General features: G+C 38.4%; 56 protein-coding genes (1 of these 56 running past the window's edge). 2 read left to right on the top strand and 54 right to left on the bottom strand.

The features are described 5' to 3' along the window. The 42 genes from IJ535_RS10580 to pdxR form a co-directional block, all read right to left on the bottom strand. Positions 1-1,611 carry the 5' portion of an adenylyl-sulfate reductase subunit alpha gene (locus IJ535_RS10580; RefSeq protein WP_294302453.1) on the bottom strand. 126 nt of this gene lie to the left of the window's left edge, so only the first 1,611 of its 1,737 coding nucleotides appear in the window; its start codon is at positions 1,609-1,611; the stop codon falls past the left edge of the window. A gap of 10 nt (positions 1,612-1,621) precedes the next feature. Then, positions 1,622-2,683 carry a sulfate/molybdate ABC transporter ATP-binding protein gene (locus IJ535_RS10575; protein ID WP_294302401.1) on the bottom strand — a complete coding sequence of 354 codons (1,062 nt, stop codon included), beginning with the start codon at positions 2,681-2,683 and terminating at the stop codon, positions 1,622-1,624. Positions 2,684-2,697: 14 nt separating this feature from the next. Next, positions 2,698-3,528: a sulfate ABC transporter permease subunit CysW gene (cysW, locus tag IJ535_RS10570; RefSeq protein ID WP_294302397.1), complete on the bottom strand. Its 831-nt coding sequence runs from the start codon at positions 3,526-3,528 to the stop codon at positions 2,698-2,700. A 9-nt stretch (positions 3,529-3,537) separates the two neighbouring features. After that, a complete protein-coding gene (gene cysT, locus IJ535_RS10565; protein ID WP_294302394.1) occupies positions 3,538-4,371 on the bottom strand; it encodes a sulfate ABC transporter permease subunit CysT in 834 nt (277 codons plus the stop codon). Between the two features lie 55 nt (positions 4,372-4,426). Next, on the bottom strand, positions 4,427-5,518 hold the full coding sequence (locus tag IJ535_RS10560) for a sulfate ABC transporter substrate-binding protein (protein WP_294302391.1): 1,092 nt from the start codon (positions 5,516-5,518) through the stop codon (positions 4,427-4,429). Positions 5,519-5,653: 135 nt separating this feature from the next. Then, the gene (locus IJ535_RS10555) at positions 5,654-6,595 is read right to left on the bottom strand and encodes a DUF1848 domain-containing protein (protein WP_294302389.1); all 942 of its coding nucleotides are present in this window, start codon (positions 6,593-6,595) and stop codon (positions 5,654-5,656) included. Positions 6,596-6,600: 5 nt separating this feature from the next. Next, positions 6,601-7,233: a helix-turn-helix domain-containing protein gene (locus IJ535_RS10550; RefSeq protein ID WP_294302386.1), complete on the bottom strand. Its 633-nt coding sequence runs from the start codon at positions 7,231-7,233 to the stop codon at positions 6,601-6,603. Position 7,234: 1 nt separating this feature from the next. Next, positions 7,235-7,888: a DUF3990 domain-containing protein gene (locus IJ535_RS10545; RefSeq protein ID WP_330619594.1), complete on the bottom strand. Its 654-nt coding sequence runs from the start codon at positions 7,886-7,888 to the stop codon at positions 7,235-7,237. Positions 7,889-7,984: 96 nt separating this feature from the next. Further along, positions 7,985-8,752, bottom strand: coding sequence for an ABC transporter permease (locus IJ535_RS10540; RefSeq protein ID WP_294302380.1), 768 nt, complete (start codon positions 8,750-8,752; stop codon positions 7,985-7,987). Between the two features lie 9 nt (positions 8,753-8,761). After that, complete coding sequence (locus IJ535_RS10535) at positions 8,762-9,832, bottom strand: sulfate/molybdate ABC transporter ATP-binding protein (RefSeq protein ID WP_294302378.1); 1,071 nt, start codon at positions 9,830-9,832, stop codon at positions 8,762-8,764. A gap of 17 nt (positions 9,833-9,849) precedes the next feature. Further along, the gene (locus tag IJ535_RS10530; RefSeq protein WP_294302376.1) at positions 9,850-10,881 is read right to left on the bottom strand and encodes an ABC transporter substrate-binding protein; all 1,032 of its coding nucleotides are present in this window, start codon (positions 10,879-10,881) and stop codon (positions 9,850-9,852) included. Positions 10,882-10,894: 13 nt separating this feature from the next. Continuing rightward, positions 10,895-12,388, bottom strand: a complete 1,494-nt coding sequence (locus IJ535_RS10525; protein WP_294302373.1) for an aryl-sulfate sulfotransferase — start codon at positions 12,386-12,388, stop codon at positions 10,895-10,897. 180 nt (positions 12,389-12,568) lie between these two features. Beyond that, complete coding sequence (locus tag IJ535_RS10520) at positions 12,569-13,900, bottom strand: urease accessory protein UreH domain-containing protein (protein ID WP_294302372.1); 1,332 nt, start codon at positions 13,898-13,900, stop codon at positions 12,569-12,571. Positions 13,901-14,059: 159 nt separating this feature from the next. Then, entirely contained in the window at positions 14,060-14,920 is an 861-nt protein-coding gene (locus IJ535_RS10515; protein WP_294302369.1) for an acyl-CoA dehydratase activase, read from the bottom strand. Beyond that, positions 14,917-16,164, bottom strand: coding sequence for a 2-hydroxyacyl-CoA dehydratase family protein (locus IJ535_RS10510; RefSeq protein ID WP_294302366.1), 1,248 nt, complete (start codon positions 16,162-16,164; stop codon positions 14,917-14,919). Before IJ535_RS10510 ends, IJ535_RS10515 begins: the two co-directional genes overlap by 4 nt. Beyond that, a complete protein-coding gene (locus IJ535_RS10505; protein ID WP_294302363.1) occupies positions 16,118-18,205 on the bottom strand; it encodes a 2-hydroxyacyl-CoA dehydratase in 2,088 nt (695 codons plus the stop codon). Before IJ535_RS10505 ends, IJ535_RS10510 begins: the two co-directional genes overlap by 47 nt. 12 nt (positions 18,206-18,217) lie before the next feature. Further along, positions 18,218-19,573, bottom strand: a complete 1,356-nt coding sequence (locus tag IJ535_RS10500) for an MATE family efflux transporter (protein ID WP_294302360.1) — start codon at positions 19,571-19,573, stop codon at positions 18,218-18,220. 14 nt (positions 19,574-19,587) lie between these two features. Then, complete coding sequence (locus IJ535_RS10495) at positions 19,588-20,847, bottom strand: radical SAM protein (protein WP_294302357.1); 1,260 nt, start codon at positions 20,845-20,847, stop codon at positions 19,588-19,590. 32 nt (positions 20,848-20,879) lie between these two features. Further along, positions 20,880-21,632 carry an ABC transporter ATP-binding protein gene (locus IJ535_RS10490; protein WP_294302355.1) on the bottom strand — a complete coding sequence of 251 codons (753 nt, stop codon included), beginning with the start codon at positions 21,630-21,632 and terminating at the stop codon, positions 20,880-20,882. Positions 21,633-21,644: 12 nt separating this feature from the next. Next, on the bottom strand, positions 21,645-22,427 hold the full coding sequence (locus IJ535_RS10485) for an ABC transporter permease (RefSeq protein WP_294293846.1): 783 nt from the start codon (positions 22,425-22,427) through the stop codon (positions 21,645-21,647). 11 nt (positions 22,428-22,438) lie between these two features. After that, complete coding sequence (locus tag IJ535_RS10480; protein ID WP_294302351.1) at positions 22,439-23,434, bottom strand: ABC transporter substrate-binding protein; 996 nt, start codon at positions 23,432-23,434, stop codon at positions 22,439-22,441. A gap of 168 nt (positions 23,435-23,602) precedes the next feature. Beyond that, a complete protein-coding gene (locus tag IJ535_RS10475; RefSeq protein WP_294302348.1) occupies positions 23,603-24,304 on the bottom strand; it encodes a 5'-methylthioadenosine/S-adenosylhomocysteine nucleosidase in 702 nt (233 codons plus the stop codon). Positions 24,305-24,312: 8 nt separating this feature from the next. Beyond that, positions 24,313-24,744: a pyridoxamine 5'-phosphate oxidase family protein gene (locus IJ535_RS10470; protein WP_294302345.1), complete on the bottom strand. Its 432-nt coding sequence runs from the start codon at positions 24,742-24,744 to the stop codon at positions 24,313-24,315. A 12-nt stretch (positions 24,745-24,756) separates the two neighbouring features. Next, on the bottom strand, positions 24,757-25,797 hold the full coding sequence (locus IJ535_RS10465; RefSeq protein ID WP_294302341.1) for an ABC transporter substrate-binding protein: 1,041 nt from the start codon (positions 25,795-25,797) through the stop codon (positions 24,757-24,759). 71 nt (positions 25,798-25,868) lie between these two features. Next, positions 25,869-27,143 carry a radical SAM protein gene (locus IJ535_RS10460; protein WP_294302339.1) on the bottom strand — a complete coding sequence of 425 codons (1,275 nt, stop codon included), beginning with the start codon at positions 27,141-27,143 and terminating at the stop codon, positions 25,869-25,871. After that, positions 27,050-28,495: a nitrogenase component 1 gene (locus IJ535_RS10455; protein ID WP_294302336.1), complete on the bottom strand. Its 1,446-nt coding sequence runs from the start codon at positions 28,493-28,495 to the stop codon at positions 27,050-27,052. The genes IJ535_RS10460 and IJ535_RS10455 overlap by 94 nt, the downstream gene beginning before the upstream one ends. Positions 28,496-28,497: 2 nt before the next feature. Continuing rightward, positions 28,498-29,895 carry a nitrogenase component 1 gene (locus IJ535_RS10450; protein ID WP_294302332.1) on the bottom strand — a complete coding sequence of 466 codons (1,398 nt, stop codon included), beginning with the start codon at positions 29,893-29,895 and terminating at the stop codon, positions 28,498-28,500. Between the two features lie 21 nt (positions 29,896-29,916). Beyond that, complete coding sequence (locus IJ535_RS10445; protein ID WP_294302330.1) at positions 29,917-30,795, bottom strand: nitrogenase iron protein NifH; 879 nt, start codon at positions 30,793-30,795, stop codon at positions 29,917-29,919. Between the two features lie 19 nt (positions 30,796-30,814). Beyond that, complete coding sequence (gene metK, locus IJ535_RS10440) at positions 30,815-32,053, bottom strand: methionine adenosyltransferase (protein ID WP_294302328.1); 1,239 nt, start codon at positions 32,051-32,053, stop codon at positions 30,815-30,817. 115 nt (positions 32,054-32,168) lie between these two features. Next, positions 32,169-32,312 (bottom strand): YezD family protein, encoded by a 144-nt coding sequence (locus tag IJ535_RS10435; protein ID WP_294302325.1) that lies wholly within the window; start codon positions 32,310-32,312, stop codon positions 32,169-32,171. A gap of 99 nt (positions 32,313-32,411) precedes the next feature. Further along, positions 32,412-32,606: a hypothetical protein gene (locus IJ535_RS10430; RefSeq protein ID WP_294302322.1), complete on the bottom strand. Its 195-nt coding sequence runs from the start codon at positions 32,604-32,606 to the stop codon at positions 32,412-32,414. Positions 32,607-32,709: 103 nt separating this feature from the next. After that, positions 32,710-33,165 (bottom strand): Fe-S cluster assembly sulfur transfer protein SufU, encoded by a 456-nt coding sequence (sufU, locus tag IJ535_RS10425; RefSeq protein WP_294302320.1) that lies wholly within the window; start codon positions 33,163-33,165, stop codon positions 32,710-32,712. A 10-nt stretch (positions 33,166-33,175) separates the two neighbouring features. Further along, the gene (locus tag IJ535_RS10420; RefSeq protein ID WP_294302317.1) at positions 33,176-34,396 is read right to left on the bottom strand and encodes an aminotransferase class V-fold PLP-dependent enzyme; all 1,221 of its coding nucleotides are present in this window, start codon (positions 34,394-34,396) and stop codon (positions 33,176-33,178) included. A gap of 11 nt (positions 34,397-34,407) precedes the next feature. Further along, entirely contained in the window at positions 34,408-35,445 is a 1,038-nt protein-coding gene (locus IJ535_RS10415) for a SufB/SufD family protein (RefSeq protein ID WP_294302314.1), read from the bottom strand. A gap of 12 nt (positions 35,446-35,457) precedes the next feature. Continuing rightward, a complete protein-coding gene (sufB, locus tag IJ535_RS10410; RefSeq protein WP_294302310.1) occupies positions 35,458-36,873 on the bottom strand; it encodes a Fe-S cluster assembly protein SufB in 1,416 nt (471 codons plus the stop codon). Position 36,874: 1 nt separating this feature from the next. Further along, on the bottom strand, positions 36,875-37,618 hold the full coding sequence (gene sufC / locus IJ535_RS10405) for a Fe-S cluster assembly ATPase SufC (protein WP_294302307.1): 744 nt from the start codon (positions 37,616-37,618) through the stop codon (positions 36,875-36,877). A gap of 26 nt (positions 37,619-37,644) precedes the next feature. Further along, entirely contained in the window at positions 37,645-38,838 is a 1,194-nt protein-coding gene (gene nifS / locus IJ535_RS10400) for a cysteine desulfurase NifS (protein ID WP_294302304.1), read from the bottom strand. 139 nt (positions 38,839-38,977) lie between these two features. Then, positions 38,978-40,489, bottom strand: a complete 1,512-nt coding sequence (locus tag IJ535_RS10395) for a sodium/proline symporter (protein ID WP_294302301.1) — start codon at positions 40,487-40,489, stop codon at positions 38,978-38,980. Positions 40,490-40,510: 21 nt separating this feature from the next. Further along, positions 40,511-41,266, bottom strand: a complete 756-nt coding sequence (locus tag IJ535_RS10390; RefSeq protein ID WP_294302298.1) for an amino acid ABC transporter ATP-binding protein — start codon at positions 41,264-41,266, stop codon at positions 40,511-40,513. Positions 41,267-41,292: 26 nt separating this feature from the next. Further along, complete coding sequence (locus IJ535_RS10385; protein ID WP_294293762.1) at positions 41,293-41,949, bottom strand: amino acid ABC transporter permease; 657 nt, start codon at positions 41,947-41,949, stop codon at positions 41,293-41,295. Positions 41,950-41,967: 18 nt separating this feature from the next. Further along, positions 41,968-42,801 carry a transporter substrate-binding domain-containing protein gene (locus tag IJ535_RS10380; RefSeq protein WP_294302295.1) on the bottom strand — a complete coding sequence of 278 codons (834 nt, stop codon included), beginning with the start codon at positions 42,799-42,801 and terminating at the stop codon, positions 41,968-41,970. Positions 42,802-42,913: 112 nt separating this feature from the next. Continuing rightward, positions 42,914-44,197 carry a MocR-like pyridoxine biosynthesis transcription factor PdxR gene (pdxR, locus tag IJ535_RS10375; RefSeq protein WP_294302293.1) on the bottom strand — a complete coding sequence of 428 codons (1,284 nt, stop codon included), beginning with the start codon at positions 44,195-44,197 and terminating at the stop codon, positions 42,914-42,916. Between the two features lie 129 nt (positions 44,198-44,326). Between pdxR and IJ535_RS10370 the strand changes: the two genes are divergently transcribed. Continuing rightward, complete coding sequence (locus IJ535_RS10370; RefSeq protein WP_294302290.1) at positions 44,327-44,899, top strand: ECF transporter S component; 573 nt, start codon at positions 44,327-44,329, stop codon at positions 44,897-44,899. A 39-nt stretch (positions 44,900-44,938) separates the two neighbouring features. On the opposite strand, the gene IJ535_RS10365 is transcribed toward IJ535_RS10370, so the two are convergent. From IJ535_RS10365 to pta, 12 genes are all read right to left on the bottom strand, one after another. Beyond that, complete coding sequence (locus IJ535_RS10365) at positions 44,939-46,570, bottom strand: GH25 family lysozyme (RefSeq protein ID WP_294302288.1); 1,632 nt, start codon at positions 46,568-46,570, stop codon at positions 44,939-44,941. Between the two features lie 75 nt (positions 46,571-46,645). Continuing rightward, positions 46,646-46,852: a DUF6472 family protein gene (locus IJ535_RS10360; protein WP_294302285.1), complete on the bottom strand. Its 207-nt coding sequence runs from the start codon at positions 46,850-46,852 to the stop codon at positions 46,646-46,648. Further along, complete coding sequence (locus IJ535_RS10355; RefSeq protein WP_294293782.1) at positions 46,831-47,016, bottom strand: hypothetical protein; 186 nt, start codon at positions 47,014-47,016, stop codon at positions 46,831-46,833. Before IJ535_RS10355 ends, IJ535_RS10360 begins: the two co-directional genes overlap by 22 nt. A gap of 19 nt (positions 47,017-47,035) precedes the next feature. Beyond that, positions 47,036-47,506, bottom strand: a complete 471-nt coding sequence (locus tag IJ535_RS10350) for a COG2426 family protein (RefSeq protein ID WP_294302282.1) — start codon at positions 47,504-47,506, stop codon at positions 47,036-47,038. Between the two features lie 5 nt (positions 47,507-47,511). Beyond that, positions 47,512-48,573 carry a histidinol-phosphate transaminase gene (gene hisC, locus IJ535_RS10345; RefSeq protein ID WP_294302280.1) on the bottom strand — a complete coding sequence of 354 codons (1,062 nt, stop codon included), beginning with the start codon at positions 48,571-48,573 and terminating at the stop codon, positions 47,512-47,514. Positions 48,574-48,596: 23 nt separating this feature from the next. Beyond that, positions 48,597-50,297 (bottom strand): L,D-transpeptidase family protein, encoded by a 1,701-nt coding sequence (locus IJ535_RS10340; RefSeq protein ID WP_294302277.1) that lies wholly within the window; start codon positions 50,295-50,297, stop codon positions 48,597-48,599. Positions 50,298-50,408: 111 nt separating this feature from the next. After that, positions 50,409-51,278, bottom strand: a complete 870-nt coding sequence (gene hslO / locus IJ535_RS10335; RefSeq protein ID WP_294302274.1) for an Hsp33 family molecular chaperone HslO — start codon at positions 51,276-51,278, stop codon at positions 50,409-50,411. Beyond that, positions 51,278-52,021, bottom strand: coding sequence for a class I SAM-dependent DNA methyltransferase (locus IJ535_RS10330; RefSeq protein ID WP_294302271.1), 744 nt, complete (start codon positions 52,019-52,021; stop codon positions 51,278-51,280). The genes hslO and IJ535_RS10330 overlap by 1 nt, the downstream gene beginning before the upstream one ends. Beyond that, on the bottom strand, positions 52,022-53,065 hold the full coding sequence (locus tag IJ535_RS10325; RefSeq protein ID WP_294302269.1) for a DUF6709 family protein: 1,044 nt from the start codon (positions 53,063-53,065) through the stop codon (positions 52,022-52,024). A 10-nt stretch (positions 53,066-53,075) separates the two neighbouring features. After that, on the bottom strand, positions 53,076-54,020 hold the full coding sequence (locus IJ535_RS10320; protein ID WP_294302267.1) for an alpha/beta fold hydrolase: 945 nt from the start codon (positions 54,018-54,020) through the stop codon (positions 53,076-53,078). Between the two features lie 83 nt (positions 54,021-54,103). Next, the gene (gene recJ / locus IJ535_RS10315) at positions 54,104-55,870 is read right to left on the bottom strand and encodes a single-stranded-DNA-specific exonuclease RecJ (protein WP_294302264.1); all 1,767 of its coding nucleotides are present in this window, start codon (positions 55,868-55,870) and stop codon (positions 54,104-54,106) included. Positions 55,871-56,162: 292 nt separating this feature from the next. Further along, entirely contained in the window at positions 56,163-57,146 is a 984-nt protein-coding gene (gene pta, locus IJ535_RS10310) for a phosphate acetyltransferase (RefSeq protein WP_294302261.1), read from the bottom strand. Positions 57,147-57,470: 324 nt separating this feature from the next. Between pta and IJ535_RS10305 the strand changes: the two genes are divergently transcribed. Continuing rightward, positions 57,471-57,671: hypothetical protein (locus IJ535_RS10305; protein WP_294302258.1), on the top strand; the 201-nt coding region annotated here is incomplete at its 3' end.

Here is a 57,671-nt window from a genome sequence, read left to right as displayed (position 1 = left end):
TACTGAATTGATATATACATTGTAATTATCATCCACATTTGGATAGCTCATATTTTCTCCGAAGCTATGCCATCTGGTTTCTTTTCTTGCCTTAAGATGTTCTATAAGTGAAAGGCTAACAGTAAGTCGTTCTTTAATCTCGTATATCTGTAAAAGCTCATCTGTATCATTTGCTTTTAATGTATTTAGCACCTGCTGAAGGCCTTCTAGCTTTTCCTTTGCCAGCTTTAATCCTGTTTCGTTGAATTGATAGCTCTTAGTGATTCCACCTGCATATTCATCCATCACCTTTTGCATGGCTTCCTCTACCTGGGATATGGTGATATTACCTATTGGATTGTTTAAATATTCATCATAGTTTGCTAAGATTTTCTCCCAGACATTACTAGATACTAATTCAAAATCTTCCTTCAAATATTCTTCAATACCAGCGGCTGCCAACTTTCCTTCTGCCAAAGCACCTGTAACATACTTTTGTGGGGCTCCACCTGCCACATCTCCAGCAGCATATAGCCCACGAACTGTAGTAGCGCGATTATTGTCTACCCAGTAACCACTTGCTGTATGTCCGCCTACAATGTATGGCTCTGTTCCTTCTATTTCTACATTCTGCTCAGATGGGCCTTGGCCGCCCTCCAGCCATTTTAGGGTCTGGGATGGAGCCATATTCAGATAGGCCTTGTACAAATCCTCTTCTTGGGCTTTTGATATGACATCAGTCTTTAGATAGCAAGGGCCTCTTCCCTCTTTATTCTCCAGGGTTGTACCATATACCCTTTCGCAGGTTGCCACTCCATACTTGGTCTCATATATTTCCCCAAGGCCATTCATCTGTTTCGCTCTGACACCTTGGGCAATAGTTCCTGTTGGGGCAATTGTATCCTTGCATCTAAGTGCTATAAACCTCATTTCAAATGTGGTCATCTCTGCCCCTGCATTGATTCCCATGGCATAACCTGCGCCCGTATTAAAAGGTGGATACCACATCTTATGCCTTGAAAAACCTGGATTGTTAGGTCTGTATAAGCCTGCTGCCCCACCTGTTGCCATCAGTACAGCTTTTGCAAAAATAACATAGGCCTTCGCCTCATTAACATCAAAACCAACCGCTCCGTATATACGATTTTTTTCAACTAGAAGGTCAGTGATATTTACATGATTTATTACAGTAACATTGTCACTTTCACTTGCCATCTTAGCCAGAATTGGCTTGATGTTTTCCCCGTTTATCTTTATATTTCTATCTCCCCTTGTAACGTATTTACCATTTTCATCCTTTAGAATTACCAGTCCCTCTTTCTCCAATGTGTGGGTCACATCATTAAGATTCTCAGAGATTGACAATAGCAAATCTTCTCTAACAATTCCTTTTGCATCCTTTTTGCAATAGTTAACATAATCCTGAGGAACCTTTCCTTCTGTAATATATGCATTGATGGCGTTTACACCTGCTGCAAGACACCCACTTCTTTTTATATTTGCCTTTTCTGCAATGAGCACCTTATGACTTCCACTTAAACCTAAAGTATATGCACAATAGCATCCAGCAGTGCCGCCACCTATTATCAAAACATCCGTTTTTAATTGTTCAACTGATAGATTTTTCAACATACCATATTCCTTAAATAACAATATCCTCATCCTGAAGTGATGTGTTAGTAGCAAGAACTACCTCATCACCTGCTACGACGTACAATCTGTATATGAACACATCCACAGTTTCACCCACTTTTATCTCCGAATCATTGATGCTTCTAATTGAAGATATCAGATTGCCATGTAGCCTTACCCTTACTTCCAGATTGCTTCCCCTGAAAATAATGTCTTCTACCACGGCTTCCTCTGCAGAATTTGCAAACTGAACACTTTCGCCCTTTTTAAATATGCTTACAAATTCCGGTCTTAAATATGCAGTGGAATCTCCTGAGCACTTCTCGAAATATCTGAATTTCTCATAGTTCTTTACTTCCACGGAGTTTCCAATAAATCTTGCAACGAAAGGTGTAGCAGGATTCTTATAAAGCTCCTGAGGATTTCCTGACTGCTCCACTCTACCCTCGTTGGTAACGATTATTTCATCAGCCACTTCAATAGCCTCATCCTGGTCGTGTGTAACAAAGATGCTGGTTATACCAAGCTTTGTTATCATTTCTCTAAGCCAAGTTCTAAGTTCTAGCCTAACCTTGGCATCGATTGCTGCAAAGGGCTCATCTAACAGCAGTATCTGTGGGTTAGGTGCCAATGCTCTTGCAAAAGCCACTCTCTGTCTTTGTCCACCAGATAACTGACTTGGATATCTTTTTTCTAAACCTTCGCAATCTATAAGAGAAATAAGCTCAGTAACACGCTCCTTAATCTTAGCCTCCGGAACCTTTTTAACCCGAAGACCAAATGCTATATTGTCATATACATTCATATATCTAAACAAGGCATAATTCTGGAATACAAACCCAATTCCTCTTTCGCTGCCTGGCACATTATTAACCACCTTGCCATCAATAAGGATTTCTCCTGAATCAGGATTTTCAAGACCAGCAATCATTCTAAGAATGGTGGTCTTGCCACTTCCCGACGGACCAAGAAGAGCAACCAGCCTACCCTTTTCAATAGAAATATTTATATCCTTTGATGCATGAAAATTTTTAAAATGCTTGTTTATATTTTTTAGCTCAACATATCCCATAACTTATGCCCTTTCTACTTGTTCAAATCCAATTCCTTGTTGCCTTTGTTTTCAATCACTAATCTAAGGATTAGTACAATAACTGCAAGTACAACCAGAATGGATGATGCTGCAAATGCTCCTGTAAAATCATAGCCTTGATATAAAAGCTCTATGTACAGTGGCAATGTATTAGTCTTGCCTCTTAGATGCCCCGATAGAACAGATACTGCACCAAACTCTCCCATAGCTCGGGCTGTACATAAAACTACTCCATATAAAAGCGCCCACTTTATATGAGGAAATGTTACCTTTCTAAAGATAGTGAAAGTCCCTGCCCCCATAAGCGACGCTGCTTCCTCCTCATCTGTTCCCTGAGCTGTAAGTACTGGTACTAATTCTCTGGAAATAAAAGGAAAGGTCACAAAGATAGTGGCTAATACTATACCTGGTACCGCAAATATAATTTGAATTCCATAAGAATCCAATATAGGATACAGGCCACTTTGCCTTCCGAAAGTAAGCACATATATAAGACCTGCAATAATTGGAGATACAGTTACAGGTAAATCTATGAATGTGGATAGCAGCTTCTTACCCTTAAAGCTGTACTTTGTAATAAGCCATGCTGCTGCAATTCCAAATATCGTATTTACGATAACAGCCCAGGCTGTAGCCTGTATGGTAAGTAGTGCCGCCTTAATAGCATATTCATCTGAAACTGCATTGATATAACCTGATATGCCATCTCTAAGGGCTGTAATCACTATATATACAAGTGGCAAAATCAAAAACACGCCAAGGAATATAAAGCTAATCGTTATTAAGAAATATTTCAGTACCTTATTTTCTTTTCTAAGTTCCATAGCATTCTCCTATATTTTTCCGTTTACTCTTCTTGATACATTAGCCTGTACAATAGCATTTACCGACAATATAACCATGGAAATACCAAGCATTACCAGGGCTATAGATGTAGCTGCCGAATAATCATATTCCTGCAACTTAGACATAATTAGAAGTGGTGCAATCTCTGTTTCATAAGGGGTGTTTCCTGCAATAAATACAACACTTCCATATTCTCCAATACATCTGGCAAAGGCTAAGGTAAAGCCTGATATGATAGCTGGTAGAATCTCTGGAAAAATCACTTTTTTAAATGTGGTCTTGGCATCTGCTCCTAAAATAAAGGCAGCCTCTTCGTACTGTTTGTCTATCTTTTCTAAGACAGGTTGAACAGACCTAACAACAAAAGGGATACCTATAAATATCAGAGCAACTGTAATACCTACTCTGGTATAAGCTATCTGAATTCCAAATAAGTTATAGAATATCTGCCCTACCCAACCATTAGTAGTGGTTAGATGAGTTAAAGATATACCAGCAACAGCTGTTGGCAGAGCAAATGGTAATTCTATTATTCCGTCAATAAATTTTTTCCCCTTGAAATCATATCTAACCAATATCCAGGCAAGGATAAGTCCCATCAACACATTTATTAAAGATGCTATAAAAGCTGTAGAAATAGATACATAATATCCAGCCAGTACTCTTGGCTTGGTAACTGTATCAATAAATTCAGATAAACTAAGCTTTGCAGAGAAGACTACTAATGAACACAGAGGAATCAGCACTACTATACTCAAAATTGTTATTGTTATTCCCATTGATATACCAAACCCTGGTATTACACTTTTTCTTCTAGTCATCTTTCAAATCCTCTCTACAAAACTTCGGAATGGGTTTCCCCATTCCAAAAGATTTTTACTGTTCATAAATGCTGTCGAAATTAGCACCATCTGCAAAATGGTCTGCTCTTGCTTTTGCCCAACCGCCGAAGTGGTTAATATCTGTTAATGCGATGTTGTTATTAATCCACTTGCCATCTGCAGGTACCTCTGTGATTGTGTTTGAATCATTAGAAGATACATACTTATCATAAATAGCCTTTGTGCTTGGACGATAATAATTCTCAGCTTCAATCTGCTGCGCTTCATCAGAATATAGATAGCTTAAGTATTCCTTTGCAACATCCTCTGTGCCATGCTTCTTTGCAACCTCATCAACTACTGCAACTGTTGGCTGGCAGAGAATTGATACAGAAGGTACTACAATCTCGTACTCACCTGGATACTCAGCAAGTGAAAGGAACGCTTCATTCTCCCAGGCAATAAGCACATCACCCTGCTTATTTTCTACAAAGGATGTTGTTGCACCTCTGGCACCAGAATCAAGAACTACTACGTTTGCATATAGCTGCTTGATTGAATCAAGGATTTCTGCTTCACTTTGTCCCTGCTGTTCGAAATAATACCAGGCAGCTAGATAGTTCCACATAGCACCACCAGATGTCTTAGGGTTAGGTGTAATTACTCCTACATCTTCTCTAATCAAATCATTCCAGTCATAAATCTTCTTTGGATTACCTGAACGAACTAAAAATACGATTGTCGATGTATATGGTGAGCTGTCTAACTCAAATTCTGATGTAAATCCATCATCAATAAGTCCTGCATCTGCAACCACCTGTACGTCACCTTCAAGAGCAAGTGTTACCACATCTGCCTCTAATCCGTTTGCTACTTCAAGAGCCTGCTTACCAGATCCTCCGTGAGACTGAGTAACCTCTACAGTCTGTCCAAATTCTTCCTCGTAATGTGCCTTAAATAATTCGTTGTAGGCTGCATATAATTCTCTTGTTGGATCATAAGATACGTTTGTAAGCTCTATCTTCTCTCCAGCACTCTTTGGCACCTCTGAATTATCACCAGCTGCTACATTTTCATTATTTCCACATCCAATTACAGCTGCTCCCAATGCTGTAATTAGTATCAATGATAATAATCTCTTTTTCATATCATCTTCCTCCTTCTTTTTATTCCACTAATCTACTAGGTTGATAGGATTATATGTCACAAAACCCGTAAATACAAGATATCTAGCTCCCAAAGAAAATGAGAGCCGGTTATAGATTCAATCTATAACCGACCCTCAAATCAGATCAAATATACTTATTTGATTATCAATCCATGAGGTCTGCTTAACATCATGAATAATATCGTCTTTACGATAATTGCCTATTAGAAATGGTGAATTAACATCATGTAATTCTTTATTTTTCGCCACCTGCTCAAGGTCATTATTAGCATAACAGTATTTGCAAAAATGTCTGCAGGTGTCGTATGCTCCTATATCTGCCCCTAAGTAACAGGCGCAGTCTGCCCTGGCTGGCTTAACATTAGATTTAGGAGCTCTTAGCCTTGAGCCTATAGCCTTTTCGTACATGGCTACTGTCATGCAGCCACTACAATCAGCTCCATACTTTGCTAAGAAATCACCTTCTGCACATGGCTTTACCACCATGTCATTTGCCCTTGCTATTTCAATAATCTTCTGCCCCAGGGCTACCTTATCTTCAGCAGATACTGGCGCTGCCTCAGGGAAATTGCGCTTTACCTTATCATAAATATCTATGAAGCTAATTACCACATGGTTGGTATAGCCCCTAAGGTTTGCTGCCATTTTGGCGAAAGCCTCTAAGTGAAAATCTACAGTATATTTTTCATCAATGAAAATGGGATCATATCGCCAACCGATTCTATCTGCACCAACCATCTTAGAAAGCTGCTTAAAGGATTCCATAACCTGAGCCTTATCAGGCACACCAGGCTCTATGTCCTTACCGTAGGGAGTAATAGTGATGTACCAATATTGACCAAAATCCTTTATTAAATCCATATACGGAAAAAAAGGTGCTGGATTCTTACTGCAAAAACCAATTGCATCCACCACCTTAGGGTCTAATCTGTACCTGCTCACCTGAACAGGATTATATGGATTTCTTACACAGACATAGCCTTCCTTGAATCTGTTTGCTAACCACTCAGGAAAAAATGCCGGTATGTCTGTGCGTTGCCCTGTGTTAATTATCATACTAACTATAATAAATCCTTTACGTCACATTTCAAGACCTTACATAAAGATTCAAGTGTAGCCACCGAGGCTTTGCCGATATCCTTTGCCCCAATTTCATACTGCTGCAATGTGCGCAAATTAACATCTGACTCCTTGGCAAGCTCACTTTGGGACATTTCAAAGTATTTACGATACATCTGAAGCCTGCTTACCGCTCTTGCTTTGTCGACTTTGGAATTAATATATTCTACTATCTGCATTTCATCCATTTCATGATATGGATTGTACTTCTCCATTAATTCCTCTGGAGTAATAATGCTTTGTATTTCCTTGAAGCTCTTGGCAGAGTACCACTGATAATATGCTAACACCCAACCTGTCCAATAATCCTCTTTAGGTGCTTTAAAGGATGTATCAATCTGCCTTAGTTCTGCAACATTTGTTCTAAGGACTATCTCCTGAGTAAGCTCCGCCCCGGATTTTCCAACTATGTATTTGGGATTTCCAACTTCAAACTGAGCTGCTATTCCTGAAACTATGAACAGACTCATAAAAAAATCTAGACTGAGCTTGTAATCATGAGCTGCAGTCTGAAATGCTTCTGCTAAATTTGCCATAGCATCACTAAGATATATTTCTTTATAAGGATGAACCATTCTACTGCTCCTTTCTTACAAGATCAATAAGATATGTTCCTTTTTTATCCATTGCATCAGCAATAGTATTATAACTTTCCCTTGCTTTGCTGTCCCTAGCAGACTTCTTAGGATAATACTCTGCACAATCAACTTGTTTTGCCTCTATAAACTTAAGCTTTGAAAAAGCCTTTTCACTCTTTATAAAGAACTGTTGTCCCAATTCACCAAGGTACATAGCTTCTTCCAACTGTTCAATGCTAATAGTATTTGCCAAAAAGGCTCGGGCAAATGAAAAATATGAATCATCTGCCCTATAACCTATTATTGCATCATATTCATCTATATCTATATGATAGTTTCGCTGCAAAAACCCAATACCATCCCTTGCCAGTGGGCTGTTGATACTAAAGGTTCTATGCTCAATCAGCAGTGTAATCCAATGCAAAATTGAATACTTTTCATCATTAAGATTTAGAATCTTAAGCCCCTTATCATCTATTTCATATACATTAACAAAACCGTCTCTCTCAGCTTCTACTGCCCATTCCTTGGCCAGGTCTATATGCTTAGTGCAATAAAAGCCCTGCCCATAATCATTGAAGGGCTTTCCATACCCATACTGAGGCTTGCTTACTATTTTATCTGAACCATGATATAAAACTATTTTACTCAATTTAATCACCTTGTTTTCAAAATAAATAAAGCTATACTTCCGTAGAAGTATAGCTTTATTATAACTCTGTAGAAGTCTAGCCGCAAGTGAATATTTCTATCTGACGCCAAATCTATATAGGAACTTGGCGCCTAAAAATCTTAGCAATTTATCTGCAAGAAATCCAATCAAACCAAGTGTAAAAATACCTGCAAAAATCCAATCTGTTCTGTAGTATAGTCTTGAGGTATAGATTAAATATCCTAAACCCTCAGAGGCTGCCAACATCTCTGCCGCTACAATACAGATGATTGCACCGCTAAGTCCTAATCTTGCTCCAGTGAAAATATTTGGAACAGCTGATGGAACAATAACTGTAAAGAATGTTCTTCTTTTGCTTGCGCCCATGGATTCTGCTGCTTCCACCAATGAATAATCTACGCTTCTGACTCCCGCTATTGTATTTACCATAACAGGGAAAATTACAGCATAGAAAATTAGCGCAACCTTTGATGTTTCCCCTACTCCAAACCATAATAGGAAAAGTGTGATAAAACCAATTGCTGGAACGAATCTAAAGAAATTCAAAAATGGTTCAAATACGTAGCTTATAACTTTGAAATTTCCTACACATAACCCCACTGGAATGGCAAATAATAATCCCAGGCTCCAGCCCTTTAAAACTCTTCCTAAACTCACTATAATATCAGCAAAAAGAGTGCCACTGGTTACCAAATCTTTAGCTCCCTCTATTGTCACAATTGGATTTGGCAAAAAATCAGGAGTATAAAACAAAGCTCCAAAGCTCCAAATTAATAGAAGTAGAATCCATGTAATCACTCCACTTTTTAATATTTTTGTTATTATGCTATTTTGATTTTCCATGGCCGCCTCCTAAATGTAATACATCTCTGGATTATCTTTTAAGGTTTCATTAATTAACGTATAAGCGTTATTATCATCAAAGGCATATAATCTGGTTACCTTGAAATATACCTCATCGCCTTTTTTAACTGCAAAATCCTCAATCTGATGAGATGCTTTTATCTCCAGATTTTCATAAGCTATAGTCAATTCAACACTGGTTCCCCTGAATTCAGTGTGAATAACTTTACCTTTCATATCAGCACTGGATTTTTCCTGTCTATTGCCTGCTGGAAATACCTGCACAAACTCTGGCCTTATTGCAGCCTTAGGTGTATTTTCCTTTTTTGAAAAGCCCTTGATTTTTTCATATTCATAATCTTCTAATATAACAGATTCACCTATAAACTGAGCCACAAATGCTGTCTTAGGATTTCTGTAAATATCAACAGGTGTTCCCATCTGCTCTACGCGACCCTGATTTGTAATGATCAGCTCATCCGCTACCTCTACTGCTTCCTCCTGATCATGTGTTACAAATATACTTGTAATTCCCAGCTTTTCAATCATATCCTTAAGCCATCGTCTTAGCTCTTTTCTAACCTTAGCATCAATAGCTGCAAATGGCTCATCTAATAAAAGTACCTGGGGCTCTGTGGCAAGTGCCCTTGCAAATGCCACACGCTGTCTCTGGCCTCCTGAAAGCTGATCTGGATATCTTTTGCTCAATCCCTCTAAGCCTACCAGTTCAAGAAGCTCCTCAACCTTTGAGGCAATTTCTTCTTTACTCTTCTTTCTAACACGCATACCATAGGCAATATTGTCAAATACTGTAAGATAAGGAAATAGAGCATAGCTTTGAAATACAAATCCTATTCCTCTATCTTGTACAGATATATCATTTACAAGCTTGCCATCAATATAAATATTACCATCGTCTTGATGTTCAAGACCTGCTATCATCCTTAATATTGTTGTTTTTCCACTACCACTAGGCCCTAGTAATGCAATTAGTTTTCCTTTTTCAATTTCAAAGCTTACATTGTCAGAAGCTTTAAAATTACCAAAGTTTTTATTGATGTTTTCAAGTTTTATGTACATAAGCCTCACCCTTTTAGCTAGTCAACGGTAACAGATTCTGGATATACTTCTTTTAATGCAGTTAAATCTGTGTAATCTAAGAAGTTATAATCATCGAATCTTCCACCAGCTACTGCCCAATCTTTTATGCCATTCAAATGCTCTATGGTTTCTTTTGTAAAATCAGCAACTAATTTTGTTGACTTTAAATCTGATAAAAACTGTTCCTTTGTCTGTCCTGTAGCAGCTTCAAAATCCTCAGCTGCCTTTTCAGGGTTGCTTTCTATCCATTCTGCTGTTTCCTTCTGAGCCTCAATCCATCTTTTAACAACTTCTGGATTTGCACTTACATAATCAGATGTTGATACATAATAAGCATCAGTATATAAGCCAAGGTCATCTAAAGTTAAAATGGTGCTAAAGCCTGCTTCCTCAAGCTTTGTTCCATTTGTTCCTGATGCCCACTGAGCCTTTACATCACCTGTTGTTTGAAGTGCCACCGCTGATGCACCACTATCAACTTCAACGATTTTTTGGTCATTCTCAGATATATTTGCATATTCATATGTCTTGGCAACCCAAAAATCCCAAACTGTGCCAGGTTGTGTTGCAAAAGGCTGACCTGCTAAATCCTCTACAGACTTGATATCATCACTTACATATAGTCCACCATTAGCAGAGCCCTCAGATGTACTGATTCTATCAACTATTACAAGATTAGTATTTTCCTTGGTATTTCCAATTCTGTTTACAGCAGCGTAATCTGCCAAATTACCAAAATCAGCCTGACCTGTTACAACTGCATCCACCGTATTAACACCTGCTGCAAATTCTGAAATTTCTACCTTTATGCCATGCTTCTCAAAAATACCTTCTTTATCGCCTATAACAGCATACCAATGAGAAGCACCATTAGTCATAATTGCTACCCTTACAGTATCAAGTTCCTCAGAAGATGTAGCAGTTTCTTTAGCTACCTGTGATGCAGCATTTGCCCCAGATGCACCACATGCTACAAGTGATAATCCAACTACACTACTTACTAATAATGTTAAAAGTCTTTTTCTCATATTCAAAATCCTCCTAATCTATCTTTTCTAATTCACTTTTCTTTACTGATGCTACGCAGAAGTTAATGTCTTCCTCCTCATCATCCTTAGCCTCAAAAGTTCTTGGATTAGTATTAGGGTCAATACCCTCAACAATAGTTGTCTTTCCCTTATCCTTTCCAATTGGTGAGCCTGGCACTCTAAAGCTTTCTACATCTATTGGTTCGATAGATTCTTCATTTGGTATTTCAAGCTGAGGAACCCACTCATAAGGAACTCTATAAGCTCTGTAAATCATATTGTTATAGAAATTTCCAGCTACATTAGAGAAATATGGATTAATATATTCCCACACTATCTCATGCTCTGGTGTAACCTCTAGCAAATGACCATCCGAGCCTTCAGTTATTAACGTATTTCCGTTAGGTAAACGCTGTGCTGAGCTGATATATGAGCTATAGAATTTGGAAGCATCTGTAAATAATAAAAAGCCTGCTTCAAGTGGTGTATATTGCCATACAATCTCAAGTGTAACAGGATTAAACTCAAGAACACGGCTGTAATCTCTTAAGGCATTGTTATTTCCTGTTGGTGAACCAGGATTTACTGCACCATATCCACCATATCCACCATTGTCAAATACCAACAGGTTCCCCTCTCCTGGAAGACCTTTTGGAATCATATGAAGATGATGCTGTCCAATAATCCATCCAAGCTTTCTTGTTGCTTCTGTCTCATTAAAATCAGGCCCTAATCTCCAAACAAGATTTCCTGTTTTTTTGTCAATAATTCCAAGGATATTTGCGTTTCTTGCATCGAAGATAATATTATCTGGGTGGAATCTTTCATCTCCCTCATCGTACCAATGATTTGGACCAAGTGTAGACATGCTATTAATGTGCATCCAGTCGCCACCTGCTTCGCCATGTACTGAAGGATTTCTATATAAAACATTCTTTGCTGTCTCATCAAAGCCAAGCTCTTCAAAGTGGTCAGATGCTCGCCAGCTCCAAAGAATATTTCCTTCCCAGTCCACTTCAATAATTTTGTCATCAATTAAAAGCTTATCTGTAATATCTCTATTTCTAACATTTTCATGAACAAGCAATAGGGTATTTCCATTTTCTACCTTTGGCTCAGCGCCGGGTGCATAGTAACCAACACTAGAACCTTCTCGCTGATAATCATGATGCTGTCTTGCCTGCCATGTCTTTGTTCTTCCGTCATCACAAATCTCTTCTGTATGGTCGAATTTCCATACGATATTTCCATCCCAATCAACCTGAATTAAATCCAGCTGATCCTGATATGCATATTTGCTTTTTCTTCTACCTGAATTACCAAGTACATATCCTCCAGGCAATAGCTTGTTTGGGAAGCCATCAAGTCCGGCCCATCTTTGAACCTCATTTCCATTCATATCTATTAGAAGTGCGCCTCTTGCAGATGGAAACAATGTATAACCGCTCCATGCTTTTTTGTTATCATACCTAAGTGTTCCTGTTGCAAATATTGTTGGATAACCCATTACCATATCCTCCTGACTCTTTAATTAACTACTTATCTAGTAGGTTGATAGGATATTAGCAGATAACTCATGCTTATTCAATATATCTAGTTCGCACAAAAAATTAGAGCTAGCTATAAATTGAATTTATAACTAGCTCTTTTCTTTAACTTTTTCGCTTGAAAACAAGTAATCAAGTAATTAACTAACAACATTTATCTGGCTTCTAATCATACCCATCCAACATGTGAAAGGAATGGTACCTGTCTCTGCTGGTGTGAATTCTACAATATTTTCCCCTTCCTGCAAAGGAATCTGAAGTCCAAATTCTGGAACGATGATCTGGCTGTTACAGCCCGTAAGCTTTCCTTCTGGAACAACAATTGTCCATTCCACTGGCACCCCCGCCTTTACTGTGATTGGCTCATAATAAGAATAATCAACCTGAGACTGAACTCTCTGGATACCTTCACTTGATTCAGACACTACTTCCTCTTGCTCTGTGTTCTCCACGGATGCAGCTTCGCTATTATCAGCGACCTGAGTAGTCTGAGGAACTGCTATTCCTGAGAGTGACAACCCATTTGAAATCATGTTTATACCAATCACAAAAATCAAAACTGCAGATACAGTCAGCATAACCTTTTTATATTTTTGATTAAGCTTTGATGCCACAAGTCCAAAACCAAACATCAAAGGGACTGTTCCAAGGGAAAATAGAAACATTGAGAGTGCTCCCTTAAATACACTTCCTGTAGATAATGCATAAAGCTGCATGGACTGAAGCGGTCCACATGGCATCAAACCATTAAGAAGACCTATAACAAGAGATGAATTACCATCTACTCTCTTTAGAATTGCAGAATATAGTTTACCTGAAAAATGAAAACCTAATCTTTTAACAGGAGAGAAAATTCCAAGCATTGAAAAGGCCATAACAAGCATGGCTATACCTACTACAATAACAACTATTCCTCTTAGAGCCCCTGAAAATGATAGAACACTTCCTACTGCTCCAGCAAGCGCTCCTATAACCGTATACGAAACTACTCTGCCTATGTTGTATAAGATATTTGATTTTAACACTGTAGCATCGCTCTTGGCTGCAAGTGTTCCCTGTGTCAGATTAATACCTCCGCACATGGCAACACAGTGAACCGAAGTAAGAACACCAATCATAAATAGCATCGACATACTTACTGTCTCGTCTATATTCGGAATAATGTTGAATACATCTAAAAGCCCCATATGCCTTGCTATAACATATATAGCCAAAACCATAATCAATAATGCTGCAATAGTGAAGCTTCGGCTGGCACCATCCTTTGGCTCATAACCTGCTTCTATTATCTTTTCTTTGATTGCATTAAGGCCGACCTTACTGTCATCATAATTAACCCAAACTTGCTCATTTTTGTAGCTGGCCGAAACGCTCTTTACACCCTTAAGCTCCTTAACTGCGTTTTTTACAGTCTTTTCGCAGTTAACACAAAACATCCCCTTTACTGGTATTACTTCTCTTTTGATTGACATCTAACCTAATCCTCCTACTGCCACTGACCTAGTAGTTAAATAGGATGATACCAAAATATTCCATTGTGCGCAATAGATTATTATAAAAATTAGAGCCAGCCCAAACTTAGGGGAACTTATTATCTTGTCCGAGCCATGATATAAAACTAATTTGCTCAATTAAATCACATACTGTATGTTTTTATTTTCATGAACTGCAGATATTGCCGCCCCAAATGCCCCTGCGAATGTAGAATCCAGTTTAGTCTTTGTTATAGAACTACCGATTTCTGTTTCAAGTGCTTTTACCATTCCTTGATTATGGCTAACGCCACCAGTAAAGACTATGTCATTATCAAATCCGACTCTGCGAAGAAGTCCCTTCACTCTTCTAGCAGTAGCAAGATGTATTCCTGCTGCAATATCCTCCTTCGATACTCCTTTTGCTTTTAAGGATATGACTTCTGATTCAGCAAAGACTACACACTGACTACTAATTTCTGCCGGATTTTCAGAACGTAGAGCACACTTGCCTAACTCATCTAAATCAAGATTTAATAGTTGTGCCACCTTTTCCAAAAATCTTCCTGTGCCTGCCGCACATTTGTCATTCATAATAAACTCTGTCACATTTCCATTTTCTGGATCCACCTGAATAGCTTTTGAATCCTGACCACCAATATCAATAATTGTTCTAGTGCCCCTATTCATATAATGTGCGCCAAGGGCATGACAGGTTATTTCTGTGACACCTTTAAAGGGAATAGTTCCAAAATTGAGAGCCACTCTACCATAACCCGTACCAACAATGAAATCCACTTCCTTTACAGAAATGCCAGCTTCATTAACCAGCGTTTCCAACAATTCATGAGCAGTTTCATCACTTGAAACTCCGCTAGCTGTAAGGACTGTGTACAGATATCCATTATTAATCAGTACTCCCTTAGCACCACGAGAACCAATATCTATACCTGCGGCAGAGGCAACAGATAACTCTGCTGCAAAATCATCATCTATAATGTCCGTTAATTTATATTTCATGCGGTTTTACTCTCCTTATGTTGTTTTGCCAACATCTCAACAAAGGCTCTAACTCTTGTAGTAACCTGGCCTGTGACAGCACCTACATCAAAAGATCCAATTAAAGATAAACCCGGTATGTTATGCTCTTTAAAATATTTTCTCTTAAGCTCAATATCTATTGTGGCGAACGAGCAACCTAGATAAGCATAAAAAATTACACCTGTAGCATTATATTTTTCCATATCCTTTATTATGTAGCGGCTAGCATTTTCAGATGTACCGCTTATAAGGTCACCAAGCTCAAATTCCACAAGGGCATCTATTGGATCAATTTCTGTGTTAAACTCATGAACTGTATTATTTGGAATATTCCATGAAAGTACTGCTCCACCGGCTTCATCTATGGCTTCAAAAATATTGAACTCCTGACCTCTTGCACCTGACCAGCAAAGAATTGCCTTTTCATCATGGTACTCTCCTGGCTTTAAGTCACTAAGCTCTTCAATAAGCCTATCTAGAGTAGCCTCGTACTCAAGTGGCTTTCCAAAATAATGAGCGTTACCCATCAAAAGAAGCATCATTGGAAGTGAACCTATATATGTTGGATGATAAGCCCTTAGGTTAAATATTGTCCTTATTTTCCTCTGAATCTTATTATAAAAAACAAGCTCTGTGCGGAGCTTTTCAGGGTCATATCTACCTGGTGCAGCCCATTCAATAGCCTTTATATATTCATCTCTATAGTGCTTTTTAATATTATCGATTCTTTCTTGGCTTGCTTTTTTAGGACCGAATCCCACATCCATAACATGGACATCATATCCGTAATCCTCTATGAGCTGAAATGCCACATTGTATGGCTCACACGCCTTACTTGAATAAAAAAGTCGATTGGCAATGGTACCTCTTTGTAAGTAGAATTCTCCTAAGTCTGACTTAACCATAGCACATGTCTCATTTGGAACCTGGAAAAAATCTTCTGCAAGTACAACAGCATCTGCAGAACAAAGTCTACCAATCTCTGTAAAAGAAGCAGGTATAATTCCTAGGCTATAGAATAAGGAACTGTCTGTACCCATTCCTGAAGTCCAAATTACTTCCTTGCCCTCCTGAAATGCTCTCTTACAATAATCTATATAATCAATACAAAGATTTAATATATTCTGTGTAGCCTTCGAATGCTTGTGGACTACGTCACGAGAATAAATCACATGATCAAGCTGTGTTTTGTTCTCTGTGCTGGATTTGCTTTGTTCCGCCATCTCTTATACCTCCTAACATTTCTAAAAATGCCTCTGCTCTAATTTTTATCTGCCCCTCATCACCCTTAGAATAATCACTTGTAACAACAAGTACAGGCACATTAATTGCCTGTAGGGCTTCTGTATATTTTTTGATAAACATGCTGTAGGTAGGGCAGAATTTAAGATAATAAAATACTGCTCCATCAACCTTATATTTTTTAGCCAGTTCCACAGAGGCTTCTATCACATTATCAAGTGGCTTCATTCTTGCACATGGAGCCTGTCCCCTATATCCTCTAGCAATATCCTGCTTCCAGTCACCTGTATTTGGAATATCTCTGGTAAATGGTCTAAGACCTGCGCAGTTATCCTCTGCTACAATATCAGCCCCTAGATTTTCTATGATAGAAGTTAGTTTGTTATCACCATCAGCAAGAATTCCTCCTGCCAAAAGAATACGTGGCTTATGACTTTTTCCTTTATCAGCCACATCTTTAAGCTGTTCCAAAATCTTTTGTAATTCATTTATCAAAACATCTACTGGCAAATAAAAAAAGCTATGTGCGATAGTTTGGAATTGGCTACCTGTCAAAAAAGGAGTTCCTTTAATTCTGTACTCAGAGATTTCTCTAAGTAGTCTCCTGGCATCATTATAAAGAGCTATATTTTTGCTTATAGTAGCATCCTCTATCTTCTCACCTGTAAGCTTCTCTAAGTCCTGCTTAAAAGCCTCAAGCTCTGTTATGTAGTATTCTTCCTGGCTTTCATCCTTTAAAAGACGAGGCATATTGTAAATTGTAGCTGATACATAATTACTATTTACCGCCTCAATAGTTTTTCTCATACAGTCACAGGTAAAAAACGTATATACGTGGTCAAGAACAGCTGCAATTGGCTTTTCCGTAATAAAGCTCCCCAAAACACTTTTTGTTAAATCACAAAAGACACTCTGTGTTAAAGACTCACCTGCCATAATCTCATCCTGATTGCCTGCATGCATAATTCTATAGTGTGCAACATTAGCTGACGCTAAAATTTCAATTGGTACGTATGCACAGGTATAAGCTACTGTCTTTTTCTTTCCAGTCCCTTTTTTTACTATCAATTCCTTCTGATACTCTACTGCATTCTCTATCGAAGAAATATTTAACTTAAAAGAATTACCCTCTTCTCCTTTACTAAAAACACTTTCTTTAGCATATTCATCAGCATATACAACTGCACCTATTGCGCCTGCATATACGGTATCAATACTACTTTGTGATATTTCAAATCCAAGCAGTTCCTCAAATGCTCTTTTTATACCCACATTTTTTGAAACACCACCGGTAAAAAGTACATTCTTTTCTATACCAACTCTACTTAGAAGAGAATGAACTCGTCTTGCTACAGACTTATGAATTCCATAAGCAATATCACTAACATCTCTTCCCTTTGCCCTCTCAGATACCACCTCAGATTCCGCAAATACGATACACTGTGCACTGACGTCCATTGCATTATCTGACTTTAAAGATTCAGGGCCAATATTATTAATATCAAGCCCTAGTACATTTGCAATTCTCTCAAGAAAACGTCCTGTACCAGCGGCACACTTGTCATTCATTGCAAAATCCAATACTTTTCCTGTATTAGGATCTATCTTTATAGCTTTTGAATCCTGTCCACCTATATCAATTACAGTTTTTATATCTTTTCCTAAATAATAGGCTCCCATACCATGGCAGGCGATTTCTGTTACTATACGATTTGGTATATCATTATATTTAAGAGCGATTCTTCCATATCCTGTGCTGACAATATACTTAATATCAGATCTACTTATCCCGCTTTTTTCTATTAATGTTTGAATAAGTTCATCAGCAGTTTCCTGCATAAAAAAACCTGTAGGTACAAGTGCAGTATATAGCTGATTATCATGAAGCAAAGCGGCCTTTGATTGCCTTGAACCAATATCAATTCCTAAAACTGTATTATTTGACAATCTATCCACTTTTTTCTTTTCGAATATATCTATGAGCCTTCCTTGTCCGTTCCAATCATTTCCAGCCGAACTCATTTTTAACTCCTTTCATCTATTATTTTTGCTTTCAACAGTTGGGGTTCTGGAATTTTGAAATAACTTTGCATATCTCATATAACCAGTTGCCAACCCAACAGCCCAGCCCACTGGCCAGGCATAAGGTATGTATCTTAATCCAAGGAAATAAGCTAAGGCGTATCCACATGAGACTCTAGCAAAAAGGTTTAACGTAAAGCTTCCCATAAAACCTCTCACATCAGATGCCCCTCTAATAACCCCGTTATACACTTGAAGTATTCCCTGAATTATCTGAAATACACATGTAATTCGTATGTATCTAATGCCAAATTCAATAGCTTCTAAGTTGCTGCGGCTTGAAATAAAAAAAGCTATTATCTGTCTTCCAAATCCAAATACCAATATAAGAATAAAAATTGAAAAAAAGATATCCAAAACAATAGCTGCTAATATTCCTTCTTTAACCCTACTTTTTTTATTTGCTCCCATATTTTGAGCAGTAAATATTGTTACAGCATTGCCTATATCCATTACAGGCAAAGAAACTATACTAAATAGCTTTGTAGCAGCCGTATACCCTGCCATAATATTTATTCCATAACGATTTATAAGTGATTGCATCAAGGTAACACCAATAGCAATAACACTTCTTTGCAATACAGCAGGTATACTCTCGTTTATTATCTTCTCCTGCTCCTTAAAATCATATTTATACACTTGTGTTCCATCCATTTGACACAAGAGTTTAACCAGCATTACTACTCCAAAAAGCAAACATATTATTTCAGATATAACTGTAGCTATAGCCGCACCTTTAACCCCTAAGTTACGATACTTAACCAGGTAAATATCAAGAATAATATTTATTATTGCTGATATTATTAATGAACAAAAAGAAGTTTTTGAATCTCCTAAAGCCTGAGAGATAGCAATAATTATGTTGAATAAAAAGAGAAATACTAAACCATAAAAATAAATTCGTAAATACGTATTTGCTTCTTCTAAAAGTTCTATTGGGGTATTAGTTACAAGTAATATCCATCTTGTAAATACAATTCCAAGCACTGTAAATGCAATACCAATGACCGTTGCCATGAGAATTCCTGTTTTTATTCCATTTTTAACTTGTTGCATACTCCTTTTACCAAAAGAAGTGGCAATAACCACATTGGTGCCCATATTCATTCCAACAGCTACATTGATTAGTAATACAACAGAATTACTGGCAGCACCTACAGCTGCCATTGCACTGACTCCTGCATATCGACCAAGTATATAAAAATCAGCCAAATTATATAGCTGCTGGAGCATATTTCCAGCAGCTATAAACAAAGAAAACTTAAATAATACTTTATATGTATCGCCCTTTGTCATATCAGATATCATAGTTTTTTCCTCTATTAAACAGCTATAGCCTCATCAATAAACTCTTCTGCTGTTAATATACGATTTGTACCTGTTATAATTTCACTTGTAGGAATTCCCTCGTATAATCTGAATAAGTCATGAGCAACAGAATCACTGCCCGCTGTAGCATCTGCAAACTGCTGCCATGTAAGTCCATTATTTCTATAAAGGGCAACTGCCTTCTCGAAAACATCCCAGTGCCACTCTGCATTAGGTGTTCTATGACCCTCAAGTGCAGAACCACAGTTAGGATTCCACTGGCTAGGAAGAGCAACAACTCCATGTTCAACTAGATACTGTAAGCCTTCTAATGTATCCTGCTTTGGCTCAATGCCAGATACCATAGTAGAACGAACATTGAATTTTCCAAATATGTCTACTTCATATAAAAGTGCCTTAATCCAATTTTCTCTGCCTCCGCAATACTCGGTCTTACCAGGGCAGATTACATCGAACATCTTAGGGTTCCAGATTTCGATATTGCTGGCAATTGTCTTAAATCCTGCCTGCTTATAGTTTTCAAAAACAGAGAAATCTTTTGTTGCACCAACACAAGCTGTTCCATTAAAGTCCTCTAACCCAGTAGCTTCCTGAATTGCTTCTGCCACATCGATATAGTACTCTACCTCACGGCGTTCTGGAATAAATCCACCGCTGACAGTCATCTTATTGAAGCCTTCTTTGTAGCCTTCGGCAATAGTCTCGCCAATCTGCTTTGGTGTCTTCCATGAAACATGATCACGGTCTCCATATAGCGCCTTTGTAGCATTGATATTGCAGAAAAGGCAATCAAGTCCCTTATCCTTAAGGAAGCACTCATTACTGTACGACACAAACATGTGGCCATAACCATAGTCAACAGCAACAGTCTTCATAAGTGTGCCATCAGATGTCTTCTTATCGTAATACTTAGCTCTCTTAGCAAAGCTTAGATTATCTAGAACAATAGCTCCCTGATATTCAATAAAGAATCTTCCATCTTCATACTTAAGTGTATATGGACTGCTCTTGTCCCATACCACCCGTATTTGATATCCTCCCTTTGGTGTGATTACGCAAACTGGGAAGTTGTATGCCACATGTGCATGTCTGTCACCAGAGAACAGTACATTTACCTGTTCCTTATACTTTGTTCCTAGCTCAAGGTCTTTAAAAATATCAGGTGGAAAATTAATTCCGTAAACCTGCAATTCATTTTTTAACTGAATCTCAGCAAGTAGCTCTTTATCAAGCTCAACATTTTTTACTGCCATAACTATCCTCCATCTTAAATTACATACTCTGCTCACACTTCTGTCTCTTCAAAAAATTCTTTATATATTTTTCTTCTAATATAGGCAAAATCAGTACCTGTTCTATTTCTTTTTCTAGGTAATTCAACTGGAATCTCTTTCTTTACAACACCTGGCTTGCTAGACATAACAACAACCCTATTACCCATATATATGGCCTCATCAATATCATGGGTTACTATTATTAGTGTTGTTTTTTTCTGTTCCCAGATTTTTAGCACCTCATTCTGTAAATTGATTTTGGTAAAAGCATCAAGTGCACCAAAAGGTTCATCCAAAAGAAGGGCTTTTGGTTCATTAATAAGTGAACGTGCTATATTTACTCGTTGCTGCATACCACCTGATAATTGATGTGGCAGCGCTTTTTCAAAACCTGTAAGTCCTACCAAATCAATGTAATACTTAACCCTTTCTTTTTTCTCTTCTTTTGTAAGTTTATCTGTGATTCCAAATTCTATATTTTTCTCAACTGTACTCCAAGGAAAAAGCCTTGGCTCTTGAAAGACCACTCCTATGTCTTTCTTAGAAGAACCATCTACTTTTTTTCCATCGATTATTACTTCCCCATCTGTAGCATTATCCAAACCAGAAATAATTCTAAGTAAAGTACTTTTTCCACAACCACTCCCGCCTACTATACTTAAAATTTCTCCATCAGAGATTTTTAAATCGACATTTTTTAGTACCTCAATAGTTGAATTCTTTATAGGAAACACCTTTTTTACATTTCTTATCTCAATACTCATAATGTCCTCCTATTACTTTGAGTTTGGTATCCAATAGATAGCTTTCTTTTGCAAATTGATTACTAACAGTTCAATTAAAAGCCCGTATAAACCCATGGAAAAAACTCCAATAAATAGTGTGGCTGGCTGAGCCATTTCTCGTCCATAAGAAATTAAATAACCAATGCCAGATGAAGCTGCAATCATCTCTGCTGCCACCACACAAGTCCAAGAGCTACTAACTCCAAGTCTAAGTCCAGTGAATATATATGGTGCTGCAGATGGGAAAATAATATTAAAAAGAACCTGCCTTTTTGACTTATCAAATATTGTTCCCACCTCAAGTAGCTTAGAATCTGTAGTAGAAAGCCCAGCTATCGTATTTATTAATATTGGCCAAAAGCTACCAAGTACAATTACAGCAACCTTCGATGTCTCACCTATTCCAAGTGATAGAATAAAAAGCGGAATTAATGCAATCGCTGGAATAGGTCTTAACATACCAATAAGTGCAACAGTGGACTTTTTAGCACTACTAAAAAGACCTATAATTGTTCCTAAAGTTATTCCTAATATACTTCCTACAAAAAAACCTTTGATGACCCTTGAAAAGCTTGATATAACATGAGTTAAATATTTGCCGCTAATAATCATTTCATACCACGCCCCAAACAGTTTTTGAGGCGTTGGAAAGATTGAATTATTTAATACCCTTGTGTTACTTCCAATGGTCCAAAGAATTACTAATATAGCAGGTATCCATATCGCATATAGGAACGACTTTAGATGTTTATTCAATCCAAAATCTGTATTCATATCTAACACTCCTAATGTAAGCCAGCTAATTCAAGATAATCAAAATTAATATAGTCGTTTAAATCATAGTCATTCTCAATTAAACCATATTTAAGAGATTGTTCTTTTCCATCTAATAATGCTTGAACTCTACTCTCAGTTAATCCTGGTCCTATTTCGGAATTTGAAATGAAATTAAGTGTAATTTCTTTACTTGTACCATCTGCATCATAAACAATTTGAGCTGCTTCTTCGGGATTTTCTTTTGCCCATTTAGCTGCTTTATCCCATGCTCTTAAAAGCTTTGCTAATTCTTCTGGATGTTCCTTATCGTAGTCAACCCTTCCAATGCTTATACTTACATAGTCTTTATACCCTTCTGCATCAGTAACTACATGAACACCATTTTCTTTTGTTGCAACCGATGTGAAATGAGGTTCATACACTACAGCAGCATCAATATCGCCTGCAATAATACTTGTTTCAGCATCTACAACTCCAAGATTGACAACTTCAACATCATACTCTGTCAATCCAGCTGCTTCAAGATAAATGTAAAGTAATGGCTGAGCATTTGAACCAACTGGTACAGAAACAGTTTTGCCTTTCAAATCCTCTAAAGATTCAATATTTGAATCATCTCTTGCTATTAATCCATGTCGTTTATTAGAAGACTGTGTACCAGTAATAATTTCCACAGGCACGCCATTTGAAATTGCTGAAAATGCAGGTTGATCTCCCATAAGACCAACGTCCAAATCTCCTGAAGTTAAAGCCTCTACAATTGGTGGGCCATAACTAAATACCTGAGCCTCTACATTTAATCCTTCCTCATCAAAAAAGCCTTTTGCAAAAGCCACATTATCTAATAAATCACCAGGTTGTATTCCAAGCCTTAAAGTGCTTTCACCTTCTTTTCCATTGTCATTTGTCTCATTTACTTTTGCTGCTACTGAACCTGTTCCACAGCCTGTAAGAGCTCCTAACAAAGCCGTTGCTAGCAGTATGCTTAATATTTTTGTCTTCATCAAATTCTCCTTTTTTTGCTTAATTATTAGTTACGTATGAATGAATAGACAACACCGGCTTATTCCCCCACATGATAATTTCAAATAACTTTTCATAAATTTCTCCCTATATAGAAAAAAACAACTAGATGCCTTAATTTAGGCCTCTAGTTGTCTAGTCAGTCATCCTTATTTTGTAGTTTCCAAGTAATCAATTATTAACTTTGCAGGTATTTTAAACACCGCTTCTCTCAGCTTCTTTTCAGATTCATTAATTTTGTCCTTCTTGCTGAGTAATCCAATTGTCCTTCTATTTGCCATATCAGAAAAGCTTCTGATGCCCACAAAATCGATTTTCTTCGCTGTTGCAACCTGGGCTACAGCAGCTGTTTCCATATCAAAGGCTATTGGATTAAACTCCTTTTTTATTGCCCTTCTCTTTTTTCTCTCGTATAAGACAAAATCTCCTGTGGCAATTCTGCCAGCCCTATAGCTAATATTATTAGCCTCTGCTACAGCAAGTATTCCATCAAGAATATGCTCTGGTGTAGAATCTATTGTAGGACTGTTTTCCGGCAGAAGAGTCTTCATATCAACCTGAACATAATCTGTTCCAATTGCCACCGAACCCCTTTGTAAATCATCTGCCAATCCACCTGCCACTCCTATATTCACAATTAAATCAGGACTGGTATCTCTTATAGCATCTGCTGTTTGAAAAGCTGCATTTACTTTTCCTACTCCTAATACCTTCACATATAAATGAATATCCTTCGATATATTGACAAAAGCTCCATCCTTTTCTTTAAACCATTCATTCTTGTATTTTAAATACTCATCTATATATTCTGTCTCTTGTGGTAGAGCACTGACAATAAGCACATTTTTCATAATCACCTCTATGCAAGCTGCTCTGCTGCAACTACAACCTGCTTTTCCTCTGCAGTAAAATCCAAGATTTTTATTGATTCTGTTTCAACCTTAATAATCACATTAAGTTGCGGATCAAATTTAAGCTGTGGTCGACGTTCCTTAATCAGCTTTGCAGCGTCCTCTGATTCTGCTTTATCTAACTGATATGCTTTACCGTATACAGTAATATTCTTTGGAGCAGTCTGTCCTTCATGCTGGAATAAAAGTGCCACATTATTATTTACTGCTATTTCCTTTGTCTTATTAGTATTCTTGCCTGTTGAAAAGACGATATCCTTTCCATCAATAGCGTATCCTCCTATATGTCTTACCTGAGGGTTTCCAATTTCATCTACTGTTGATAGAACTAAGCTTTTGTTCTCATAAATATAATCCTTAATTTCCTTTAAATCTGCCATAATCTGCCTCCTCTAATTAGCGCTCCACGAAACTGACTCTGGTTTATATAACTGAAGTGCATCTGTATTAATATATTCTGAAATATCATAATTAGTGTCGAATCTACCGTTTTCATAGCACCAATCCTTTACCTTTACTAAATCATCATAAGCTTCCTGCTCAAAGGAATACTCATGTCTTTTAGAATTCCAATCGGTAATAAAAATATCTCTATCAAGACCAGTATCAGCAGATACCCAATCAGCAAATTCCTCAAGGTTAGCATCTATATATGCAAAGCCCTCTTCACTTGCTTCTAAATACTTTGCAACCTCTTCCTTATGTGCATCAAGGTAAGATTCATTAGCAACTAAGAATGTGTACATGTATATGCCAAGGTCATCAATGCCTATAACCTTTTGCCAGCCTTGCTCCTCAAACTTTGAATAATTAGCAGCAGCCGTCCAGTATGCATCACCGCCTCCGTTTGCGGCCAGCGCAAGGGCCTCCTGAACACTAGACACGTTAGCAATTGTCACATCATCAGGATTAATGCCATACTGATTAAACAATTCACCGTAATAATATTCAAATACAACGCCAGACTGTGATACACCAACATGCCCTACTAAATCCTCTGGCTTCTTTACTGTGTCAGGATTTGCATATAAGGCGTAATTGGCAGTCTTATCAATCATTGCAAATGCTCTAAGCTCAGAATTGCCTAAAGTATTACCAATACGGTTAACTCCCGCATAGGTTGCAAACAATCCAATATCTACACTATCTGTTGTAATAGCATCTATAGTATTAATACCTGCTGCAAATTCGGTAGTCTCCAGATTAATCCCCTTATCCTTTAAAAATCCAGTATGGTTATCAAGTATTTTTAGAAGGAAGTTATTATCCAAAGAATTTACACCAATTCTAATAGTAAATTCTTCATTTTCTTCCCCTCCACTGGCCTGCTTTTTTTCAGCGGCATTTGCAGCACTTGCATTACCGCAGCCAGTTGCACTGATTCCCAAGCTTAAGGCAAGTATCATACTAATTAACAATTTATATATCTTCATTTCATCATCCTCCTATTAAGCAACAAGAGGCCCCTACAATATTGCAGGAAGCCTCCAGTTTTCTGGTCAGTCTATGCTGTCTTTATTATCTTTGAAGCTGTATTATCACTAACAAGGTTTTCCTCGCCAACAAAATGAATTCTATCAGCCTCATGTCTGGCATTTGTCAAATGGTCTCCATCTAAATCATAGAAGTAATCATAAATTGAGTTTTCAAGGTTTGCTGTATTATACAAGTTCTGATGTGTAAGACCATTCTTCTTAAGAAGAGTATATGCCTTCTGATATAAATCCATATACCATTCTGCTGTTGGCGCACGATGGCCTTCCAGCTCTGAACCTGGGTTAGGAGTCCAGTGAAGTGGCACGGCAACTACTCCAAGCTCTGTCAAATATTCAAGACCTTCTAACAGGGTAGACTTTGGCTCGATACCGGCAACAAAAAATGAGCGAACATTACCTCTTCCGAACACTTCTACCTCATGCTTAAGAGCATTTATCCAGTTTTGTCTACCACCGCACATCTGCTCCTTACCAGGGCAAATAGTTTTGAAGAAATTCTCATCCCAAATCTCAAGATTTGTTGAAATGGCTCTATAGCCTGCTTCCTTGTATTTTTCAATTACAGATAAATCTGTTGGTGCGCCAACACAAGCAGTTCCGCCAAAATCAGCAAGCCCTGTTGCATCCTGAATTGCCTCTGCCACATCGATGTAGTACTCAACCTCTCTACGCTCAGGTACAAATCCACCAGTGATTGTTATTGATTCATAGCCTTCTTCTCTAGCCTTAGCGTATGTTTCTGCAATCTGTCTAGGCGACTTCCAGGCAATCCCCTGTAAATCAGCAAACCGGCTCTTCGTAGCATTAATATTGCAGAATTTGCAATCCAAGCCTTTGTCTTTTAGAGCGCATTCATTACTGTAAGCAACTGTAACCTTTGTCTTACCTATTTCATTTGCAATGGTCTTCATGTTGATTCCATCAGATGTTTTTGCATTATAGAATGCAGGCTTTTCAACAAATGAAACCTCACTAATAAGTTTCTTACCTTCTAAAAGATAATATTTTCCATTCTCATGCTCTACTCTAAATGGTGCTTCCTTCTCATTCTTATAGCTAAACCGGATTCGATAATTACTATCTAATCGTAAAGCTGTTGGAAGCTTTGTCTTAGTATAGGTTTCATGATTCATGTCAAAGCAGGTACGCATCTGTTCTTGAACCTGATTATCAAAATCTAATGTAGATACTACCTCTGGGCTGATATATACTCCCTCGTTTGTAATTCTGTTATCGAGCTCAATTTGTTGGAATAACTCTTCTTTTGTAATCGCTCTTGCCATGATTCTCCTCCTTGTACTCCTCTTACAATGGATGATGCAATTTCCTTTTTTCTTACATCATATTCCTTTACAACAGTTACATATTCTTCAATAAGACTGATCACACCATTTGTTCCTACGCTAGTCTTGTTTAGAATCACCCTATCTACAATCGGATACGAAACCTCCACCAGTGGTACATTTAGCCTTCCTGCAATATCTTTTTCCAAGCTACTTCCAAAGATTACTTCTGCTCCACTGCCTCTTAGGATATCGTTTATTTCCTTTTGATCATTTGCTATATATACATTTTCAGAAATAGCTGCAAGCAATGCCCCATTGTCAGTCTCATGTTCTTCGTCCTTCTTTAAAGCATCAGTAAGAACTATGGCGGAAAACTCCACCCCGAATCTATTCTTTAGAAAGCCACCTATTCTTATAGCCTGTTCCTCTTCACCTATGAATGCCGCAGTTTTTGAAAGTCCATATTCGAATATTTCATCCCTGACTCTGTAGAGAATACTGTTTTCAAAATCCTCTTCATCAGCTATGAATTCGTCCACCTTAGAAGCATCAAGCTCAACTATTTCAGCTAAGGCTGTAGCTAATTCCTGTACTCCATTAGCATCAGCAGGAAGGGATGGTCTTATAATTACAGGAACATCATATTTTTCCTTAAGAACCTTTGCAGGCAGCTCGCCCCACTTCGTAAATACGATAGATACAGCTGCGTTTTTTGCATTTTTCAATTGATGCACGCTACCAGTTGCTCCAAAAAACACATTAGCCTTCAGACCAAATCCATTTAGTATTCTTTTTATTTCTATTAGATTTCCCTGCCAATATGGATCCTTATCTGGAACGATTCCAAAAACGTTTACAAGCCTTTCATCCTTTTCAATATCACTCTTAAATATCCCGTCCAAGGATTTTAAAATATCTGCAAGCACATGCTCATAGCCATAATGAATTCCACCATTAAAGCCTGCTACAAGAGTGTCTACTACAGGTTCCCCCTGCTCCACTATTTCTCTTGTCATTGCATCTACATCATCACCTACCATTGCAGATTCGCAACTATTTAGGATTACATACAAATCCCCTTTTTGAACCTTAATGGTATTCTTGATTTGTTCCCTTAATCTTGATGCGCCGCCAAATATAACATGTCGTTCCTGGGCAGCTGTACCAGGGATTGAAAACCCTGAATACCTGGCACCTCCACCAGATCCATTCCTCTGAGCCAGATAATTCACCACTCCGCATCCAGCATTTGCATGTACCACGGGAACAGCCCCTCTAATCTCTTGAACTGTTTGTAAAGCTCCATGGAGAGCGCATCCATTTCTTGGATTTTTTATTACATTAGACATTCTTAGCTCACCTCCTGCTTTACATACCAGTTGCCGCTTTTGCTTTTCCAACTTAGCTTATAATTGCTGTTGTCATCATTTGATATCTTATTTGTAAGTCTGATTGCTTTGACAAATGAGTCATACAAAGCATATACTCCATCAAATCCGTATACTGCTTTATTTCTTGTAGATACTACAGTCGCTCCTTCATCAGCAGCAAATGAGCTGCCGAAGAATTCGCTAACATATATATCAACTTCTCCCTTTTTTAGTGCATTTGCTTTTTCAAAATACTGCCCATTTCCGATTACTGCAGTTGTTCCCTTTGATAGAAAATCCAACTTTAACAATTGTTTTCTATTATCTAAATCAACCAATGGAGCACCAAAGCCTACTACTTTTCCACCAAGCTTTTCTATGAATCTGGAAATGGCTGGCACCTTGCTAAGGCTAACATCCACAAACACATTTTTACCATCCAATAGATGTAATGAGATGCTTTTTTGCAACCTGGCCTCTACCTCTTCTATATACCTGATAGCCTCATTCTCCCGCTTTAAGTATGATGCTATTTTTAGTAGGAATGCCTTTGTTCCTCTAAAGCCTATTGGAGCTTCGCTTACGATATATGGAACGTCATACACCTCTTCTAATTCCTTTGCCAGATAGTCACCTTCCTCAGGATTAAGTACCACTGTTGCCTTTGCCCTGGATGCTGCCTTAATCTCATCGATGGTAGAAAATCTAGGCAATACCTGATAATCAATTCCTATTGCCTTAAAGCTTTTTGCAATGGCTGCCACATCCTCTATGTCTTCGGAAAAGGATATTATATTAACAAAGTCCTCTGTTTTATCTGGCTCTTTATCAACCAAATATTTCAGCAGGCTATGGGTTACAATATCGTAGCCTGTTACTGGTGTTTTGGATTTAAATCCATCTGTATAAATGCTGATAATAGGGATTTGTATCTCATCCTCCAGCTCAAGAATTACTGAATTAATATCATCATTGTTAATAGCTACAACAGGCGTGCCTATAATAAATATTGCCTTTGGATGCTGCTCTTCGTACGCCCTAAGAATAGCCTCACGCAACTTGTCATCTCCACCTAAGATAGTGTCTCTCTCTACTAAATTAGTGCTGTACCAGCCAAATGCTTCATCAATTTCTGATAGACCGATATTTCCGCATCCAATTGAACCATTTACAATAATTGCTGCATCCTCTATCTTTGACAGAACATTAAAAGCATATATTGTCTCATCTACGTGAATCTGTGAAAAAGTTCTGATTCGTTGTTTAATTTCTGCCCCTGATGTTTCATCAATAAGACCTTCTAAGGTACCATGAAAATGACTTAATGCACTTAGTCGTTTTTCCCTGGTAAGGGCTTTTCTTTCTTCTAAAAAACTCATAGAATTACCTCCTTACCACACTTAGATAGCCTCAGCTACTCCGTTTACCACGCCATTTTCAATATCGTATATACGGTCGCCCCAGCTTCTTGCCCAATCGCGAAGTTCCGAAGAACCAAGTGGATTTGGAACAACAAGATTTTCATTTTCCGCAATGTACTTAGCAAGATTTCTATAAATATCAGCCTGCGCACTTTCCGGCTTTGCCTCGATAACAGTCTTGCCATAAAGCTCTGACTGCTGCACATCTAAGGAACGATTTACATAACCTGCAATACTTGTTCCTGTCTTTGCAACAAAATCATCTACAATTTCTCTGTGATATCCTGGCTTCATACTATTTGCAATTACACCACCAAGCTTTGCACCACCTGTTGGAGCATATTTGTTAATAGCCTTGAAAAGATTATTGGCAGCATATAAAGCCATAAAGTCAGATGATGATACAACATAAGCTCTATCTGTAATTCCATCACGAATAGGAACAGCAAATCCACCGCAAACTACATCACCAAGTACATCGTATAATACATAGTCTGGCTTAAACTCTTCAAACAGATTAAGCTCCTGAAGAAGATTAACTGCAGCATTAATACCACGTCCTGCGCATCCTACACCTGGAACTGGACCACCTGATTCAATGCAAAGTACTCCACCAAATCCCTTTACCGAAATATCATCAAGATGAATCTTGTTACCTTCTCTTAAACTATCAAGAACTGTTGGAAGATAATTGTTACCGCGAAGAGTATTTGTTGAATCGCTCTTAGGGTCGCAACCAATCTGTATTACTCTATAGCCAGCCTCTGCCAGTGCCGCACTGATATTTGATGTTGTTGTGGATTTTCCAATTCCACCCTTTCCATATATTGCTATATGCTTACCAATTTTCTCTGCCATATCTTACTACCTCTTTCTATTAGACTCTTACTGCATCACCTTCTGTTACAAACTCCAGTGAAATCTTAAAATCTTCTGTTATGTATTTCTTAATCTCATCCACCTTATCTAAATGCTCCCAAGGAAGGTCCACGTCGGTCCTGCCGAAATGTCCATAAGCAGCAGTCTGTTTGTAGATTGGCCTACGAAGATTAAGGGCATCAATGATTGCTGCTGGTCTAAGGTCAAATACTTTTTCAATGATTTCAACAATTTTTTCATCCTCAATTACCCCCGTTCCAAAGGTATCTACTGCAATTGATACTGGCTTTGCTACGCCGATTGCATAGGCAAGCTCAACCTCTAATCTCTTTGCAACACCTGCTGCAACCAGGTTCTTTGCCACCCATCTGGCTGCGTATGCTGCTGAGCGGTCCACCTTTGTTGGATCCTTACCAGAGAATGCACCGCCACCGTGACGTCCTGTTCCACCGTAGGTATCAACAATAATCTTTCTTCCTGTAAGACCTGCATCACCCTGTGGACCACCGATTACAAATCTGCCTGTAGGATTTACATAGTAGATTGTGTCCTCGTCAAGGAGCTCCTCTGGAATAACTGGCTTAATTACATATTTGATAATATCTTCTCTAATCTGCTCTAGTGTTACATCCTCAGCATGCTGAGTAGAAATTACAATAGTGTGGATTCTTTCAACTGTCTGTCCGTCCTCGCCGAACTCTACAGTTACCTGGGATTTGCCATCTGGTCTAAGGTATGGAAGTGTTCCATCCTTTCGAACCTTTGTAAGCTGGCGTGTAAGTCTGTGAGCAAATGAAATAGCAGGTGGAAGATATTCTTCCGTCTCATCTGTTGCATATCCAAAGATGATTCCCTGGTCACCAGCTCCTGTTCCATAATCCTCTGTTGCTCCTTCCTGCTTTGATTCAAATGCCTTATCAACTCCAAGTGCAATATCTGCTGACTGCTCATCGATTGATGTAAGAACTGCAATTGAATCTGCATTGTATCCATCTACATTGTTTACATATCCAATTTCTCTAATTGTTTCCTTTGCAACCTTTGCAATATCCACATAGGCTTTTGTTGTGATTTCTCCAACTACAAGTGCCAATCCTGTTGCAACTGTTGTTTCAGCTGCTACTCTTGAATATGGATCCTGAGCAAGTAGCTCATCAAGGATTGCATCAGAAATTTGATCTGCAATTTTGTCTGGATGTCCTTCCGTTACTGATTCTGATGTGAATAACTTTCCCATATTTTTTATCTCCTTTTCATAAAAATATTTATAAACAAACTAGAGGCCCAAAATCACAGCAAATGAAACCATGATTTTGAACCTCTAGTTGTCTAGTCAGTCCCTCGTATTTAGTTTATATTCTTATCTTTTCACTTTTATCAATCTGGACTATCTTGCCATCTTGAATAATGATGTTTACTGAGCCAAATTCTATAGTCTCAATGAATTCTTTTATCTTTGCCAGCTCATCTTCTGTTACGTTTCTTGTTTGCGCCATATTTTTCTCCCTTTACATACAAAAAGACTTAAATCCAAATCTTTTTGCAAAAGCCTTGGATTTAAGTCTTAGTTTACATACATATAAATCTATCAGCTTTTACTCACCTACGTATTTTCTTTTGCAACAACAGAAGGACTGACAACACTCCATAACATCTAATCTATTCATATCCTGTAACATTGTGTATGTCATAATGAATACAATCCTTTCTTTTCTGCATCTCTTAACTACTAGGTTGATAGGATTATAGACTACACGTTTTATCGAGTCAATACTTCTAGTTACTGCCAAAACTGAGAGCTAGCTATAAATTCAATTAATAATAAGACTTTTTCCAAAAAATAAAATGCCTGTAGGCATCTGTTAAGACATCTACAGGAATATATAATCTAACCTATTCTGTTGTAACTGAAGTTTTGTCGGAGCCATTTTTTAATATTTCTTCCAATGTATGCCAGCCTAAAACTGCACATTTTACTCTTGATGGCATGTGTGAAATATCCTGCAATGCACCTGCTTCCTCCAAAAGCTCAAGCTCCTCTTCGGTAACCTGATCCTTTATCATTTTAAGGAAAGTATCCTTTAAAGCCAATGCTTCCTCAACGGATTTTCCAAGAATCATGTCAAGCATGATATCAGCACTGGCCTGAGAAATGGCACATCCATCTCCGAAGAATGCTCCATCTTCAATAACCCCATCATCAGATACATTTAACTGTAATGTAATATCATCACCGCAGGAAGGATTAACACCTCTAAGAGAATTCTTTGGATTAATCATTTTAAATTTGTGCAAAGGATGTATATTATGTTCAGTTAAAATCTCATTATAAAAAGTTCTGTTTTCCATTATTTACCTCTTAATCCTCATATCCCATCATAGGTCTAATGCGCTTTAACGTATTTACGAATTGCATAACCTCATCCTCTGTATTGTAGAACATAATGCTTGCTCTAGTGGTAGAAGGAATCTCTATGAAGTGGTGTAGTGGTTCAGCGCAATGATGGCCGGCTCGAACCGCCACATTATTGTCTGCCATAATGGCTGCAATATCATGTGGATGTACCCCATCTATCTTAAATGTGATTATGCCATGATGATCTTCTGCTTTATCCGAACCAAGTACAGTCACATGAGGAATATTTTTTATCTCATCTAAAGCCAGCTTTGTAAGGCTTAACTCCCTATTTGCAATATTTTCGATACCGATAGATTGTATGTAGTCTATAGCAGCAGCAAGGCCTATAGCACCCCCTGCATTTACTGTTCCCGCTTCAAACCTATGAGGTGAATGGGCAAATGTAATATCATCAAAAGTAACATACTCTATCATCTCTCCACCTGACAAAAATGGTGGCATCTTTTCTAAAATATCAAGCTTGCCATAGAGTACACCTATTCCCATTGGGGCCAACATCTTATGTCCTGAAAATGCAAGAAAATCTACATCGAGGTCCTGCACATCAGTTTTTGAATGTGGCACAGACTGGGCACCATCCACTACAAAATAAGCACCCGCGTCGTGTACTACCTTTGCAAAGGCTTTAATATCTATAACCCTGCCATATACATTAGACATAGCTGTCATAGCAACTATCTTAGTCTTAGGAGATAGCAAAGCTTTTAAATCTTCAATATCAAAACTACCATCATCCTGTACCTTCAAGTACTTAATTGTAGCATTATGCTTCTTTGCTGCTAAGCGCCATGGAAGCATATTACTATGATGTTCCACTACAGTAGTAATAATCTCGTCCCCTTCATTCAAAACCATTTCACTTAAAGAATAAGCTACAAGATTAAGACTTTCAGAAGCGTTTCTGGTAAAAATAATCTCGTTTTCACTTGCTGCGTTTACAAAATCTGCCACCTTTTTTCTTGCCGCCTCATACCTGTCAGTAGCATCAATAGATAGCTCATATAATCCTCTAAATGGATTTGAATTATGATAATATTCGTAGTCTGCTACTGCTTCTACCACTGCCCTTGGGCGTTGGCTGGTAGCCGAATTATCTAAATATGCCAGTTTTGTATTATCAAAGAAAGGAAAATCCTTTCTAATCTCCTTTACATCAATCATATCAGGTCCTCTTAATCACGATTCAACAACTGTTCTTTTGTAACTTCATCAGGGATGCGTCCACTTACTGCATCTAATTTAGATTGAGCCATCAATTCATTCACCATATCTTCAGGAATTCCTCGCGCCTCAAAATAATATAGGATTTCATCAGATATTTTTCCTATTGTCGCTCCATGTCCACCTTCCACGTCCTCTTCTGCACATAGAATAAGTGGTACTGTATTATTATGAACTCCCTCATTCATAAGCAGAACATCTTCACGCTCATCGCCAGTAGCATGTTTTGCTCCTTTGATAAAATCAATTGTACCGCGGAAAGTCTTGGTAGCGTTGTCTCTTAAGACTCCACTGGCCTTTATTTTAGAATCAGTACTTACTCCTCTATGCTTTGCAACATAGTTAATATCCAGGCGATCATTACCTCGAACTAAATATCCAGTGTCTATATCAAGAGTGCTCTTGTCTCCGACTAAATCAGTGTAACAGCTAAGAGCAACATTACCTAAACCTCTGTTAAGTTGCATCAACTTTAATCCGCCGATTTTCTCTAAACTGCCACCTATGCTATCAATGAAATTAGAATTATCCTCGAAATCGAATATCTCCACAACTGTCAGATGTGCATCTTCTGCAACAGAAAATCTAATATCATTACCACCAAAAGAAGGATTGCCCTTGAAGTTTATAATTACTGTAAGTTCTGATTTGTTCTCTAATTTAATTGCAAATTTAGAGAAAGCATTTTCTTCCTTTGAATAATCAAAGTCAATACGAATAGGCTCTTTAACTACTGTATCCTTATTTACGTTTACTGCACAGACTTTAGCACTATTTTTGTCGGAAATGGATTTGAACTCATTTCCTGCGCCAATTTCAATTCCTTCTAAGCTAACATCTGCAAATGATTGTACAGACTGTAGATTTACATCCTTTGTATTTATCCTGTAGGATGCTTCATTAATTTCCTCAGGTATAGCTACCTGATAATCATTTACCTTTAACCAATTCCAGGTAGGAACTGGCAATTTGTTTATTTTTAAATCCATGAAATCACTCCTTTAGCCAATTGAACCTACCATCTCAATACGAATTAAATTATTCATCTCCACCGCATATTCAAGTGGAAGTTCCTTTGAAACATTGTCAGCAAAACCACTAACTATCATAGCTCTGGCATCTTCTTCAGATATACCACGGCTCATTAAATAGAATATGGCTTCATCGGAAATACGACCAATCTTTGCCTCATGTCCCACATCTGCATCATCACAATTTACTTCCATAACAGGTATGGTATCTGAACGTGAAATATCATCAAGCATCAATGATGAACAATCTACTGCAGATTTAGCTCCTTTTGCTTTTGGACCGATAACTACAGCACTTCTAAATGTGCTTATACCACCGCTCTTTGATATAGACTTGGTATTTACAGTAGAAAGAGTTCTCTCTCCTACATGAACTACCTTAAGTCCTGTATCAAGATCCTGTCCCTCACCTGCAAAGGTAATACCAGTGAATTCTACCTTGGAATCATCTCCCTTTAATATTGTCATAGGATACAGGTATGAAGTATGTGAACCAAAGGAACCAGAAACCCACTCCATTGTGCCGCCTTCTTCTACAACTGCACGCTTGGTATTAAGGTTGTACATATTCTTTGACCAGTTTTCGATAGTAGAATATCTAAGCTTTGCATTTTTACCAACAAATAATTCTACTGCCCCGGCATGTAAATTTGCCACGTTGTACTTAGGTGCTGAACAGCCTTCGATAAAGTGTAAATCAGCGCCCTCATCAACGATGATAAGCGTATGCTCAAACTGCCCTGCGCCTGGTGCATTAAGTCTAAAATAAGACTGTAATGGTATCTCTACTGATACGCCAGGTGGAACATATACAAAACTTCCTCCTGACCATACTGCCCCATGAAGCGCTGCAAATTTATGGTCATCTGGAGTTATCAGCTTCATAAAATGCTCTTTAATCATATCTGCATATTCACCATGCATTGCAGATTCCAAATCAGTATAGATAACACCCTGTGCTGCTACCTCTTCTCTTACATTGTGGTACACAAGCTCCGAATCATACTGAGCACCAACACCAGCTAAGGATTCTCTTTCTGCCTGAGGAATACCAAGCTTTTCAAAAGTGCTTTTGATATCTTCTGGAACCTCATTCCAATCGGCGCTCATCTTATTATTCTTTGGCTTAACGTATGTAACTATGTTGTCAATATCAAGGCCATCAATTGGTGGACCCCAGTTTGACATTGGCTTGTTATTATATATTTCCAGCGACTTCAATCTAAATTCAGTCATCCATTCTGGATCATTTTTTTCTTTTGATATTTGCTTAACTATCTCAGGTGTAAGACCTTCCTCAACCTTGTAAACATCCTCATCAACATTTCTGAAATCATAAAGGCTGCGGTCTACATCTTCGACATATGTTTTTTCTTTCTTTTCCATCTTAGTCCTCTAAATATTTCTCAAAACCATTAGCATTTATCTCATCAACAAGGCTTGCATCACCTGTAGCCACAATCTTGCCGTTTACAAGGATGTGGGTATAGTCAACATCCAGGGACTCTAAGATACGTGTGCTATGTGTAATAATAACTAAGGCTCCATCACCATTTTCATGAAATGCTTTTACACCATCTGAAACAGTTCTTACTGCATCAACATCAAGACCAGAATCAGTCTCATCAAGAATAGCAAGATCAGGCTTTAACATAAGCATTTGAAGAATTTCTGCCTTCTTCTTCTCTCCACCGGAAAATCCAACATTTAAATCTCTGTTAGCATAAGATTTATCCATGTTCAATTTCTCCATGTATTTTTCAAGAAGCTTTCTAAAATCCCATAATTTTGAACGACTTCCATTTTTGGTATCGTAAGCATTTTTGATAAAATTAGAAAGTGAGATTCCAGGAATTTCTATAGGATTCTGGAATGTAAGGAAGATTCCTGACTTTGCTCTATCAGTAGCACTTAGTTCAGTTATATCCTCTCCCTTAAAGAAAATCTTACCACTATTAACCTGATAGTGGTTGTTACCCATAATAGAATATCCCAGTGTAGATTTACCTGCACCGTTTGGTCCCATAATAACGTGGGTCTCTCCAGGATTCACACTAAGATTAATGCCGTGAAGGATTTCTCCATCCTCTACACTGACATGTAAATCATTTACTTTTAATAACTCAGACATATTTTATACCTCCAATCACAGTCCAATTAATTCTCAAATATATGTGGTCTTTTTCCACTCATCATCTCATCCCAGAATGGTGAAAACCCTCTAAGATATTCAACTATCTCTGTTACCGTATTTACGATATAATCTATTTGCTCTTCTGTGGCATCCTCACCTAATGTAATACGAAGTGAACTGTGGGCCACCTCTGAAGGAAGACCTATAGCAATTAGTACGTGGCTTGGATCAATTGACCCTGAACTACATGCTGAACCAGATGAAACCGCAATTCCCTTTTGGTCTAAAAGCAGTAGTAGTGATTCGCCTTCTACCCCTTCAAAAGAAATATTAACATTTGACTTTATTCGCTTTTCCAAATCTCCATTTATGTTTGAGTATGGAATCTTTTTTAATCCTTCGATTAATTTGTCCTGAAGCAGTGAAAGATTTGCATTGTTTTCATCAATTCTTGAAACTGCATCTTCCAAGGCTACAGTCATTCCAACAATGCCTGCTATATTTTCTGTACCAGCCCTCTTTCCTCTCTCTTGGGCTCCACCGTTAATGATGCTTGTTAAAGTCACTCCATTTTTGGCGTATAACACCCCTACACCCTTTGGCCCGTGGAACTTGTGAGCTGATATGGAAAGCATATCAATATTTTGCTCCTTCACATTAATGTGCACATGACTTACCGCCTGCACTGCATCTGTGTGAAACAATACATTCTTGTCGCGGCAAATTCTTCCTATTTCCTCTATAGGTTGAATCGTACCAATTTCATTATTAACATACATGATGGTGACAAGTGCTGTATCTTCCCTGATTGCTTTTTCAATCTCAACCGGGTCAACAATACCATTTGAATGAACATCCACAAGAGTGATTTCGAATCCTTCTTTTTCAAGAGTATCAAGAGTATGAAGAACTGCATGATGTTCGAATTTAGAAGAAATAATGTGTTTCTTACCTTCTTTAGCTCCTAGGCGAGCAGCTGAAATAATAGCTTGATTATCAGATTCACTTCCACCAGAGGTAAAGTATATTTCTTTTGGCTTTGCGCCAATGATTTTGGCTATTTTTTCCCGGGACTCTTCTAATGCATCTTTAGCTTTTTGCCCCACTGAGTATAAGCTTGATGGATTACCATATATTTCTGAAAAATATGGAACCATAGCATCTACTACCTTTTTACTAACAGCTGTAGTAGCCGCATTATCAGCATAAACAAACATAATTTTCATTTCCTTATCATGTGGTTGAAGATAAGTCTTACCTATCAACCTAGTCTGTAAATGAAAATATCACCTATAACCTACTAAGTCAATAGGTTATAGGTGACTAACCGCCTTGTTGATTATTTTTCTCAATTTGTTATATTGATTCGAATTCCTCTACTATCTCTTTTTCTGGAGCAGGTGTAAGAAGGCTTACAACTACACACAGTAACAAGCCTACTATAAATCCTGGAAGAAGCTCGTAGATACCAAAAATGCCTCCAAGTGGCTTAACCAAGAACTTCCATACAAAAATCATAATACCACCGCCAAGCATACCTACTATTGCGCCGTATCGATTAGCCCTTTTCCAAAACAGTGCCAGCAGCATGATTGGACCAAATGCTGCTCCAAAGCCTGCCCAGGCAAATGATACAATGCCAAACACTGAGCTGTTAGGGTCTCTTGCAATAAACACTCCGATTCCTGCAATAACGATAAGTACTATTCTTGCCATTACCATCTGCATGTGCTCTGAAAGCTCTACACCAAGTGTTTCATGTAATATATTCTCAGATACAGATGATGAAGCTGCAAGCATCTGTGAATCGCAGGTAGACATTGTACATGCTAGGATTCCAGCTAGAATAACACCAGCTAATAATGCCGCCGCAAAACTATGCTCTGCAAGTGTCTGAGCAATAATTACAATAGCTCTCTCCGAATCCACAAGCTCATCTAACACACCTTCATGCACCATTGTATGAGTCATTACACCAATAAATATTGCAACACCCATTGCAATGAAAACCCAAACAGTTGAAATACGTCTACTAAGCTTAATCTTCTCAGGGTCTTCAATAGCCATAAATCTAAGTAAAATATGAGGCATTCCAAAATATCCCAGGCCCCATGCCATTGTAGAAATGATTGTAATGATACCACCATAGGATACTCTGTTTCCTGTGCTAAAATCATGGGTTGCAAGAAGGCTGATATAGCCATCTAAGGATGTTGAAAAGCTGGCAACCACATCTATTCCACCAACACTAGATAAGCCAAAGCATACTACAGCAATAAGGGCTATAGTCATTATGATAGACTGTACAAAATCAGTGACAGATGCTGCCATAAATCCACCTGTAGCTGTGTAGCCGATAATAACTGCTGCTGATGCAATCATTGCCACTGTATAATCCAGGCCAAACAAAGAAGAAAACAGCTTACCACAGGCAGCAAAACCAGAACCTACATAAGGAATAAAAAATACCACAATAATCAGTGATGAAATAAGCAGTAATGTGTGGCTCTTATCTCTGAATCTATGCTCAAAAAAATCTGGAATAGTAACAGAATTGTTCTTCTCAGAATATTTTCTTAACCTTTTAGCTACAAACAACCAGTTAAGATATGTTCCAATTCCCAGTCCAAGAGCTGTCCAAAACACATCACAGATTCCACTGGCGTAGGCAATTCCTGGAAGTCCCATAAGTAACCATGATGACATGTCCGACGCCTCTGCACTCATGGCTGTTACAAATGGTCCTAACTTTCTTCCACCCAGATAATAATCTCCAACAGTATGGTTCTCCTTAGCAAAAGTAGCACCCATAACAAGAAGCCCTGCCAGATAAACTACAATTGCAATTACAATTCCTAGTGTTGCCATTTTAATCTCCCTTTCATTTGTCTACTTTAGATAGTTAGCAAGAAACTGCTTAGTCCTTTCATTAGTAGGATTATCAATCACCTGCTCAGGTGTACCCTGCTCTGCAATCACTCCCCCGTCCATAAATATAATTTCATCAGAAACATCCCTGGCAAAGCCTATCTCATGAGTTACGATAATCATGGTAGTTTTCTGCATTGCCAATTCCTTAATAACCTTAAGAACTTCACCTGTAAGCTCTGGGTCAAGAGCCGATGTAGGCTCATCAAAGCACAGGATATCAGGCTTAAGTGCCAGTGCCCTTGCAATGGCTACTCGCTGCTGCTGGCCTCCTGATAGCTGATGTGGATAGTTTGACATTCTATCCTCTAGACCCATTTTTCTAAGAAGCTCTTTACCGTTTTCGGTAATTTCTTCTATTTCCTCCTTTGAAGTAGCCGCAAGCTTTGGTGCAAGGATGACATTCTCCAAAGCTGTATACTGAGGAAAAAGATTAAACTGCTGGAACACCATTCCAAAATGATGTCTTTTCTGTCTTAGCTCTTTGTCATCAAGCTTAGAATAATTGGCAAAGAAAAGTACATCCCCATTTACAGTAATGCTACCTTCATCTGGTCGCTCTAAAAAGTTAAGGCATCTAAGCAGTGTAGTTTTACCTGAACCAGAGCTTCCAATTATTGACAGTGTCTGCCCCATTTCCATGGAAAAGGAAATGCCCTTAAGAATCTCTTCTTTATCAAATTTTTTTCTTATCTCATTAACTTCTAATATCGCCATAGTATTCTCACTTATCAATCGTTCTCTTATTTAAAATAGTCCAGCTTCTTTTCAATATAGCCAAACAGCAACGTCAACAATCCACTAAATACCAGGTAGAATGCCCCTGTGTAAAACAATGGCCAGATAATACCAGCACTCTTGATGAATCGCTCACCTTCCCAAATGATTTCGTAGAAGGCAATAACTCTAGCAAGTGATGTATCTTTAACAAGAGTGATTACTTCGTTTGAAATAGGTGGCACGATTTTCTTTACTACCTGTAAAAGCACAATCTTAAAGAAGGTCTGGCTCTTAGAAAGGCCTAGTACAGCCGCAGCCTCATACTGTCCCTTTGGTATAGACTGAATGCCACCTCTGAATATCTCACTGAAATAGCAGGCATAGTTAATCACAAATGCAACCAGTGCAGCTGTGAATCTGCCTCCATCTCCTGAGCCCCACACATTCATTCCAAGGAATATTCCTGGTCCGTAGAATATTATGAGTAGCTGCAACATAAGAGGTGTTCCTCTTACTACCCAGATAATAAATCTGATTGGCAGCCTTACTATCATTCTTTTGTGCATTGAGCCAAAGCTTATAATAAGCCCCAGTGGCAATGAAAATACTAATGTTAATAAAAACAATTTGAGGGTTCCTAAGAAACCCTCTAAAAGTGATAATGTTACGTTTACAAACATAATGTGTCCTTTGTTATTTTATAGTGTTACGATTGCATCCTGTACGCCGTACTTATTTGCGATTTCTTCCATTGTGCCATCGTCATACAAAGCCTTAAGCTCATCATTGATATATGCTGCCAGGTCAGAATCCTTTCTGCAGCCGATACCATATTCTTCTGTGGTAAGCTCAACTGTGTGTGTAAGATTATCGTAGCTTGTACCTTCACCTACCATAGCACCTGCCATAAGAAGATCGATGATACATGCATCTGATGTGCCGGCTGAAACCTCCATAACAGCATCAGCCTGGGTCTTAACAGCTACATAGTTAAATCCGTTTTCCTCAGCTGCTGCCTCACCAGCAGAACCAGATTCTACTGCAAAGCTAAGATCAGCTGCTGCATCAACACTTGTTATTTCAGCAGCCTTATCATTGCTTACAACTACAACCTGAGCGTTGTTAAGATATGGCTTTGTACACTCCATTGCATTTGTAACCTCTGGTGTAAGTGTCATACCATTCCAAACCACATCGATTGATTTGTTCTGAAGCTCAAGGATTTTGTTATCCCAATCAATCTCTACAAACTCTACATCAACCCCAAGGCTTTTTGCTACTTCCTTAGCTAAATCAGCATCATAACCAATCCATTCACCATTATCATCCTTGTAATCCATTGGTGCAAAATCAGTGATACCAACAATAAGTGTGCCCTTATTCTTGATGTAATCTACATCACTTTCTGTAGCAGTATCTGTAGTGTCAGCAGCTGCGCTATCTGAAGCTGCTGTATCTGCTGAAGAGCCACAAGCAACCATTGAAAGTGCCATAAGTCCTGCCAGCATACCTGAAAGTAATCTCTTCTTCATACTAAATGTCCTCCGTAATATAGTTTACTGTTAAAGCCAAAATTCTTTCCAAAAACGCTTTAGTGTGATAATGTACTAAACTGTTATGTATATACTTTAGCATACTAAAGCATTATTGTAAACCATAATTTAACTTTAGGACTGCTTCACCGATTTCTTCTATATCTATTTTGCTGCATGATACCAGAAAAGTTGCGGTACCTTCACTGGTCTCCACAACATTTACTTTCACATTACATTTGTCCAGCTTAGTATTAATACCTTTTCTAGATAGCTTAACCCCCATCTCCATTCCGCTTTCCCCAAGCATTATTTCCCCGTCATTACCAAATACTTGTTTTAGGCTCTTATACATAAGCTTTCGCTTATCCTCATAAAGCCTACGCATTTTTTTGATGTGTCTGTTTAGATGTCCATCTCGCAGGAATGAAGCCAGGGCAATCTGCTCTGCCATGGATGCAGTCTGGTTATATAGACGCTTTATTTTTTCATACTCTTGTCTAATGCCCTTTGGAAGAATTATATAGCTGATTCTTACACTAGGTAGCAGCACTCTTGAAAAGGAACCTAGGAATGCTATATTCTCCCCACCTGTCATTGCATACAAGCTAGGTGTAGCCTTATTGGAAAATACGAATTCGTTTTGGTAATCGTCCTCTATAATCAGATGACCGTTTTTTCTAGCGTGATTTATGAGCTCATGACGTCTTTTCATAGTCATGACTTCTCCCCACTTTGTCATATAGGATGGTGTTACATAGATTACATGGCTTTCCTTATCTCTGTAGTTAACAGTAAAGCCTGCATTTTTAAAAATGGTTGCACCATCTGCAAAGTTCTTTGTAGGAAATGATATTGTCTTCTCCCCAGGGATTAATGGAATAAGAAGGGATAGTAGGTTTTGAAAACCTGCTCCAATTACAATATCATCAGGACTGCAAATGATATTTCTATTCTTTCTCACATAGCTGGCTATTTCTTCTCGCAAATCCTCTTCTCCTTGATTATTAGGATAGTTAAGAAGCCTCTCCTCCTGCCTTAAGGCAGATTTCATATACCGCCTCCACAGCTGCAGGCAGGAAACCTCTTTATCCTCACCAATTGTTGCCAAATCGTAGATATAACCTTTAATATCAGATTTTTCTTTAAGCCCCACCTCAATCTTTTCCTTTTCTAAGGCTCTTTCAACCATGTCAGAGACAAAATACCCTACCTTTTCCACCGAATATATATATCCATCAGCTGCAAGCTGCAGATATGCTGTCTCTATAGAGGTTCTACTTACATTAAGAGTTCTTTCCGATTCTCTAATGGAAGGCATTTTATCACCGGATTTAAGTGCCTTATCCTCTATCTGTTTAACATAGAATTCATAGACCTGCTCGTATACTTTCATATCTGTCCCCTTTTATTTTTCTATTTTTGCGCATTTTTATAGTCACAGATTGGTGATATTATAGCCCCAACATAAAAAAAAGAAAAGAGCTTTTTTTCAACACCAACATTATATTAGGAGGATTTTGTTATGAGTGATACAACAATAAATACCAGTAATTTAAAGACAGACACTACCAAGAAAACTATCATCGCAGCCTTATTTGCAGCACTTACCTGCGTTGGCACAATGATTATAAAAATCCCCACTCCTACACTTGGTTATATACACCCTGGTGACGGATTCGTATTATTATCAGGTCTTTTACTTGGGCCTTTCTGGGGAGCCTTGGCCGCTGGGTTTGGTTCGGCACTTTCAGATTTGATTGGAGGATATTTCGTATATGTTCCAGCCACCTTTGTAATAAAGGCTCTTACCGCACTAGTAGCCTACTTCACCTACAAGCTACTTACAAAGCTATTAAATACGAAAACAGCTATACCACATTTAATTATTAGCGGCATAGCTGGTGAGGCAGTTATGGTATTTGGGTATTTTATTTTTGAAATATTTATGCTATCAGTTGTTAATAAAACCACTATTTCTGCTGGTATTATTGCCGCATTAGCTGGCATCATTCCAAACATTATCCAAGGAATCTTCGGAGTTGCCATTGCAACTGCTCTACATCCCATTCTTAGTAAACTAAATACAGTCAAATAAAAATGACCCTGGGTTTCATACCCAGGGTCATGATTTTCTTTATTGAACTGGTGCCTGTGCTGTTACAACACCTGTTTCGTTTGTCTGATATAGCATATTTCCTATCTGGATTAGCTGATTCTTAACTACGTTACCATCTGCACCAAATAGATATGGCTGATTACCAACCTTTACTACCTGATTTCTAACAATGATTCCTGTCTTATCATCAGCATAGTAGATTCCATTTCCATCAGCAAATACACCCTTTACCATAGCACCGTTTTCTGCAAAGTAGAATGTATTGTTACCAACTTGCTGGAAGCCTGTCTGCATCTTACCATCTGGTCCGAAGTAATATGTATTACCGTTTACTACATAAGCGCCAACCTGCATCTGACCAGCTTCGTTGAAGTAATATACAGAACCATCGATAGCTGCAAGACCTGTTGTCCTGTGAGCATCCTTAGCATCTAAGTAATATGTACCTGTAGCATCTGTCCACCAGCCTCTGTACATCTTACCATTGTCTGTAGGATTGAATAAGTATGTTACGCCGTTAATATCAACCCAACCTGTCTGCAAAATCCCCTGCTCATTAAAGAAGTACATATCCTTGTCGATTACAACAAGCCCCTTTACCATATGACCATCTGTTGTATCTAAGTATCTTGTACCAGTTGGATCTGACCACCAGCCTGTGAAAAGCTTACCATTATCAGCTGGGTTAAATAAGAATGTGTTTCCACCTAAATCTAACCAGCCTGTCTGCATCTGTCCATTCTCGTTGAAATAGTAAATACCCTTGTCGATAGTGTTAAGACCAACTAAAGCATTTGCTGTCTTAGGAGCAAAGTAATATGTGCCAGTTGGATCAGCAAACCAACCGTATGTAACAATACCTGTAGCTGGGTCTGTATGATACTTAGTTCCTGCAATATCTATCCAACCAAACTGTCTACGGAAATTGTTGAAGAAGAATACATTGCCAGCACCAAGGTCAAGCAAACCAACCTGTGGGATAAATGCTGCATAATCCTTAGCTGCAATATTCATATCTACTCTTCCGTTAATACCTGCTACAGCACCTCCTGAAGAATACTGCCAGATTGTCCAGCCTGCAATATCGTTGTGGTCAGAGTACTGTGCAATCCATTTATCACATGCAAGTGCTGATGTGAAATGAGATTTGTAAAAGTTAGTATATGTATAAAGAATTGGTGTGTAACCAGCCTGTGAAATAACAGCAGCAAATGCATTTGCCATAGCTGTACATGTGTTAGCATCCAATCCCTTTTGTGTCTTGTCCTCTATATCAAAAGCTACTGGGAAATTGATATTGTATGGCTCAATCCACTGTAAAACAAGTGCAGCCTCCTGCATTGCTGCCTCAACACTAGTTGCGTAAGAATAAATATATACACCTGTACGAATACCAGCAGCCTGTGCGCCCTGCACGTTTGCTGCAAAATATGGATCTATACCACTTTTTGTACTTCCCACCTTAATAAAGGCATATGATACACCTGACTGAGCAACCGCTCCCCAGTTAATAGCCCCCTGATACTTAGAAACATCGATACCTTGAGCTCCAGCAGCATTTGCTGTAACAGGTACCGATAAAGTCATTGAAACAGCTAAAAGTATTGCTGCAACAGACTTTAACAACCTTGATGTCTTAAAAATTTTCACTACCATAACCTCCTATTTTTCACTACTTACATTATAAGGTTTACATCTGTTCAATTAAAGAATTTTTTGAAAAAATTACATCTGATGTCTAACCACCTTATATTCATCCCCGTTAACAAAATATGGACACTCACTGTAATGACCTGTAACAAGCCTTACGTAATCATCCTCATCCATATCCATATCACAGTAATACTGCTCATCCTCTTCATCCCAAACCAGATTGTTACAGTATTCGCAAGCATTACTGCTGGATTTTTTTACCTTAGAACTACTAGCCATCTAATAAAACCTCCTACCAAAACTGCAAGGAGAATGGTTCCAAGCATTATGGCATACATGTATTCCTGATGCTTCTTGCCCCACTGGGAATTCATAACTCCCATGTAAAGACCAAGACCCACAAGAATAGCAATTACATTGATAATCATATTGACTGTATCCATTATTATCCCTCTTTAGATATTAGAATAAGCTTGCAATAATCATAATGATTTTTGTACCAAGTCCCATGATAACACCAGCAAGAACCACGCCTGCCATTGTAGCCTTAACACTCTTCTTAAAATCCATATCCAAGATTGATGCTGCAAGTGTTCCAGTCCATGCACCTGTACCTGGAAGAGGAATACCTACGAATAAAAACAGTGCTACATAAAGACCATTTCCTGCCTTTTCCTTAAGCTTCTCACCACCCTTGTGGCCCTTTTCAAGACAGAATGTAAAGAAGCCTCCGATAACCGGCTTATCCTTACCCCACTCAAGTACTCGTCTTGCAAAGAAGAAAATAATTGGCATAGGAATCATATTACCAAGTATTGCAATGATATAGCTTTGAAGAAGTGGCATGTTATTTGCAACTGCATAAGGAATTGCCCCTCTAAGCTCAATCAAAGGTACCATTGAAATCAAGAAAACTATTAAATAATTAATCATTAACACTAAACTCCTTTTATTATATTACTTAATTCATTTATAAATTCCTGCATTTCATCATCTGTTCCAATAGAAATGCGAAGATAATCTGAAATGCGCTCAGGCTTTGAAAAATAGCGCACATAGATTCCTCTCTTTTTAAGCTCCTCAAATATATAAGTAGCCTTGACTGATTCGTGCTTGGCAAAAATGAAATTGCTCATAGAATCAGGGAATGTGAACCCTAGCTTAGTAAGCTCGCCCTTAGTCCACTCTCTTGTTTTGATAACTGCATCTACCTTTTCTTTGAAATATGCATTATCTTCTATTGATGCCACACCAACTGCAAGAGTAATAGTATCCATAGTATATGAATTAAACGAAAACTTGCAATCAGATAGATATTTAATAAGCTCCTTAGAGCCAATAGCGTAGCCTATGCGGTTGCCTGCCATGGAACGGGATTTAGAAAATGTGCGAACAACCAACACATTATCGTATTTACGAACCAAATCTACACATGACTTAGAACCAAAATCCACATAAGCCTCATCAATAATCACCACACATTCAGGATGTGCAGCTACAATATTTTCAAAGAATTCCACAGGCTCTGCCACACCCGTTGGAGCATTAGGGTTAGGTATTACAATACCACCGCACTCCCCCGAGTAATCACTGGCAACAATCTTAAAATCCTTATCAAGCGCCTTGGTTTCATAAGGAATCCTGAATAAATCTGCCCATACATCATAAAATGAATATGTAATATCTGGAAAAAATATAGGCTTCTTAGAATTGAAAAATGTAAGGAAGCTCATTGCAAGTACATCATCACTTCCCACTCCCACAAAAACGTTTTCTTCATTGAAACCGTGATATTTAGCTAAAGCTGAAATAAGAATGCTGCATCCAGGGTCTGGATATTTTCTAAGGCTATCTAATTGTATATTAGAAATAGCTTTACCCACCAAAGGACTTGGTGGGTATGGATTCTCATTTGTGTTTAACTTAATAACTTTTGTTTTAGGCTGCTCGCCTGGTGTATAAGGTACTACTTCTCGCGCGTTTTCTTTCCAACTAGTCATAATCGCCTCACTTGAATGAATGTTTACGGTGTCACTACTGTACCTTCTACAGGTACCTGACCTTCTGCAGCCGCAGCAGCTGCCGCAGCCTGTTCCTTAAGTACCTGAAGAGTAAGTTCTGCATTAACAAGATCCTGATAGTTTGTAACAAGTGCCTTTTGCTCCTCAGTAAGTGCCTCGTATGCAGCCCTTGCTGATGCAATAGTTGGCTCCTGCTCTAAACTAGTAACAGGTCCTATCTGTGTAATTTGATCTATAACCTTGAGCTGTGGATTCTGAAGTATGTAGTTCTGCTCTTCAGTATCACCAGTATAAAATACTATTACTGGCCATCCAGCCTCAACGATATCGTAAATTTTTTCAGCAGCAGACAATGGTAAATTTACACATCCATGGCTACCACTCTTCTTATATATGTCACCGCCAAATTTGTTACGCCAGGTGGCATCATGTAAACCTTCGCCCATATTGAAAGGCATCCAAAAATGTACATGTGATTCGTAATTATCACCCTTAAGTGTTGCCTCTGTCTGCTTGTAGGCTATTGGATAAACACCAGTGTGTGTACCATGGTTACCGGCAATCTTACCAGAAACACAAGGTGTGTCAAAGACCATCTCACCGTCCTTGTAAACATATACGCGCTGCTTTGTAAGATTAACCTCTACATAGGAATTGCCATAATCGTGTTCACCGTGACTGGTTCCATAATATAGATATGTAAAATCACGTGTTACGTCTTTGCCACCTTTGAAATCAGCAATGATGGCATCTATCTCACCCTCGTAGGCAATACGCCAACCGAAGGAGCCAGCAGGTACTGTGATTTCCTCGCCATCTGTTGTGGTGAATTCCTTTTTCTTGCCGTAGGTATTATATTTGTCACCCATGGCATTTACATATTCACCAATTGCATCTCTATCAAAACCTACCTTGAACTTATCGTCCCAATTAAAGAATGAAGCCTTGGTCTCCTTAGGAATATCCTCAGTGATACCTTCCCCAAGGTCGTAATGAATATCAATATCCATATATTTATTAAGCTTATCAACAGCAGCCTTTATGTTAGCATCATCCGCCTTAACATCAGGCTTGTTGTAGCATGTACCATCTGCAATGTTAATCTCTTCTTCAAGATTTTCTACAGCATAAATGATGGCTTCCTCAACGCCCTCTTGGTCTATTCTATCTCCATAAACCTCGTCGACAATTACCCATTTATCACCATCAAATGTTATGTAAGCATCTTCAGATTCCTTGGTAGATTTATGATTGCTGAAATCAAGGCTTTGAGCTATAGCCTTAACCTTAGAAGCATCGTAGGAATTACCTGTAGCTGTGTAGTATTCTGCTGGAATAATAAGACGACCAATCCAGTTAAATCCTGTCTGCTTATCTAGGATGTCCTGAACCTGAGAAACATCGTAATTAACATCAACACCTAAATCGCTGGCACTGACTTCATTTACCACATCCCCATCTGCATTCTTAAAGGATATAGTGTACTTGTCAGCATTACTAACAATCTTCTCAAAGGTCTTTTCTGCACCTAAAAAAGATGCGCCAACTCCATTGACCTTACTTCTAATATAAAAATGATTACTGAAAAATAAGCTTCCTAAAAGATATATAGCCAAAACAGCGGCGCAAGTAATTGCGCCACGTAATATTGTTTCTCTATAAAACCTGATTGATTTAAACTTGTTTTTCTTATGCTTACTCATTAGTTTACCTTCTATGCGTAATAGTATATACAATAACTCCGTTTCCTAGTTTACAAGAAATATAAAAATAAAAACAACTAAACTTTTGCGTTATTAATATACTTTATTTGACTAATTCCGCCTAAAACTCTTAAGCTCGTCAATTGTAAACTCATAAGCCTCGTTACAAAACTGACACTTAACCTCTACAGGCTTACCATCAGCTATAATTTCATCCATGTCTTCCTTGCCAAGGGATGCAAGGCTCTTTATTACTCTTTCTCTAGAGCAATCGCACTTATATCCAACCTGATATGTCTCCATAAACTGAAGGTCAAGGCCTGCAAGAACTGTCTCAAGCATTTGCTCCGGTGTCTTTCCACTAGAAAGCATATCTGTAACAGATGGAAGAGTCTTAAGGTTCTCCTCAATCTTTTCGATAACCTCCTCTGGTGTAAATGGCATAAGTTGAATGATGAATCCACCTGCACAGTTAACAGTGTTGTCCTTATTCATAAGTACGCCAAGCCCTACAGAAGATGGAATCTGCTCTGATACTGCATAGTAATATGTTAAATCCTCTGCTATCTCACCAGTCTGAAGCTCGACTGTACCAACATAAGGCTCCTTTAATCCCATGTCCTTAATTACACGCATAATACCAAGGTCTATAGCACCACCTACATCAAGCTTTCCATTCTTAGGTGGCAAATCAACAACAGCTACATTAGGAAATCCCTTAACCTCTCCCTTGCTGTTTGCTGTTACTGTAACACCCTTAAGAGGGCCACTTCCCTGAATCTGAAGTGTAACTAAATCATCCTCTCCCTTAAGCATAACTCCCATCATGGAACCTGCTGAAAGCATTCTACCAAGGGCTGCTGTTACTATTGGAGATGTGTTATGGCGGCTTCTAGCCTCCTCTACCATATCATGGCTTGTTATGGCAAATGCTCTGATAGCGTCATTTGCTGCTGTTCCTCTAACTATATAATCGCTCATTACTTTGTTACCTCTCTTGCTATAAAATACAATCTATCACTATCCTCTGTTGGTGCCTTCATTGTTGACACATCTAACACCTCTAGAAGCTGTAACCCACTTTCTTTAATGGCCGCCTTTACCTCATCCATTGTAAATGCATGTTGAAGATGCTCCTCTTCATATCTATCGAAGGTTCCTTCATCATTTTCTTCGTAGATGGTAAGATAATAAAAATTATCCCTGGTTTCTTCATCATAATCATTTTCCCAAATGAAGCTGCCTTCCTCTCGATTCTCAGCAATTGTGCTGCTGCCAAGCTTCTTGTAATAATGCTCTGTCTTAATATCGAACACAAACAATCCCTGGGGGTCAAGATAATTGTTGGCAAGTTTGCAAACCGTAAGGAGCTCGTCAGTATCCTTAAGATAATTGATGCTATCGCAAACACTTACCACTGCCCCAACAGTTCCATACAGCTCAAAATTTCTCATGTCCTGACATAGATAAAGGATTCCATCGGAATCCTCAGCCTCCATTGCTTCCATGAGCATGTCGTATGATATATCTACGCCAATCATATCGTAGCCCTTAGCCTTAAGGCGCCTGGTCATCTGACCTGTGCCGCATCCTAAGTCACAAACGATTTCCATTGGCATATTATATTTTTGAAAAATACTACTTATATTGTTAGCCCAATCATCGTATGGAATGTTATCCATATACATATCGTAGACCGGGGCAAAACCTGTGTAAGCTTCCATTTATACCCTCTTAGATAAAAAGCCTGTTATCTTTCTAACTATCTCAAAATCATTTTGAATCTCTTCCACCTTAAGACGATTCTCCTCAGAGAAGCCCACCAAAATATCATGATTAGCCTCTGACAAATAGTCCATAATACCATCAATATCACTCTTTATATTCTTAGGGCATTTGATGTAATGGCGCTTGCCTGCTGTAATATAAAGTGTGTATGTAATTGAAAAATGATGCCATAGGAATTTGTGCATGGTGGAATACTTGTAAATCCAAATTATAGCATCAATTGGCACAATAGCAACACCATAGCTACTGGTTTCGATAAAATAATGCTCTGTAATGAACATATCCTCTGTAGCAAGCTGTGGAAGTGTTGCCAGCTCTTCCTCTGCCTCTGCCAATATCTCAGAAGGCTTACCATAAGCCCTAGTCTTTTGTACCGGTGATGATATTACAGGAAATGCAATATATATGCAATATACTATTATCTGTAAAATACTGTACAGCCCAAGAATAACATATAAAAACTCAAATAACCTAGCGGCAGCACCTGTAGCATCTGGCTCAGAGATTGAATATGATGATACTGTTGAAAGTATTCCATTTTCGTTCCAATTCAAATCACTTGCAAGGTTTGTAAGAAGAGTTCTTGTTGCAACTGAATCGTAAACTATCTCTCCTTTAATGGAAAGAGAATCGATTGTAGGGGCTCCCTGCTCACAAGTATCTGGATCAAGCAGTACAACTACACATTCTGAATTAATCATAGTGTAATAAAAGTAACCCCTGGTTCTATCAAGCCATTTGCTGGTATATCCTGTGAAGTATAGATTGTTTAGATTGAACCTTGCGTAGTTTTCCTTAGAATTGTACATTTCGTATAAGCTAATCTGCTCCTCTTCATACATTGTAGGAAAAAGCATATGTCTTACAGGAAATATAATACCAATAACAGCTAAAAACACTAGAAAGATAATAGGAGCAAACAGCTTACTTTTATAATACGTCTTTATTGACCTTGTGATTAAATGCTCCAATGAATCCATAATTACTCCATTACTTGTGTGCTTCAAACCACTGATAGATATCCTCAAATACCTTATCTCTATCTAACTCATTTAATATCTCATGTCTGTCACCCTTATATAGCTTAAGAGTAACATCCTTTATACCTGCTGCCTTAAATGCCTCATAGGCTGCTGTTGTACCAACGCCTAGATTTCCTACTGGGTCAGCATCACCTGAAACAACAAAAAGAGGTAATCCTTTTCTCATTTTGTTGACGCATGCTTTTGTACCAACGTATTTAGTAGCTTCTACAAGACCCTTGTAGGCATTCAATGTAAATAAGAATGTACAATATGGGTCATGAAAATAGTTTTCCACATTACGTGTATTCTTAGACAACCATGAATTGCCATAGTCCTTGCCATAGCAATCATATTTCTTATAAGGTGCACTGTATGTCATATCTCTTACAAAGGTACTGCGATAGTTCTTACCTTTGATAAGTGATAATAGGCCAATAACAGCAAGACCAGCATTACATGTTAATGCTGACTCCTGACCGGTTCCCATTATTACAGCACCTGTTAAATCCTCAAGGTAGGCTGTCTTATTTGCCAAAAACTTTCTGAGCATATAAGAACCCATTGAATGACCTAAAATAAAATATGGAAGTGCAGGATAAGCCTTCCTTGTAAGAGCATAATGTGTATAAATATCCTCCACCATATCATCTGAAGGATGTTGGCCTGTCATAACACCTAATTCCTCATTAGAGGAAACAGAGTGACCGTGACCTATATGGTCATGACCTACTACCACATATCCCTTAGATGTAAGAAATCTAGCGAATTCGTCATATCTTTCTATATATTCTACCATCCCGTGAACAATCTGAACTACTGCAACTGGTGCCCCCTCAGGCAACCACTTTCTACAATGAATAACTGAATGTCCATCACAGGAATTAAATGTGTATACCTCTTGATTTTCCATTATTCTACTCCCTCTCTAATCCAGAAAATTTAAGTTTATTTTATATGATTTATAGCCTTTATTCAATAAATCCTTAGGTCTAACTACTTAAAATTTTCGATGATTATTTGCACACTACGATTGCCTCTAAACTCGTTTATAGATGGTTCGTAAACTATATCCATAGTTACTCCATTGCTATTTCCTGAGAACAATCCTTGCCACGATGCCTCACCGTACTTTTCTTCAACAGACCTTTCAAAATCCTCAACACCTCTAAACATAAGAGCTGTCATGGTCTCACCCTTTTCAGTCTCCACTGACATTCTCAGATACTGGCCTTCTTTGCCCATATATGCCATTTTCTGTACTGGAATATTCTTAAGGGCAAAAAGCGGCTTGCTGTTTCCTGTTCCAAATGGAGCAAGCAAATCAATGCTATCTATTAGCCCTTCTGTGATATATGAAAGAGGCATGTCGCAATCAATCTTGATAATCTCTTGCATATCATCCTCTGTAAGGGTGCAGTTTTCGTTTAATCTTCTTCTAAGCTCATCTATCTTACCCTTTTCAAGGGAAACCCCTGCTGCCATAGGATGACCGCCAAATTTAGTAAACACATCCTTTACTGCAGTAAGCTCTTCAAACATATTGTACGCAGGGATTGAACGTCCACTTCCCTTAGCACCTTCTTCTGCATCTGTTATTACAAGCACTGGCTTATTGTATGTCTCTCTAATTCGGCCTGCCACTATACCAGCTAAGCTTTCGTGAAGCTCTGGGATGTAGATTACCAGCACTCTGTCATTTTTCAGGTCACTTGATTCTATCTGCTCCTTGGCTCTGTCGATACCAGTTTGAGTCATTGTTTTACGCTGACCGTTAAGCTCTACCAGCTCATTTGCCATGGCAAGAGCCTTTGCCTCATCCGTCTCCATTAAAAGCTCAATGGCACGGCCTGCTGTATCAAGCCTTCCACTGGCATTAAGACATGGGCCAATAATAAATCCTAAGTGATAACAGCTAAGGGGCTTTCCCTTAAGCTCGTTTCTTGCAAGCAGGGCATTAAGTCCTATATTATCGGTATTTTCAATAGCTTTGATGCCATGATACACTGTGGATCTGTTTTCGCCCTTAAGCTCCATAACATCACACACTGTTGCAATGCTGGCAAATTGTAAGAATGCATCTGCCTTTTCCTTTTCGATTCCTAGGAATTCATACAAAACATCTACAAGCTTCCATGCCACCTGGGCACCACAAATACCTTTAAATGGATAATTACAGTCATCCCTCTTAGGGTCAACTACTGCATCAGCGTGAGGGATTTGCTGGATTTTAGTAACACCATCTGCTGCCAGCTCAAAAGGGACCTCATGATGGTCAGTTACTACAAAGGTCATACCAAGCTCCTTGGCAAGGTCAATTGCAGGGGCTGCCGCAATACCGTTATCACAGGTAATGATAAATCTTATGCCCTCATCAAAAGCTGTCTGAACCATCTCTGGATTAATTCCGTAGCCATCCACCATTCTATGTGGCACTGCGTAATCCACATCTGCACCGGCTTCCCTTATGGCTGTGGTAAGAATATAAGTGGACATAATTCCATCCACATCATAATCCCCTACTACCCTTATCTTTATGCCCTCATCAATGGCTTCCATCAAAAGCTCGCAGGCTTCGTCCATGTCTGCAAACAAATGTGGGTCAGGCAAATTATTTAGAGTAGGATGAAGATACTCTTCCATTTCCTCATATGTACTAAGCCCTCTATTCACCATCAATCGCACAATAACCGGATCCACCTTAAGCTTCGCGCTAAGTGTAGCGTAATCTGCGGCTTTGCGTTGTAATATCCATTTACTCATTCATATTCTCCAAATTAATAATCGTATTATTTCTAAGCTATTCTAACATAAACAAAGAGCGGCCGACATACACATTTTATCTTAATGACCTTTGAGCTCCATCCCTACTTAGAAGGCTCTGAAAGAGGCTTCTTACGTAGGGCAATAAATGACCCAAAAGGATGATTGCATTTGCAATCAACTTTTGCGGTCTAGTAAGCGAAGCTTACATTAAAAGAGCGATATGAGCGCAAGCGTGTCATAAGATAATATGTGTTTGTTGGTCGCTCGTAGCATTTAGAACAACTAAGGACTAAGCCAAAGCGGCTGTAATAATAGCCATTGAGTATACTTCCTGTGCATTGCATCCACGAGATAAGTCGTTGATTGGTGCATTAAGTCCAAGAAGGATTGGGCCGTAAGCATCAAAACCGCCAAGACGCTGTGCAATCTTATATCCAATGTTACCAGCATTGATATCTGGGAAGATAAATGTGTTAGCATGTCCAGCTACTGTAGAATCTGGGCACTTTGTCTTTGCAACACGTGGAGAAACAGCTGCATCGAACTGAAGCTCGCCTTCGATATCAAGTGTAGGATACTTCTCCTTAGCCTTTGCTGTAGCTTCACGCATCTTATCAACATCCTCGCCCTTACCAGAACCAAGTGTTGAGTAAGAAAGCATAGCAATCTTAGGATCAATACCAAAAATCTTAGCACACTCTGCTGTCTCGCCTGCGATTTCAGCAAGCTCATCAGCGTTTGGCTTAATGTTGATAGCGCAGTCACCCATTGCAAGAACTTCTCTATCACCTGTAGCTGAGTTACGTACCATGATGAAGCAAGAAGATACGATGCTGTTGCCTGGCTTTGTCTTAATTACCTGAAGTGCTGGACGAACTGTATCTGCTGTAGAGTATGTGGCACCACCAAGAAGTGCATCAGCAACCCCCATCTTTACAAGCATTGTACCGAAGTAATTAGCCTGCTTACATGTGGTAGCTGCCTGCTCCATTGTAACTCCCTTGCTCTTTCTAAGCTCGCAGAAAAGCTCACACATCTCATCAAATCTATCATAGTTGTCTGGGTCAATGATAACTGCACCACGAATATTGAAACCAGCTTCCTCAGCTGCTGCCTTTACCTCAGACTCCTTTCCAATAAGAATTGGCTGAAGGAAATCAGAACCAAGTAGACGGCTAGAAGCCTCAATAATACGATGGTCAGTTCCTTCTGTAAATACGATTTTCTTAGGATCCTTTTTTAGGATATCAATTAATGCTCCAAATCCTGCCATTTTAATTTCCTCATTCTTTCTTTAAATTCGTTGCTTTTCACAGTTATAAATAATTAAATAGAAGCTTTTCTTGCTTGCAAAGAACAAGCTTCTATTTAATTATTTATAAACTGGAAACAGCGACTCGACAAGGCTAGTGTACTACTTTTACGTGAAAAAAGAATGTCTTTTTGTATTGTTTTTTATTTTGTACCTTTTTTGCGGTGAGACAGTCTGGCAAAACTGTACTTGACCTGAAGCAGACGCTATGTTACTATCCTTTCTAGATTTTTCGTTTTTGTCTCAATTGTAACATTTATTATTCATCCCCATGAACTATTTATTATGGATAGAAAGTATAATTATCCAAAGGAGGGCGAATTGGTTGTTCCTATGACGAACGACTACCTTTTCAAAGCTCTCTTACAGGAAAATGAACACGTGTTAAAGGGCTTATTATGCTCTTTGTTACATATGTCTGATGATGATATCGTATCTACGAAGATTACCAACAGCATTGTATTAGGTGAAGCATTCACAGAGAAA

Source organism: Pseudobutyrivibrio sp. (assembly GCF_017471675.1).
Taxonomy (GTDB): domain Bacteria; phylum Bacillota; class Clostridia; order Lachnospirales; family Lachnospiraceae; genus Pseudobutyrivibrio.
The sequence above is the reverse complement of the archived record's forward strand: the minus strand, read 5'-3'. Positions and strand labels throughout refer to the sequence as shown.

Excerpts from the sequence above, each read along its gene's own strand:
- IJ535_RS10330 (WP_294302271.1), bottom strand. The coding sequence starts at position 52,021 with ATGGAAGCTTACACAGGTTTTGCCCCGGTCTACGATATGTATATGGAT.
- IJ535_RS10480 (WP_294302351.1), bottom strand. The coding sequence starts at position 23,434 with ATGAAGACAAAAATATTAAGCATACTGCTAGCAACGGCTTTGTTAGGA.
- IJ535_RS10355 (WP_294293782.1), bottom strand. The coding sequence starts at position 47,016 with ATGGATACAGTCAATATGATTATCAATGTAATTGCTATTCTTGTGGGT.
- IJ535_RS10470 (WP_294302345.1), bottom strand. The coding sequence starts at position 24,744 with ATGGCAGATTTAAAGGAAATTAAGGATTATATTTATGAGAACAAAAGC.
- IJ535_RS10385 (WP_294293762.1), bottom strand. The coding sequence starts at position 41,949 with ATGTTTGTAAACGTAACATTATCACTTTTAGAGGGTTTCTTAGGAACC.
- IJ535_RS10380 (WP_294302295.1), bottom strand. The coding sequence starts at position 42,801 with ATGAAGAAGAGATTACTTTCAGGTATGCTGGCAGGACTTATGGCACTT.
- IJ535_RS10495 (WP_294302357.1), bottom strand. The coding sequence starts at position 20,847 with ATGGCAGTAAAAAATGTTGAGCTTGATAAAGAGCTACTTGCTGAGATT.
- pta (WP_294302261.1), bottom strand. The coding sequence starts at position 57,146 with ATGGCAGGATTTGGAGCATTAATTGATATCCTAAAAAAGGATCCTAAG.
- IJ535_RS10455 (WP_294302336.1), bottom strand. The coding sequence starts at position 28,495 with ATGTCTAATGTAATAAAAAATCCAAGAAATGGATGCGCTCTCCATGGA.
- sufB (WP_294302310.1), bottom strand. The coding sequence starts at position 36,873 with ATGGAAAAGAAAGAAAAAACATATGTCGAAGATGTAGACCGCAGCCTT.
- IJ535_RS10390 (WP_294302298.1), bottom strand. The coding sequence starts at position 41,266 with ATGGCGATATTAGAAGTTAATGAGATAAGAAAAAAATTTGATAAAGAA.
- IJ535_RS10460 (WP_294302339.1), bottom strand. The coding sequence starts at position 27,143 with ATGGCAAGAGCGATTACAAAAGAAGAGTTATTCCAACAAATTGAGCTC.
- recJ (WP_294302264.1), bottom strand. The coding sequence starts at position 55,870 with ATGAGTAAATGGATATTACAACGCAAAGCCGCAGATTACGCTACACTT.
- IJ535_RS10340 (WP_294302277.1), bottom strand. The coding sequence starts at position 50,297 with ATGAGTAAGCATAAGAAAAACAAGTTTAAATCAATCAGGTTTTATAGA.
- IJ535_RS10530 (WP_294302376.1), bottom strand. The coding sequence starts at position 10,881 with ATGAGAAAAAGACTTTTAACATTATTAGTAAGTAGTGTAGTTGGATTA.
- IJ535_RS10500 (WP_294302360.1), bottom strand. The coding sequence starts at position 19,573 with ATGATATCTGATATGACAAAGGGCGATACATATAAAGTATTATTTAAG.
- cysT (WP_294302394.1), bottom strand. The coding sequence starts at position 4,371 with ATGACTAGAAGAAAAAGTGTAATACCAGGGTTTGGTATATCAATGGGA.
- IJ535_RS10415 (WP_294302314.1), bottom strand. The coding sequence starts at position 35,445 with ATGGATTTAAAAATAAACAAATTGCCAGTTCCTACCTGGAATTGGTTA.
- pdxR (WP_294302293.1), bottom strand. The coding sequence starts at position 44,197 with ATGAAAGTATACGAGCAGGTCTATGAATTCTATGTTAAACAGATAGAG.
- IJ535_RS10520 (WP_294302372.1), bottom strand. The coding sequence starts at position 13,900 with ATGTCAATCAAAAGAGAAGTAATACCAGTAAAGGGGATGTTTTGTGTT.
- hslO (WP_294302274.1), bottom strand. The coding sequence starts at position 51,278 with ATGAGCGATTATATAGTTAGAGGAACAGCAGCAAATGACGCTATCAGA.
- nifS (WP_294302304.1), bottom strand. The coding sequence starts at position 38,838 with ATGTTTGTTTATGCTGATAATGCGGCTACTACAGCTGTTAGTAAAAAG.
- metK (WP_294302328.1), bottom strand. The coding sequence starts at position 32,053 with ATGGGAAAGTTATTCACATCAGAATCAGTAACGGAAGGACATCCAGAC.
- IJ535_RS10450 (WP_294302332.1), bottom strand. The coding sequence starts at position 29,895 with ATGAGTTTTTTAGAAGAAAGAAAAGCCCTTACCAGGGAAAAACGACTA.
- IJ535_RS10350 (WP_294302282.1), bottom strand. The coding sequence starts at position 47,506 with ATGATTAATTATTTAATAGTTTTCTTGATTTCAATGGTACCTTTGATT.
- IJ535_RS10370 (WP_294302290.1), top strand. The coding sequence starts at position 44,327 with ATGAGTGATACAACAATAAATACCAGTAATTTAAAGACAGACACTACC.
- cysW (WP_294302397.1), bottom strand. The coding sequence starts at position 3,528 with ATGGAACTTAGAAAAGAAAATAAGGTACTGAAATATTTCTTAATAACG.
- IJ535_RS10465 (WP_294302341.1), bottom strand. The coding sequence starts at position 25,797 with ATGAAGATATATAAATTGTTAATTAGTATGATACTTGCCTTAAGCTTG.
- IJ535_RS10515 (WP_294302369.1), bottom strand. The coding sequence starts at position 14,920 with ATGAAATATAAATTAACGGACATTATAGATGATGATTTTGCAGCAGAG.
- IJ535_RS10525 (WP_294302373.1), bottom strand. The coding sequence starts at position 12,388 with ATGGGTTATCCAACAATATTTGCAACAGGAACACTTAGGTATGATAAC.
- IJ535_RS10485 (WP_294293846.1), bottom strand. The coding sequence starts at position 22,427 with ATGAATACAGATTTTGGATTGAATAAACATCTAAAGTCGTTCCTATAT.
- IJ535_RS10560 (WP_294302391.1), bottom strand. The coding sequence starts at position 5,518 with ATGAAAAAGAGATTATTATCATTGATACTAATTACAGCATTGGGAGCA.
- IJ535_RS10535 (WP_294302378.1), bottom strand. The coding sequence starts at position 9,832 with ATGTACATAAAACTTGAAAACATCAATAAAAACTTTGGTAATTTTAAA.
- IJ535_RS10510 (WP_294302366.1), bottom strand. The coding sequence starts at position 16,164 with ATGGCGGAACAAAGCAAATCCAGCACAGAGAACAAAACACAGCTTGAT.
- IJ535_RS10325 (WP_294302269.1), bottom strand. The coding sequence starts at position 53,065 with ATGGATTCATTGGAGCATTTAATCACAAGGTCAATAAAGACGTATTAT.
- IJ535_RS10575 (WP_294302401.1), bottom strand. The coding sequence starts at position 2,683 with ATGGGATATGTTGAGCTAAAAAATATAAACAAGCATTTTAAAAATTTT.
- IJ535_RS10360 (WP_294302285.1), bottom strand. The coding sequence starts at position 46,852 with ATGGCTAGTAGTTCTAAGGTAAAAAAATCCAGCAGTAATGCTTGCGAA.
- sufC (WP_294302307.1), bottom strand. The coding sequence starts at position 37,618 with ATGTCTGAGTTATTAAAAGTAAATGATTTACATGTCAGTGTAGAGGAT.
- sufU (WP_294302320.1), bottom strand. The coding sequence starts at position 33,165 with ATGGAAAACAGAACTTTTTATAATGAGATTTTAACTGAACATAATATA.
- IJ535_RS10395 (WP_294302301.1), bottom strand. The coding sequence starts at position 40,489 with ATGGCAACACTAGGAATTGTAATTGCAATTGTAGTTTATCTGGCAGGG.
- IJ535_RS10475 (WP_294302348.1), bottom strand. The coding sequence starts at position 24,304 with ATGAAAAATGTGCTTATTGTCAGTGCTCTACCACAAGAGACAGAATAT.
- IJ535_RS10555 (WP_294302389.1), bottom strand. The coding sequence starts at position 6,595 with ATGATAATTAACACAGGGCAACGCACAGACATACCGGCATTTTTTCCT.
- hisC (WP_294302280.1), bottom strand. The coding sequence starts at position 48,573 with ATGACTAGTTGGAAAGAAAACGCGCGAGAAGTAGTACCTTATACACCA.
- IJ535_RS10505 (WP_294302363.1), bottom strand. The coding sequence starts at position 18,205 with ATGAGTTCGGCTGGAAATGATTGGAACGGACAAGGAAGGCTCATAGAT.
- IJ535_RS10435 (WP_294302325.1), bottom strand. The coding sequence starts at position 32,312 with ATGGCGCAAACAAGAAACGTAACAGAAGATGAGCTGGCAAAGATAAAA.
- IJ535_RS10540 (WP_294302380.1), bottom strand. The coding sequence starts at position 8,752 with ATGGAAAATCAAAATAGCATAATAACAAAAATATTAAAAAGTGGAGTG.
- IJ535_RS10550 (WP_294302386.1), bottom strand. The coding sequence starts at position 7,233 with ATGGTTCATCCTTATAAAGAAATATATCTTAGTGATGCTATGGCAAAT.
- IJ535_RS10445 (WP_294302330.1), bottom strand. The coding sequence starts at position 30,795 with ATGGCAGAGAAAATTGGTAAGCATATAGCAATATATGGAAAGGGTGGA.
- IJ535_RS10490 (WP_294302355.1), bottom strand. The coding sequence starts at position 21,632 with ATGAGTATTGAGATAAGAAATGTAAAAAAGGTGTTTCCTATAAAGAAT.
- IJ535_RS10420 (WP_294302317.1), bottom strand. The coding sequence starts at position 34,396 with ATGATTGATGTAAAGGAGATTAGAAAGGATTTTCCTTTCTTTGATAAT.
- IJ535_RS10320 (WP_294302267.1), bottom strand. The coding sequence starts at position 54,020 with ATGGAAAATCAAGAGGTATACACATTTAATTCCTGTGATGGACATTCA.